General features: G+C 52.9%; 52 protein-coding genes and 1 other RNA gene (1 of these 53 running past the window's edge). 31 read left to right on the forward strand and 22 right to left on the reverse strand.

Annotated elements, in window-relative coordinates:
• Positions 1-214 precede the first annotated feature (214 nt).
• The 6 genes from VRZ32_RS05165 (at position 215) to VRZ32_RS05190 (ending at position 7,526) form a co-directional block, all read left to right on the forward strand.
• A complete protein-coding gene (locus VRZ32_RS05165) occupies positions 215-2,272 on the forward strand; it encodes a M23 family metallopeptidase (RefSeq protein WP_414524618.1) in 2,058 nt (685 codons plus the stop codon).
• 290 nt (positions 2,273-2,562) lie between these two features.
• Complete coding sequence (purE, locus tag VRZ32_RS05170; protein WP_414525047.1) at positions 2,563-3,027, forward strand: 5-(carboxyamino)imidazole ribonucleotide mutase; 465 nt, start codon at positions 2,563-2,565, stop codon at positions 3,025-3,027.
• 2 nt (positions 3,028-3,029) lie between these two features.
• On the forward strand, positions 3,030-4,124 hold the full coding sequence (locus VRZ32_RS05175) for a 5-(carboxyamino)imidazole ribonucleotide synthase (protein ID WP_414524619.1): 1,095 nt from the start codon (positions 3,030-3,032) through the stop codon (positions 4,122-4,124).
• Between the two features lie 171 nt (positions 4,125-4,295).
• Positions 4,296-4,532, forward strand: coding sequence for a 30S ribosomal protein S21 (gene rpsU / locus VRZ32_RS05180; protein WP_414524620.1), 237 nt, complete (start codon positions 4,296-4,298; stop codon positions 4,530-4,532).
• A 460-nt stretch (positions 4,533-4,992) separates the two neighbouring features.
• The gene (locus VRZ32_RS05185) at positions 4,993-5,787 is read left to right on the forward strand and encodes a tetratricopeptide repeat protein (RefSeq protein ID WP_414525048.1); all 795 of its coding nucleotides are present in this window, start codon (positions 4,993-4,995) and stop codon (positions 5,785-5,787) included.
• 407 nt (positions 5,788-6,194) lie between these two features.
• On the forward strand, positions 6,195-7,526 hold the full coding sequence (locus VRZ32_RS05190; protein WP_414524621.1) for a L,D-transpeptidase family protein: 1,332 nt from the start codon (positions 6,195-6,197) through the stop codon (positions 7,524-7,526).
• 110 nt (positions 7,527-7,636) lie between these two features.
• Here VRZ32_RS05190 and VRZ32_RS05195 read toward each other — a convergent pair whose 3' ends face one another.
• Positions 7,637-8,866 carry an adenylate/guanylate cyclase domain-containing protein gene (locus VRZ32_RS05195; RefSeq protein WP_414524622.1) on the reverse strand — a complete coding sequence of 410 codons (1,230 nt, stop codon included), beginning with the start codon at positions 8,864-8,866 and terminating at the stop codon, positions 7,637-7,639.
• Positions 8,867-8,984: 118 nt separating this feature from the next.
• Between VRZ32_RS05195 and ssrS the strand changes: the two genes are divergently transcribed.
• From ssrS to VRZ32_RS05215, 4 genes are all read left to right on the forward strand, one after another.
• Positions 8,985-9,139: non-coding RNA, 6S RNA (ssrS, locus tag VRZ32_RS05200), on the forward strand.
• A gap of 11 nt (positions 9,140-9,150) precedes the next feature.
• Positions 9,151-9,786, forward strand: a complete 636-nt coding sequence (locus VRZ32_RS05205) for a 5-formyltetrahydrofolate cyclo-ligase (RefSeq protein ID WP_414524623.1) — start codon at positions 9,151-9,153, stop codon at positions 9,784-9,786.
• Between the two features lie 90 nt (positions 9,787-9,876).
• Positions 9,877-10,698: a TIGR00282 family metallophosphoesterase gene (locus VRZ32_RS05210; protein WP_414524624.1), complete on the forward strand. Its 822-nt coding sequence runs from the start codon at positions 9,877-9,879 to the stop codon at positions 10,696-10,698.
• A 404-nt stretch (positions 10,699-11,102) separates the two neighbouring features.
• On the forward strand, positions 11,103-11,609 hold the full coding sequence (locus tag VRZ32_RS05215) for a MarR family winged helix-turn-helix transcriptional regulator (protein WP_414524625.1): 507 nt from the start codon (positions 11,103-11,105) through the stop codon (positions 11,607-11,609).
• A gap of 60 nt (positions 11,610-11,669) precedes the next feature.
• Here the strand turns inward: VRZ32_RS05215 and VRZ32_RS05220 are convergent, their stop codons facing one another.
• The 4 genes from VRZ32_RS05220 to VRZ32_RS05235 form a co-directional block, all read right to left on the reverse strand.
• The gene (locus VRZ32_RS05220; protein WP_414524626.1) at positions 11,670-12,035 is read right to left on the reverse strand and encodes a helix-turn-helix domain-containing protein; all 366 of its coding nucleotides are present in this window, start codon (positions 12,033-12,035) and stop codon (positions 11,670-11,672) included.
• A complete protein-coding gene (locus tag VRZ32_RS05225) occupies positions 12,032-12,601 on the reverse strand; it encodes a Smr/MutS family protein (RefSeq protein WP_414524627.1) in 570 nt (189 codons plus the stop codon). The genes VRZ32_RS05220 and VRZ32_RS05225 overlap by 4 nt, the downstream gene beginning before the upstream one ends.
• On the reverse strand, positions 12,601-13,749 hold the full coding sequence (locus VRZ32_RS05230; RefSeq protein ID WP_414524628.1) for a murein transglycosylase A: 1,149 nt from the start codon (positions 13,747-13,749) through the stop codon (positions 12,601-12,603). The genes VRZ32_RS05225 and VRZ32_RS05230 overlap by 1 nt, the downstream gene beginning before the upstream one ends.
• 137 nt (positions 13,750-13,886) lie before the next feature.
• Positions 13,887-14,627: a Tim44/TimA family putative adaptor protein gene (locus tag VRZ32_RS05235; protein ID WP_414524629.1), complete on the reverse strand. Its 741-nt coding sequence runs from the start codon at positions 14,625-14,627 to the stop codon at positions 13,887-13,889.
• 543 nt (positions 14,628-15,170) lie between these two features.
• On the opposite strand from VRZ32_RS05235, the gene secB reads away from it, so the two are divergent.
• Complete coding sequence (secB, locus tag VRZ32_RS05240) at positions 15,171-15,653, forward strand: protein-export chaperone SecB (protein WP_414524630.1); 483 nt, start codon at positions 15,171-15,173, stop codon at positions 15,651-15,653.
• A gap of 124 nt (positions 15,654-15,777) precedes the next feature.
• Here the strand turns inward: secB and dnaQ are convergent, their stop codons facing one another.
• The 5 genes from dnaQ to VRZ32_RS05265 form a co-directional block, all read right to left on the reverse strand.
• Complete coding sequence (gene dnaQ / locus VRZ32_RS05245; RefSeq protein WP_414524631.1) at positions 15,778-16,482, reverse strand: DNA polymerase III subunit epsilon; 705 nt, start codon at positions 16,480-16,482, stop codon at positions 15,778-15,780.
• Positions 16,483-16,532: 50 nt separating this feature from the next.
• Positions 16,533-17,138, reverse strand: coding sequence for a dephospho-CoA kinase (gene coaE, locus VRZ32_RS05250; RefSeq protein WP_414524632.1), 606 nt, complete (start codon positions 17,136-17,138; stop codon positions 16,533-16,535).
• Positions 17,135-18,016, reverse strand: a complete 882-nt coding sequence (locus VRZ32_RS05255; RefSeq protein WP_414524633.1) for a shikimate dehydrogenase — start codon at positions 18,014-18,016, stop codon at positions 17,135-17,137. The genes coaE and VRZ32_RS05255 overlap by 4 nt, the downstream gene beginning before the upstream one ends.
• Before the next feature lie 9 nt (positions 18,017-18,025).
• Positions 18,026-18,679, reverse strand: coding sequence for a Maf family protein (locus VRZ32_RS05260; RefSeq protein WP_414524634.1), 654 nt, complete (start codon positions 18,677-18,679; stop codon positions 18,026-18,028).
• Positions 18,680-18,763: 84 nt separating this feature from the next.
• Entirely contained in the window at positions 18,764-19,603 is an 840-nt protein-coding gene (locus VRZ32_RS05265; protein ID WP_414524635.1) for a pyruvate, water dikinase regulatory protein, read from the reverse strand.
• Positions 19,604-20,124: 521 nt separating this feature from the next.
• Here VRZ32_RS05265 and hemE point away from each other — a divergent pair.
• The 8 genes from hemE (at position 20,125) to VRZ32_RS05305 (ending at position 29,685) form a co-directional block, all read left to right on the forward strand.
• Complete coding sequence (gene hemE / locus VRZ32_RS05270) at positions 20,125-21,165, forward strand: uroporphyrinogen decarboxylase (protein WP_414525049.1); 1,041 nt, start codon at positions 20,125-20,127, stop codon at positions 21,163-21,165.
• A 145-nt stretch (positions 21,166-21,310) separates the two neighbouring features.
• Positions 21,311-21,736: a protoporphyrinogen oxidase HemJ gene (hemJ, locus tag VRZ32_RS05275; RefSeq protein WP_414524636.1), complete on the forward strand. Its 426-nt coding sequence runs from the start codon at positions 21,311-21,313 to the stop codon at positions 21,734-21,736.
• Between the two features lie 492 nt (positions 21,737-22,228).
• Positions 22,229-23,494: a transcription termination factor Rho gene (gene rho / locus VRZ32_RS05280; RefSeq protein WP_414524637.1), complete on the forward strand. Its 1,266-nt coding sequence runs from the start codon at positions 22,229-22,231 to the stop codon at positions 23,492-23,494.
• Between the two features lie 183 nt (positions 23,495-23,677).
• Positions 23,678-25,003, forward strand: a complete 1,326-nt coding sequence (mnmE, locus tag VRZ32_RS05285; RefSeq protein ID WP_414524638.1) for a tRNA uridine-5-carboxymethylaminomethyl(34) synthesis GTPase MnmE — start codon at positions 23,678-23,680, stop codon at positions 25,001-25,003.
• 225 nt (positions 25,004-25,228) lie between these two features.
• Positions 25,229-27,133 (forward strand): tRNA uridine-5-carboxymethylaminomethyl(34) synthesis enzyme MnmG, encoded by a 1,905-nt coding sequence (mnmG, locus tag VRZ32_RS05290; protein WP_414524639.1) that lies wholly within the window; start codon positions 25,229-25,231, stop codon positions 27,131-27,133.
• A gap of 2 nt (positions 27,134-27,135) precedes the next feature.
• Positions 27,136-27,804 (forward strand): 16S rRNA (guanine(527)-N(7))-methyltransferase RsmG, encoded by a 669-nt coding sequence (gene rsmG, locus VRZ32_RS05295; protein ID WP_414525050.1) that lies wholly within the window; start codon positions 27,136-27,138, stop codon positions 27,802-27,804.
• Positions 27,797-28,657, forward strand: a complete 861-nt coding sequence (locus VRZ32_RS05300; RefSeq protein ID WP_414524640.1) for a ParA family protein — start codon at positions 27,797-27,799, stop codon at positions 28,655-28,657. Before rsmG ends, VRZ32_RS05300 begins: the two co-directional genes overlap by 8 nt.
• Positions 28,658-28,797: 140 nt before the next feature.
• Positions 28,798-29,685: a ParB/RepB/Spo0J family partition protein gene (locus VRZ32_RS05305; RefSeq protein WP_414524641.1), complete on the forward strand. Its 888-nt coding sequence runs from the start codon at positions 28,798-28,800 to the stop codon at positions 29,683-29,685.
• 311 nt (positions 29,686-29,996) lie between these two features.
• On the opposite strand, the gene ppa is transcribed toward VRZ32_RS05305, so the two are convergent.
• Both ppa and VRZ32_RS05315 read right to left on the reverse strand, forming a co-directional pair.
• Positions 29,997-30,539, reverse strand: a complete 543-nt coding sequence (ppa, locus tag VRZ32_RS05310) for an inorganic diphosphatase (RefSeq protein WP_414524642.1) — start codon at positions 30,537-30,539, stop codon at positions 29,997-29,999.
• Between the two features lie 355 nt (positions 30,540-30,894).
• On the reverse strand, positions 30,895-31,401 hold the full coding sequence (locus VRZ32_RS05315; protein WP_414524643.1) for an N-acetyltransferase family protein: 507 nt from the start codon (positions 31,399-31,401) through the stop codon (positions 30,895-30,897).
• Positions 31,402-31,545: 144 nt separating this feature from the next.
• On the opposite strand from VRZ32_RS05315, the gene VRZ32_RS05320 reads away from it, so the two are divergent.
• The 6 genes from VRZ32_RS05320 (at position 31,546) to VRZ32_RS05345 (ending at position 38,070) form a co-directional block, all read left to right on the forward strand.
• A complete protein-coding gene (locus VRZ32_RS05320) occupies positions 31,546-32,268 on the forward strand; it encodes a fused DSP-PTPase phosphatase/NAD kinase-like protein (protein WP_414524644.1) in 723 nt (240 codons plus the stop codon).
• Positions 32,269-32,278: 10 nt separating this feature from the next.
• Positions 32,279-33,433 (forward strand): glycosyltransferase family 4 protein, encoded by a 1,155-nt coding sequence (locus tag VRZ32_RS05325; RefSeq protein WP_414524645.1) that lies wholly within the window; start codon positions 32,279-32,281, stop codon positions 33,431-33,433.
• Complete coding sequence (locus VRZ32_RS05330) at positions 33,430-34,113, forward strand: class I SAM-dependent methyltransferase (protein WP_414524646.1); 684 nt, start codon at positions 33,430-33,432, stop codon at positions 34,111-34,113. Before VRZ32_RS05325 ends, VRZ32_RS05330 begins: the two co-directional genes overlap by 4 nt.
• Positions 34,114-34,133: 20 nt before the next feature.
• Positions 34,134-35,939: an ABC transporter ATP-binding protein gene (locus VRZ32_RS05335; RefSeq protein ID WP_414525051.1), complete on the forward strand. Its 1,806-nt coding sequence runs from the start codon at positions 34,134-34,136 to the stop codon at positions 35,937-35,939.
• Between the two features lie 154 nt (positions 35,940-36,093).
• Positions 36,094-36,954 (forward strand): tellurite resistance TerB family protein, encoded by an 861-nt coding sequence (locus VRZ32_RS05340; RefSeq protein WP_414524647.1) that lies wholly within the window; start codon positions 36,094-36,096, stop codon positions 36,952-36,954.
• 255 nt (positions 36,955-37,209) lie between these two features.
• Positions 37,210-38,070, forward strand: coding sequence for an isocitrate lyase/PEP mutase family protein (locus VRZ32_RS05345; RefSeq protein ID WP_414524648.1), 861 nt, complete (start codon positions 37,210-37,212; stop codon positions 38,068-38,070).
• Between the two features lie 55 nt (positions 38,071-38,125).
• Here VRZ32_RS05345 and VRZ32_RS05350 read toward each other — a convergent pair whose 3' ends face one another.
• Positions 38,126-39,115: a KpsF/GutQ family sugar-phosphate isomerase gene (locus VRZ32_RS05350; RefSeq protein ID WP_414524649.1), complete on the reverse strand. Its 990-nt coding sequence runs from the start codon at positions 39,113-39,115 to the stop codon at positions 38,126-38,128.
• Between the two features lie 73 nt (positions 39,116-39,188).
• Positions 39,189-40,244, reverse strand: a complete 1,056-nt coding sequence (gene hemH, locus VRZ32_RS05355) for a ferrochelatase (RefSeq protein ID WP_414524650.1) — start codon at positions 40,242-40,244, stop codon at positions 39,189-39,191.
• A gap of 315 nt (positions 40,245-40,559) precedes the next feature.
• On the opposite strand from hemH, the gene VRZ32_RS05360 reads away from it, so the two are divergent.
• From VRZ32_RS05360 to VRZ32_RS05370, 3 genes are read left to right on the forward strand one after another with little or no spacing between them, the layout of a single operon-like run.
• Complete coding sequence (locus VRZ32_RS05360; protein ID WP_414524651.1) at positions 40,560-41,441, forward strand: TonB family protein; 882 nt, start codon at positions 40,560-40,562, stop codon at positions 41,439-41,441.
• Between the two features lie 12 nt (positions 41,442-41,453).
• Positions 41,454-42,536: a FecCD family ABC transporter permease gene (locus VRZ32_RS05365; RefSeq protein ID WP_414524652.1), complete on the forward strand. Its 1,083-nt coding sequence runs from the start codon at positions 41,454-41,456 to the stop codon at positions 42,534-42,536.
• Positions 42,533-43,327: an ABC transporter ATP-binding protein gene (locus VRZ32_RS05370; RefSeq protein WP_414524653.1), complete on the forward strand. Its 795-nt coding sequence runs from the start codon at positions 42,533-42,535 to the stop codon at positions 43,325-43,327. The genes VRZ32_RS05365 and VRZ32_RS05370 overlap by 4 nt, the downstream gene beginning before the upstream one ends.
• Here the strand turns inward: VRZ32_RS05370 and VRZ32_RS05375 are convergent.
• On the reverse strand, positions 43,321-43,680 hold the full coding sequence (locus VRZ32_RS05375; RefSeq protein ID WP_414524654.1) for a tRNA-binding protein: 360 nt from the start codon (positions 43,678-43,680) through the stop codon (positions 43,321-43,323). The two genes, VRZ32_RS05370 and VRZ32_RS05375, sit on opposite strands and share 7 nt — an antisense overlap.
• 528 nt (positions 43,681-44,208) lie before the next feature.
• Between VRZ32_RS05375 and VRZ32_RS05380 the strand changes: the two genes are divergently transcribed.
• The gene (locus VRZ32_RS05380; RefSeq protein ID WP_414524655.1) at positions 44,209-44,796 is read left to right on the forward strand and encodes a hypothetical protein; all 588 of its coding nucleotides are present in this window, start codon (positions 44,209-44,211) and stop codon (positions 44,794-44,796) included.
• 265 nt (positions 44,797-45,061) lie between these two features.
• On the opposite strand, the gene VRZ32_RS05385 is transcribed toward VRZ32_RS05380, so the two are convergent.
• The 6 genes from VRZ32_RS05385 to VRZ32_RS05410 form a co-directional block, all read right to left on the reverse strand.
• Entirely contained in the window at positions 45,062-48,208 is a 3,147-nt protein-coding gene (locus VRZ32_RS05385) for a multidrug efflux RND transporter permease subunit (protein WP_414524656.1), read from the reverse strand.
• A gap of 12 nt (positions 48,209-48,220) precedes the next feature.
• The gene (locus VRZ32_RS05390; protein WP_414524657.1) at positions 48,221-49,432 is read right to left on the reverse strand and encodes an efflux RND transporter periplasmic adaptor subunit; all 1,212 of its coding nucleotides are present in this window, start codon (positions 49,430-49,432) and stop codon (positions 48,221-48,223) included.
• Between the two features lie 55 nt (positions 49,433-49,487).
• Positions 49,488-50,120 (reverse strand): TetR/AcrR family transcriptional regulator, encoded by a 633-nt coding sequence (locus VRZ32_RS05395; protein ID WP_414524658.1) that lies wholly within the window; start codon positions 50,118-50,120, stop codon positions 49,488-49,490.
• 268 nt (positions 50,121-50,388) lie between these two features.
• Positions 50,389-51,405 carry a diguanylate cyclase domain-containing protein gene (locus VRZ32_RS05400; protein ID WP_414524659.1) on the reverse strand — a complete coding sequence of 339 codons (1,017 nt, stop codon included), beginning with the start codon at positions 51,403-51,405 and terminating at the stop codon, positions 50,389-50,391.
• Positions 51,406-51,772: 367 nt separating this feature from the next.
• Positions 51,773-52,174 (reverse strand): Cu(I)-responsive transcriptional regulator, encoded by a 402-nt coding sequence (gene cueR, locus VRZ32_RS05405; protein ID WP_414524660.1) that lies wholly within the window; start codon positions 52,172-52,174, stop codon positions 51,773-51,775.
• Positions 52,171-54,663, reverse strand: coding sequence for a heavy metal translocating P-type ATPase (locus tag VRZ32_RS05410; RefSeq protein ID WP_414524661.1), 2,493 nt, complete (start codon positions 54,661-54,663; stop codon positions 52,171-52,173). Before VRZ32_RS05410 ends, cueR begins: the two co-directional genes overlap by 4 nt.
• A 142-nt stretch (positions 54,664-54,805) precedes the next feature.
• On the opposite strand from VRZ32_RS05410, the gene VRZ32_RS05415 reads away from it, so the two are divergent.
• On the forward strand, positions 54,806-55,003 hold the full coding sequence (locus VRZ32_RS05415; protein ID WP_414524662.1) for a heavy-metal-associated domain-containing protein: 198 nt from the start codon (positions 54,806-54,808) through the stop codon (positions 55,001-55,003).
• A gap of 296 nt (positions 55,004-55,299) precedes the next feature.
• Complete coding sequence (locus VRZ32_RS05420) at positions 55,300-55,713, forward strand: hypothetical protein (protein ID WP_414524663.1); 414 nt, start codon at positions 55,300-55,302, stop codon at positions 55,711-55,713.
• A 153-nt stretch (positions 55,714-55,866) separates the two neighbouring features.
• Here VRZ32_RS05420 and VRZ32_RS05425 read toward each other — a convergent pair whose 3' ends face one another.
• Positions 55,867-57,671: the 3' portion of a M3 family oligoendopeptidase gene (locus VRZ32_RS05425; RefSeq protein ID WP_414524664.1), read on the reverse strand. It continues 25 nt past the right edge of the window; only the last 1,805 of its 1,830 coding nucleotides appear in the window; the start codon falls outside the window, past its right edge — the gene reads right to left on this strand; it ends in the stop codon at positions 55,867-55,869.

Genomic DNA, 57,671 nt, shown 5'->3' on the forward strand with positions numbered 1-57,671 from the left:
CTAATTAAATGGGCAGCCGACACCAAAAGTCTCATTATAAAGTACCGATTCAGTGCTCTGAATCAGAATCGCAGCGTTGATCTGGGCGACTCTTGAGGGCATGGTGCTTGCGACATACATATATGCGCGACATATGAGGGACGCGCAGCGACACATGCGCTTATATATAAGTGTGCGGATGGATGATTATGGCGGCAAGAGATAGGATAGCTTGATGCTTCAGCGGACACCGGTGGCCATTCGGGCCGATGTCGCGACGCGGCACCCTGCGATTCTTACTTATCGCCGCACCGGCGTAGAAGGATATGATGCGCCGCCACTTGATCCTAATGGAATCGCCATACTGAATCAGGATCGGCGACGGGTAAGCCTGCGATGGCTTATCGGTAGCGTATTAACCGCCCTTAGCGGAGCCGCTCTCATTGGTGGCGCCATTATTATATCGTTGCAGGGCGAAATAGTGCAGGTGCAACGGCCTCAGCGTGCCGTTACAGGTACGGATAGTGGTTCTCAGGCCAGTGTACGTAAAAGTGACCGTCTTGTTCGCCGCGAATTGGCGGGTAGTGCTGCGCGACAAACTTTCAAAGCACCTATGTCGTTGCGGGCCGGAAATCGTGAGGTCATCAAAACCCGGGACTTTGTCCGCGTCAGTGCGCCGCTCTCGCTCACAGCCGGCACCTACGCACGCGCTATCCCACCCTTTAATCCGCTGAACCTGTTTGCTGACAGTGATAATGCCGCTGCTAACGCGCGCGATTCCATACCTGATGTCACAGATGCTGACGTTTCGGTCGTTAAGCATGAACTGGCAGGAATGACCTTTTCTCCTGATGAAACTGCCCTCAATGATGAGGAAGCGCGTATGCAGGTCATCGCGGAAGAGCGCTCCACACGTGGGTTTGGTGGGCGCACGCCACTCCCCGATGCGGCACGCAATATGCTCTTCCAGTCGCTGCGTCAGAATCAGGCAATCTCTTCTTCCGTGCCAATGGCATATGCGAATCTCACCGAAATGCCATTCGGCGATATTGATGTGCGTGTCATTCCCGAAAACGTCACGCTGCTACCCAAGCAAACGCCCCAAACCACACAACAAGGTGAAGAGGGTGATCAGTTTGTAGCGCTTGAAGAGCATGTCGTGGGGCGCGCTGGCGATCTCGTGCTCAAACTGATTGTTGATGAGGGCACCTCACCCGGCGTTGCCCGCGCTATTCTCAATGCGCTGCAGCTTTATGATCATGACAAACTCAAAGACGGACAGAGCCTAGCGATTCTGCCAACAATTGTTTCTGCTGACACCGGCAATGCTGGCGCCAACCACCCAGAAAAGCAGGTGATAGGGCGCGTGATTTTGCGTGAGAACGAAACAATCCAGGCAATAGCAGCCATAACTGATGACGGACGCTATGTGCCCGTGTTTCTGCCACAAGAAGAGTTGATGAGCACAAGCGCTCATGATGATACCAACCAGCTGGAGCCAGAAAACGGACCCGGCACACAACTTTATGAAAGCCTTCACGAAACAGCTGCCCGCTATGAGGTGCCTATTGAAATCGTACGCGAACTCATTCCGTTGTTTGCGTCAGATGTTGATCTGCAGCGACGGGTTGCAAGCGGCGAATCGCTAGAGCTGCTTTATACTAACGTTGAAGATAATGGCACACCGGAACTGCTCTATGCTGCGCTCACGGTGGAAGGGGAAACCAAGCGCCTGTATCGATTCCAGGCACCAACAAATGGCGAAATCAGCTTCTATGATCCTGATGGGCGCTCATTGCAAAAATTCCTGATCCGCAAACCAATCACCGAAGGGCGACTCACGTCTAGCTTTGGCATGCGCTACCATCCGATTATGCGCTACGCCAAGATGCACACGGGTATCGACTGGGCAAACCGGGTTGGTACACCCATTCTTGCAGCTGGTGATGGCGTTCTCGCAAAAGCTGGATGGCATGCAGGTTATGGAAAGCGTGTCGAAATTCAGCATGCCAACGGTTATGTCAGTACATACTCGCATATGTCGAATTTCGCGCGCGGTATAAAGGCTGGTGATAGGGTAAAGCAGGGACAGGTCATTGGCTATTTGGGCTCAACCGGCCTGTCCACGGGGCCGCATCTTCATTACGAAGTGATGGTGAATGGGCGTTTCGTGGATCCCATGAAAATCAAGCTGCCCCGCAGTAACGAACTGGATGGAGCAGATCTGGCAGAATTCGGCCACCAGCGTGACCAGGTGAAAGATCTGCTGGTGAAGGCCCAGATGCCTGGATAATCAAAGAAAAGCCAACAGGGTGAAAGCGCCCTGCTGGCTCTGCATTCGAAAGCCTATTGTGCATACTTTCGAAGCGAATGTTTCCTGACGCTTCCCTTGCGTCGTGACTTCAATATGCTTATCTGAAACGACTTTGCGCCGGTAATGCGCCGGATTGTAATCAGCGTATCTCAAACTGAACGGCGGTCATCGGTATGAGCGACGGTAACAGCAACGATATTTCAGCGGTTCCGGCTGCTTCCGCAGCCCTGTCAGCGCAGGACGCAGTGAGGCCTCTGGTTGCAGTGATCATGGGTAGCCAGTCCGACTGGACGACCATGCACCACGCCACAGACACACTCGACGAGCTTGGTGTGCCTTACGAGGCACGCATTATTTCCGCCCATCGCACTCCCGAACGCCTTTATGAATTTGCACACGGGGCTCGAAACACGGGCTTTCAGGTGATTATTGCAGGTGCGGGCGGAGCTGCGCATCTACCTGGTATGACAGCAGCCATGACGAGCTTACCTGTCTTCGGTGTCCCCGTTGAAACCAAAGCGCTTGGCGGGCAAGATAGTCTGCTCTCAATTGTGCAAATGCCCGCTGGCATCCCTGTTGGCACCTTAGCGATCGGACGTGCGGGGGCGGTGAATGCTGCCCTGCTGGCTGCGGCGGTTTTGGGGCTGTCAGATTCCGAGCTGGCTGCGCGTCTTGAAGCGTGGCGGGCCGTACGTACAGCGGCTGTTGCTGATTTTCCCACGGATGAGGTTTGAGCATGCTTGCGCCCGGTTCCACCATTGGCATTCTGGGCGGCGGACAGCTTGGCCGCATGATAGCGCTCGCAGCTGCTGAAATCGGTATGAAGACGCATATATATGCGCCCGAAGCTGGGAGTCCCGCTTTTGAGGTTGCCCGCCATCACACCATCGCTGCCTATGATGATGAAGATGCATTGAAGCGCTTTGCGAGCGTGGTTGATGTGGTGACCTATGAATTTGAAAACATCCCGGCACAAACAGCGGCTCTCATAACGGGGCTTGTGCCCTTGCGGCCAGGTGAACGGGCGTTGGTAACATCGCAAGACCGACTCGCTGAGAAAAACTTTGTCGCTTCGCTCGGTATCCGCACAGCGCCATTCAGGGCCATTGACAATCTCGCGGATCTTGAAGCCGCTCTGGAAGCGCTTGGTCGCCCGGCTGTGCTCAAGACACGGCGATTCGGGTATGACGGCAAAGGCCAGATAATCATCGGCCCGCAAGATGATCCAGCGAGCGCTTTGGCGCAGCTCCAACATGCACCCGCGATTCTTGAGGGCTTTGTGCCATTCGTCCGAGAAGTGTCAGTGGTGGCTGCCCGCAGCGTCGATGGTGAGTTCCGCGCATATGATGTGTGTGAAAATAGCCATCGGAATCATATTCTTGATGTTACCCGCGTACCCGCAACCCTATCTTCGGGAGCTGCAGCACAAGCATTGAATGCGACACAAGCCATTGCAGAAGCACTCGATCATGTCGGAGTTCTGGCAGTAGAACTGTTTGTTATCCAGACTGATCCACATGCCGATAGCGACCAAGAATCAGTATTGGTCAATGAGATCGCCCCGCGTGTCCATAATTCCGGCCATTGGACAGCTGAAGGCGCGCAGACATCGCAATTTTCCCAGCATGTGCGGGCTATTTGCGGGTGGCCCCTGGGATCGACAGCGCTTATGGGATCGCAGGTAACAATGACAAATCTGATCGGCAACGACATCGATCAGTGGCCCCAAATCGCGGCAGAACCGGGTGCCCGTCTGCATCTCTATGGCAAAGACAAAGCGCGGCCCGGGCGCAAAATGGGCCATGTCACGCGTGTGACACCCTGCGTATGAATCGCAGGAAGTGCGGATTGAATCGCATACTGCTGTGGACAAGCGGCAAATGATCTGATATCCGCAGTGATCTTCTATTGGCGCATGCGTCAAAGATTTTGGTTATTGGCGCGCTCCTCGCGCCGGGGGTCTTGGCCCCTTTCATCTTTCAAGAATACGGGAAGACAAAGCGTGCAGGTTCTCGTTCGCGATAACAATGTCGATCAGGCACTCCGGGCCCTCAAGAAGAAGATGCAGCGTGAAGGCATCTTCCGTGAGATGAAGCTCCGTGGCCATTACGAAAAGCCATCAGAGAAGAAGGCTCGCGAAAAGGCGGAAGCCGTTCGTCGCGCACGCAAGCTGCAGCGTAAGCGCCTGCAGCGTGAAGGCCTGCTGCCTTCCAAGCCACGCCCTGTTTCGCCACGTTGATGCGGTAGGCCTGTCCTCAAGGACGGGCTCCGCTTCAGCTGCCGGACGCGTGCGTTTTGGTTGAAAATTTAAAAGTGCAACAGCATCTGGGGTATAAGTGAGCAGTTATAACTGTTTCATAAGAATCTTGGATTGTTGTTATCATGATAGGCACCGCGTGAATTCAGCCCTTTCCCATGGAAAGGCAGCTGATTGTGCGGTGTTTTGCTGGCAATGACAGGGTGTTTCATTTTTGAATGACGCACACCAGCATGAAAATGCGAGCAGCAACAACGTGAGCAGAATGGCGCAAGACGTAACTAACCGATTCGCCCCTCAGCGACAGGCTAACCAGTCGCAGACAGTTGCTATGTTGCAGGCATCACTTGCCTTGCCCGGCCGGCATGATTCTGTTTTGGCCAGACAAATTCCTTTTCCCAGACGTGGCATATCTTTAGCGTTGACCTGCCTTCTGGCAGGCATGCTGAGCGCTTGCGTGACATCTGGAAGCGGCCCCACGCAGAATGTGGCGGTGGTTGATAAAACCAATCCCGATTCGCGCGTTAACATCGCCTCCCTGTCCAACGTTATTAAACAAAATCCCCGCGATCCCGTCGCCTACAATACGCGTGGTGCGGCTCATGCACGCCAGGGACAATACGGGGAAGCTATCAGCGATTTTACCACCGCAATCACGCTGGATCCGCGCTATGCCGCAGCCTACACGAATCGCGCGCTGGCTTATCGCCAAACTGGCAAGAATGACGCTGCGTTAGGTGATTTCACCCAGGCTATTAATGCCGATAATACCTACGCTGCAGCTTATATTGGCCGGGCAAACGTTTTGCGGGCCAAGGGTGATTCGACTCAGGCGCTGGCTGATCTGTCCCGTGCAATAGAACTTGATCCCGAATCCGCAGAAGCTTTCCACGCCCGTGGCTTGGTATATCAACGCCTTAACCGGAATCCTGATGCCATCCGCGATTTCGATGCCGCTATCGACCGCAATCCCTTTGTCGCTGCACCCTACACCGCGCGTGGGCAAAGCCTGCTGGAAGTTGCGCGCTACGATAAGGCTATAGAGGATTTTAACGCCTCGCTGAATGTCGACAATCGCAATGCTGATGCATGGGCGGGCCGAGGACTGGCGATGGAACGCCAGGGTAAAACCCGCGACGCTCTCGAATCATATCAACGAGCACTGTCGATTGATGCCAATAACAAGATCGCCCGCGATGGCGTGTCCCGCCTGGGTGGCGGCGGACGACTGTTTTAAAATGCACTGAGGTCGCATCTGGCTGTATCGAAATCTATGATCGATGCAGCTGAGGGCGATGGATTTCTGGTCATGAAATTGCGGGCGCTTGCGCTATTTCTTGTCCGGCTGATGAAAACGTTGAGCGACCAGATTACGCTCAGATTTAATATCGGTACGATGCCGATCTCACCTACTTGTTGCGCAGAAGGGCAAAGCCCCGCCAGCAAGTGCGCAAATAGCGCTGGTTATTCCGTTTGAAAAAGCAAAAACTGGCTCTGGAAAAGTCTACCCGAGGGATTGTCACAGCATTGTGATTCGCCACAATCGCTTAAGTGACGTTGCAGGTAAGGTTTCGGTAAGGATAACCCGTTAAAATTCTCCGATCGGATGCTTCGTAAGCATCAGCGCAAAGGTCAGGTGTGTGAATGTTTAAGCGACTTGTCTTCTTCGTTGGCGTCGGCGTGGCGCTTGCGGGCTGTCAGGAAAGCGGCAAATATGCCAGCAACGCCAAAGCCCGTGCTCCTATACCGGCGCAAACGGTTGCGTTGATGCAAGAGAAGGGGATGAAGCAATCCTCTCCCATCCTGATCCGGTCCTATAAAAAAGAATCTGAGCTTGAGGTCTGGAAAATGGGGCCGAATGGCCGTTATGCCCTCCTCAAAACCTATGCAATCTGCCGTTGGTCTGGCCAACTCGGACCGAAAAAGAAAGAAGGCGATCGCCAGGCGCCGGAAGGTTTTTACACCATCACGCCTGCGCTGATGAACCCGAATTCGTCCTATTATCTTTCGTTCGACACGGGCTATCCTAACACCTATGACCGCGCCAACGGGCGCACCGGTAGCCATTTGATGGTGCACGGTGCGTGTTCGTCCGCCGGCTGCTACTCCATGACGGATGAGCAGATTGCAGAAATCTACTCCATCGGTCGCGAGGCCTTTAATGGTGGGCAGCGCAAATTCCAGTTTCAGGCCTATCCTTTCCGCATGACTGCAGAAAACATGGCCAAGCATCGGCTGGATCCAAACATCGATTTCTGGCGCAACCTGAAGGAAGGTTCGGACCATTTCGAAGCCACCGGCCAGGAGCCTGCTGTTGCGGTATGCGGTAAGCGATACGTGTTTAACGCCCGCAATAGCAATCGGTTCAATGCCTCCGGTGCCTGCCCTGCCCTCGATATAGATCCTGCGATCAGCCAGGTTGTCTCTGCCAAGAGCAAGGCTGATGAAGCCAAGATTGCTGATCTTCTATCCAAGGGTACGCCGGCCGTGCGGCTTGTGTACCAGGATGGTGGCCAGCATCCGGTGTTCACCGGTGGGCGTCAGCCTGGCAGCTCCAGTCTTCTGGCCTTTTCGCGTCGTGCGCCTAATTACGATGCGTCGCTCGTCAGCCGTCCCGATGCACTCGCCGCTGGCCCGCAGGAGATTGTAGTGCACGATGGCCGCGCGCCAGTAACGCAGAGCGCGGTGGCTACAGCCCCAGCTGCGCGTAACACGGCAGCATCTATCGCGGCTGGTCCAATATCGCGTCCTGCTGCAGCTGTCGCAGCAACGACTCAGCCAACCGTTGAAGGGCAATCGCTGCTGACACGCATGATGTCATTCACTGGTTTTGGTTCATCGGCGAAAACCTCTCCTGCCGCTGAAGCAATTGTTGCTGCATCAAATCCTGCGCCTACGGCTGCATCCGCTGCAACTCCTGTAACGGTAACACCACCTGCACGCCCGGCGACCCCAGGTCTGACAGGCATCTGGTAATCGATAGCGCGAGATAAGCAACTTCGGCTGTATTTTGCGCTTTCATTCTGCCTGAAAAGCTAATTTTAGCGATGCGCTCAATCTGGAGATCAGATTGGGCGTAAATCGTTTTATGGCCTGAAAACATCAATGGCATCTTCAAAACCATCCAGCCTGAACGCGCCCAGATGATGCGGGTTAGACCAGAGATGGTCACAAAATGCGCGTGACATCAGCAACGGCTCGCCCAACACCTTATTCAACTGCGCAAGCCGACTGGTGAGATTGACGTCACGTCCCACCACTGTGAAATCAAGCCGTGCGCCCGATCCCACATTGCCATAAGCCGCATCGCCATGATGCAGCGCGATGCCCGCCTGGATTTTTTCGCCAAAATCATTGGGATCAATCTGCTCGATGCAAGCCAACCCCACAGTTGCAGCAGAAAGCGCGGATTGTGCGGCTGCCCCCAGATCATCACCACGATCACGAAAAATCGCGAGCAGACCATCGCCCATATATTTAAGCACTTCACCACCTTCGGCCTCGATGGGAGGCACGAGGCAATCGAAGTAGCGATTCAGCAGCTCCACTGCCTGCTCTGGCTCAATGGCTGAAGTGATGCGGGTATAGCTACGCATATCGGCAAACAGAATCGCAGAACGGATGCGGCTGACCTGCCCACGCCCGATGCGTCCGGCGAGAATGGCACGGTGCGGCTCGTCGCCCACATAGATACGCAATACCTCATCAAGCGATTTATAGCCGCTCTGAATTTCCAGCACGGCCACAAGGGTTGGCATCAAACAAGCCAGCAAGGCAATGTCACGCTCGGAGAAACCCTGCTCGCTGCGTGTAGCAAGCGTGATGGCGTTGTTGTGACCATTGGCGAAGAACACAGGAAAACACAGATAGTGCAAGTATCCAGCCTGCTTGAGCTCGGCAACGATCGGGAAAAGATCATCCGATGTATCGCGCAAACGTAGGGCCAACATTTGGCGAGACTGGTGCACCGCATAAAGCGGGCTTGTAGGATAACCTTCAATTGCCTCCCATCCATGCGCTTGCAGGTTCTGTAATCCCGGCTGATCTTTCAGCCATGTGCTGGTGAAGGCTACGTGTTCAGCATGCAAAGCCTCAGCCGCAAAAGTCAGTCGATCAACTGGCACACCCACCGCATTAAGCCGATGAGCAAAACCTGCGATTGCACATCGGATATCGGCTTTAAGGCGTGCATCAGTCAGAAGCCAGTCCCGCAGGCTAGCCAGCGTGGCTTCAAAAGCTTCATCGTGCATGAATGCACCTGGGATGAGTTCAGCAGGCTGCGATACCACAATAATCTCCACACGCGGCGTATGCATTTCTGCCCAACGCCCCTCATTTGCGTATGTGGAATGTTATCACGCCAATGAAAAGACATTGCAGAAATCGCTCATATGGGACTGGATATTTAGCGCGCAAAGGCTTAGATTCTGGGTGCGGGCTCTGTGAGGTTCGTCAGGAGTAACATTCCCCGGGGCCTTATTGATCCCTAAGGGAGCTGTCCCTGCCTCGGTCCCTGGACCAGGGCACACGGCGCCCACCTACGTTGTAGGTTCCCGGGATCACTCTCCAACGGCCATTGTGGACCCGCACCCTCACATTCATGACAAATAAACCCGCTCACCAATCACTCATCGCACAGAAAGCTGACTTAAGGCGCATCGTGCTGGCGCGGCGCGATCAGTTTGCTGCAAACGTTGGTCATGCGGCCGCCGCAGCGCAAGCCGTTGCGGCAAGAATAATCAGCGAAAGCGCTAATCCCAATCTCCCGCTTCATAAGTTATCAAGCGCTGGCGTGGTGGCGGGTTATTGGCCTATCCGCAATGAACTTGATCCGCGCCCCTTGTTGAAACTGCTTGCTGCACGCGGCCTTGGGCTGGCTTTGCCAGTAATTACCCCCTCAGGCATGGTATTTCGCCGCTGGCGGCAAGAACAGAAGCTGGTATCCGCAGGGTTCGGCACATTTGGACCGGATGCAGACCAGCCAGTTGTAGACCCTGATGTTTTACTGGTGCCGTTGGCAGGTTTTGATCGACGCGGCAATCGCCTTGGATACGGGCAAGGCAATTATGATATCGCTATCGCACGTCTTACAGCAGCGCAAAAACGGCCCATGACCATCGGCCTTGCCTTCGATGTGCAAGAAATCGACTCTCTACCCACCGAACCCCATGACCAAGCGCTTGACGTGATCATCACACCGATGCAATCGATCTCTTATCATCAACCTGATGCGTGAATGAGAATCGTTTCGCGCTGCTCGAATTTATCGATTCGCGTTATCAAATAAGTTTTTTGAAACGCTATCAATCGACCCTTTGGAGGTTCTATGCGTCTGCTGTTTCTCGGTGATGTGGTTGGTCGTCCGGGCCGAGAGGCGATTGTTGATCAATTGCCAGCATTACGCACAAAATGGAAGTTGGACCTTGTCGTCATCAATGGCGAAAATGCAGCCGGCGGTTTTGGCATTACAGAGACAATCTGTGATGACCTATTAAATGCTGGTGCCGATGTCGTCACGCTGGGTAACCACTCATTCGATCAACGCGAAGCGCTGGTGTTTATTGATCGTCAACCCCGTTTGCTACGACCAATCAACTACCCGGCTAGAACGCCAGGGCGCGGTGCCACTGTCGTTGAGGCTGCAAATGGCGGGCGCGTGCTTGTGATCAACGCCATGGGCCGTCTTTTCATGGATGCACTTGATGATCCATTTGCTGCAGTCGATAAAGCGCTGCACGATTGCCCGCTGCGTGAAGTGGTCGATGCTACCATTATTGACATGCATGCTGAAGCAACCAGCGAAAAGCAGGGCATGGGCCGTTATCTTGATGGGCGTGTAAGTCTTGTTGTAGGCACGCACACCCATGTACCAACCGCCGATGAACAGATCCTGCCAGGTGGCACCGCTTATCAAAGTGATGCCGGGATGTGCGGTGATTATGATTCGATTCTCGGCATGCAGCCAGAAGAGCCAGTGCGTCGTTTCGTGCAAAAAACGCCAGGTTCGCGGCTTGAAGCTGCATCAGGCCCTGGCACGCTGGCGGGCATTGCGGTGGAGACCGATGATGCAACCGGCCTCGCGCTGCACGTAGCAGCTGTGCGAATCGGCCCGCATCTTAGCCAGTCGCGACCGCATTTCTGGGAATAGGTTTACGGCATATAGAGATAGGGGCATTCCAGTCCTGCCCAATATTTTGCCGCTTTGAAAACTTCCTTTCCCGTACGTGCCCAGATCATGGGCCCGCCCCACAGGGAAACCATGCACCCAGATGAGATCGATATCTGAAATATGTGCAGTGATAATTCGCGCACCTTCAATGACAAGCGGAAGCAGCGGATGCCCGCCACTTTATCGGCTTCGCATTCGGCAAGAAACACACTCGCAAATTCTAAAACAAAATACGCTCTAGCAACACGTCATTTAACGTAAGCGTTGCCCCAATATTAGCTTGCGATTGCGAACTAACAATATCTATCAATCATTTGATATAGCAATAGCATGCCTTATCTGATAACTTGGCAATGTCGCTTTAACCATATAGGGATCGTTCTATGACGGACAGTTTGCTTAAGGAAGCTCTGCCCCATCCTGCTGATAGCAGCCTGTCCAATCAAGCACGGTTTGACGTTGCCAATCGCGTTTTTTTCCGCCTCTATCAATGCACAAACCTGATGCATAAGGTTGGCGCGCGATTCATCGGTGATTTTAACAGCACAACACAACAATGGGCTGTCCTCGGCGCCCTAGCGCGTCCAAATCCCAAACAGCGTGGTATGACGGTGAAGGAGCTGATTGCGTTTCTGCTCGTCAGCCGACAAAATCTGACACCCGTTCTAGATCGCCTCGAAGCGCGCGGATGGGTTGAGCGTGTGAAGGATGCGGAAGACGGCCGCAGCCGTCGCATTGTGCTCACTCCAACAGGCAGCCAGACCTGGAGCGAGATGCAAATTGTCATCGCGAATTTTTATGGCGAAGCTCTCGACGAGTTGAGTATGGAAGAACAGGTCGTGCTTTATCGCCTCCTCGACCGTCTGACCTCGCGGCTTAATTCTCTCTAGGGCTACATATTGCAGTTTGCGACAGCGTGAACATGCAGCTCTTTAGAAGGTTCGATTAAATCATTTTAGTCTTTGCGATTGATCGAGAATCTTCAAAAGCGCGTCCATGTCCTCCTCTGCCAGACAATCAATACTGCCAGCCAAACGATTAGCCAGAAGCGTCGCTTTAGGCGAAAGGCCAGCGGTATCGATGATCATGCGGGGATCAGACATATCCGCAAGCTTGACCAGCGCATCGGCGTCATCCCAGATCAGATTGAAGTAATGCAGAATTGACTGAATCAGCGCCCATGTCGGCTTTCCCCGTTTGCCATGTTCCAATGCTGAAAGGTAAGCGCTGGAAACGTTCAGTGCCTGAGCCATTTCTTTTTGTGTAATACCGCGCTGCGCTCGCAATGTCCGCATATGCAAACCAAAGGGTGTCATCGTCTCCCTGCGCCCCGCCGCAAGCGCACATATAATGCCCCCTCACCGCCGTGTTCTCGACTGGCGCTGGAAAAGCCGAGCACGACCGAACGCATCTCCGCAAGCCCCAGCCATTCCGGCACAAGACGGCGCAACACACCGCGCTCATTAAAAGGATCGGCAAAAGCTACAGCAGTATTGCCCTTGCCAGTCACAACAAGCACCACGCGCGCACCATCAGCTTGCGCGCGCCGCAGAAATCCCAGCAATGCAAAGTGTGCTTCATTTTGGCGCATGCCATGGAGGTCTATGCGAGCATCAATAGAATCAATGCCCCGCCTTAGATCACGCATTTGCCGACGTTCCAGAGGCACCAACGGTGGCGGTGCAGGAGGGCGACGCTCAGTCTTGGGCGCAGGCACTGGTGGGGGCGATCTTTTCAACGCCGGCGAAATTAATTCCGTTTTAGGCGCAGGCTGTGGCTCGGGCGGACGAGCATGCCCTGGCAAAGGATTGATGCTCCGCGTGACAAAACGCCAAAGCGTTTCCTCTTCCTCAGATAAGAATCTGTTTCGACGCCACTTCATCAATCGCGCTCCCGCGAGATTGGTAACAACACAATAAAACGTTCAGGCACATGCCGGATAAGCCCAGCCTGAGCGCCCGCTGCCTCGCCAGAACCCATGAAAAGATCCGCGCGCGCAGGACCAATGATGGCGGATCCAGTGTCTTGCGCAATCATCAGCCGTTCCCAAGATACTTCACGTGATGGCATAGCAGAGTCCGGTAGATGCGCTTCAATCCAGATTGGCAATCCATAAGCCCAGATCCTGTGATCAATCGCGATAGACCGCACAGGTTCTAGCGGTACGGATGCCGCCCCCACCGGCCCCTGATGTGGAGATAGTTCATCTGCGTATCGAAAGAAAATATAGGAACGGTTTTCACGCATTAACCGCCGTGCATCTAAAGGGTTGGCGCGCAGCCATTTCACCAGCTTTGGCGCTGTCAGATCCTTTGGCGCAATGCCGGTTTCATCAACAATCCGCCGCGCTACCGATGTATAAGCATGGCCATTGCGGCCCGCATATGCGAAACGGCGCACATGGCCATCTCCCAAACGAACCCGCACCGAACCTTGAACATGCGCCATGAATGCATCAACCCGCTCAAGGTATACCAGCGGTTGTGCGCTATCCGCTAAAACACCGTCTTCAATAGCAGCACGATCCGGATAAGATTCGAAACGTTCGCCATTTTCAGTGATGATACGTCGTGCACCACGCAATGCAGGATCAAGGTTTGGCAGGGTTTCACCATCCACCACCGTCACCAGATCATCAGGGCGAGAGAGCAGAGGTGTATCATAGCCATCAGTAGGCTGTAAGCGGCCGTGAAATTCGGGCTCATAATAGCCGGTCAGAAAACCCTTACCCATATCGGGTTTGACACGGAAGGGCTGAAAATGCTGCTCGAAAAATTGCCGCGCTGTTGCTGTTTCAACTTTCACCGGCAATTTGAGTGCTGCGGTACAAGCCGTGCGTAAGACATCAATGCTCTGACGCAGAGAAGCTTGGCCTTCAATGATGGGAATGCATGTACGACGAAAGGCTACCAGTGCAGCAGCGTGATCATCTGATACCCAATTTGAAAGTGCAGAGAAGGCCAACGGTTCTAGTGAGGCGCCTTCTATTACTGGTTGCTCTGCCACGATATTAGCAGATGCTCGCACCATGAAGAGCTGAGGGCATGCAAACTGTATGACGAATAAAATTGGCAAAAAGCGTGCAGCATATCTGCGCGCTCCACCAAAACGTTTTCTGGGCAGCATCCGGGGATGATGCGCTGATCCATGGCCCCGGTGCATCATCGTCAGCTACCGGATTCGGTCGCAATCAGCAGCCAGTTCGGATCACGGCTGCGCAGAGTGCGGGAGAATGTCCAGGTATCGCTGACATCCGCCACAACATCGGCTGCACCATCGATAACCTTGCCATCGACATCATAAGTCGCGGTGATCAGCTTGGACACGAAACGCACAGTGATCTGCGCAACAAGCCCTTGTAGATCAACAACCATAATTTCGGCATTATCGACAGACACGAAAGTGGTATTGACCACCTCGCCACGGCTCTCACGCTCAGTAATAGCGCGCTCAAATCCTTCAAAAACTTCCTTAGACAGCAATGCTTTGAGCGTTTTGCGATCGCCCTGTGCAAAGGCTATCACGATCATCTCATAAGCAGCTTTCGCGCCTTCGCGAAATTCCTTGGCATCGAAAGCAGGCTCAGCACCTACTATGGCATCAAGGCCACGGGCAACAGGAGAGCCCGATTCTGCTATGCCCTTCCACCGATCAGGATCAGCCAAGCGATTGGGCGCAACATCATTGGCAGGCCCTGGCAGATGCACGACATTGCTATCACCCGATGCTTCACCACTAAAAGCGGGAGCAGAATCCGGCTTTGCATTGCCTGAATCCTGACGCGTAAAAGGATCATAGGGTGGGCGCTCATTGCCCGTGCGCTGGCCGAGAACCGAGCGCAAACGCCAGATCACGAACACTGCAAGGCAGAGAAACACGATAGTTACGATATCAAAACTGTCCTGCATGTCTCTGTCGTCTCACTTATCTCTCACGTCGCATTCGACAGGTTAACGAATTTTGTTCGCCAACATTCCAATCAAAACTATATGGGGCTTTATGCTGGTAACATCCACATTCCGCCCAAACAAGAATGTGTTATAGCATTTCCAAGCTCAAGTGGTTAATGCCTGCTTCCAGAATGAATTCAGGACTGAAATTCTAATCCGTCAAGAGCATGGTAACGGGCACCACCTTCCACGCAAGTATCTTTATGGTGCACGATGTTGTTCCGCACCTCCTGCATATTGATAAGGTGCCAAAAAGCAATAGCTCAAGAAATGCACACCATCACAACCATATGCGGCTTGCGTTTCATGATATTACAGGCCACACGTCTAACAGAACAGATTACGGTTCTGATGAACCGTGATTATGAGAGCGCTTGCGAACAGAGTTTATTTTCTGTCCAAAAGGGACACTCAAAAATCAATATGTGAGAGCAAATTCGAATATCGCATGATTTTTACATCGATCTTTCAATTGCTCTAATCGACCAGCGGAGAATTCTTATGACCGACTCAGCAACTCCAAACCAAGCCTCTGAAGGACCAATCCTGAACGCGCTTGCTCAGTACATCAAGGATTTCTCCTTCGAGAACCCAAATGCACCGCGCTCACTGACACCACAGGAAAAGTCGCCTGAGATTTCAATCCAGGTAAATGTTGGCGCTAACCAGATCGGTGAAGAGGATTACGTTGTCGAGCTGACGCTGGAAGGAAAAGCAGCGATTGGCGATGATGTTCTGTTTGCATTTGAGCTGGTTTATGGCGGCGTTTTCCGCCTGCGCAACATTCCTGCTGAGCATATCCATCCAACGGTGATGATTGAGTGCCCCCGTCTGATGTTCCCATTCGCACGCCAGATCATTGCTGATGCGGTGCGCGGCGGTGGCTTCCCGCCATTGTTCATCGACCCAATCGACTTCACCGCACTCTATCGCCAGAAGATCACAGAGCTGCAAGCTGAACAGGCAAACGCGACTGTTTCCTAAAATACCGCTCTCAATCTGATGCTTATGCCCAACACATCCTTGGGCTTTATCCGATCTGATTTCTGAGTAGTTTAATCAAAAAAAGAGCCGGGAGGGTTTAGCCTTCCCGGCTTTTTTATAAGCCTTACTGGGTTTTGGCTAAATAAGATTGCCAAATGCTGGCGCTGCCTAGGGTTTCAATAAAGATATCATGAGCTGCACGCTCTGCTTCTGTTACACGCGAAGGGAGTTTTTCCGGACGTTGTTGCGCTGGAGCACGTTTCCCATTGATGCGGCCATCCCCACCATTGACCAAGCTTAAGCCAAGATCGGCCTGTCTTCCACCACACAGCTCGATATACACTTCCGCCAGAATTTCCGCGTCGAGTAATGCGCCGTGCTTTGTACGTTTGGAATTATCGATATTATAACGGGCGCAAAGCGCATCAAGATTGTTGGCTGCACCCGGATGTTTGCGCCGCGCCAGTATGAGCGTATCAATCAGACGATTGGGCGATAGCGGCTCAATGTCCAAACGCTTGAACTCGGCATTGATGAACATCGCATCGAAGCTGATGTTGTGCGCTACCAGCGGTGAATCGCCAATAAAGTCGCAAAAACCCTCAACAACATCAGCAAATACAGGTTTATCAGACAAAAACGCATCCGAAAGACCATGCACCCGAAAAGCGCCTTCGCTCATAGGACGTTTTGGATTGATGTATGTATGAAAGAAACGCCCGGTCGGCACGGTATTGATCAGCTCAACACAGCCAATTTCCACCACACGATCACCAGTGGAGGGATCAACACCGGTTGTTTCCGTATCGAAGACGACTTCACGTGACATTTATTGAGTGACCTGAAAAATAAATTAGCGGGATAAGGGAATGATATCGATCACGATGGTGCGCGATCCATACCTTCCTTAATCGATGACAATATATCGCGTACCTGTGCTTCGGCTTCATCAAGGCCATACGAGGTATCCACGATAAAATCAGCGCGGCGACGTTTCTCGGCATCAGGCATTTGTTTCACGTGAATCCGCTCAAATTGCTCCTCGGTCATACCGGGACGGGCGAGAACGCGCTCACGTTGCACATCCGCAGGCGCAGTGACAACAACAATCGCATCGCAACGCTCATGCTGGCCTGTTTCCAGTAGCAAAGGTGCATCAATAACAACAAGCGGAACATTGTCCCGATTAGCCTGATCAAGAAATGCCTTTTCCTCTTCCCACACGAGCGGATGCACAATAGCCTCAAGACGCTTTAGCGCTTCATCATTCCCCAGCACGTGTGCACCAAGCTTTTTGCGATCAATAACGCCATCCACCGTCACACCCGGAAAGGCTGCCTCTACCAAGGACACCGCCTTGCCCTGATACAACGCATGCACGCTGGCATCAGAATCATGTACCGGAATACCCAATTTGCGGAAAATCGCTGCTGTAGTGGATTTTCCCATGCCAATAGAACCTGTCAGACCCAGAACGAATGTCACTTCGACCCCTCCTGACAAGCAGATAGGATATCAGCCTCAATGATAGCTTGCAGGGCTTCGTTCACCTGTGGCTTGCGGCCAAACCAATGCGCAAAACCTGGTACTGCCTGATGCAAAAGCATGCCAAGGCCACCAATTGTTTTTAATCCGCGCGCTTGTGCAGCCGCAAGGATTGGCGTCACCAAGGGCACATAAACAGCATCCGTCACTAAAGCTGCTGGAGGTAACGCGGCAAGGTTGATCGTGAGAGCGGGTTGCCCCTGCATGCCTAGCGAAGTTGTGTTGACCAGAAGATCACAGCTCGGCAAATACGCTGGCATATCGTCCCAACTAGCAGTTGTGATTGTTTGATCTGGAAATGAGCGCCCGAAATATTCCGCAAGATCCTGCGCCCGCGTCTGCGTGCGATTCACAATAAGGATGCTTTTGATATTACGGCTCAGCAAACCATAAATAATGGCACGCGCTGCACCACCAGCTCCGAGAACCATGGCTTTATCAGTGCGGTCATCCCATCCAGGCGCACCTGCATCAAGGTTGGAGAGAAAACCCTCGACATCGGTATTATCACCCCAAAGCTCGCCGTTTTCAAACCAAAGCGTGTTTACAGCTCCAAGTGCTTGAGCAGTGGCTGTCAGCTTATCGACAAGATGAAACGCTGCTTCCTTATGCGGCACAGTCACATTCGCGCCGACATAGCCATGGTTAGAAAGATTGCTGATGAAACGTGCGAGATCATTTGGCGCGACTTCGGCAATGTCATACTGCCCAGCAATGCCATATTCATTCAGCCAAAAACCATGAACCATAGGCGAGCGGCTATGCTTGGCTGGATAGCCGATGATGCAGGCTTTTGGTTCAGTCGACGGATTGGACATGATTTAACCTTAGCTGGCCAAAAGACTACGTTCACGCAAAAATGTAATGAGTGGTAGTAGCGGCAATCCGAGAATCGTAAAATGATCACCTATAATGCGCGAAAATAACTGCACACCAATTCCTTCGATCTGATAACCGCCAACACTGGAAAGTATTGCATCACCAGTAGCCGCGACATAGCGTGCAATAAACTCATCGCTGAGCACGCGCATGGTCAAACTGGCTGTGGTTACGGCTTTAAACACCACCTCACCATCACAAGCTACAGCGGCAGCTGAATGCAGATGATGCGTGCGACCGGAAAGTGCGGCAATATGTGCCTTCGCCGCATTGGTATCGGCAGGTTTATGAAACTGCACACCATCACATTCCAACGTCTGATCTGCTCCAAGCACATACCGACCCGGTTCCCGCTGGCTGACAGCAAGCGCCTTCTCACACGCCAGTAGCAAAGCAAGATCCTTAACGGACGCGCCCGATGCCATAAATGGCTCCTCAATCGCCCGTTCATCAACATCGGGACTGCGCGTTTGTGCAACAATTCCCGCTGCTTCAACAAGTGCATGACGTGTGCGGCTGGTAGAAGCCAGAATAATAGGCTGACTGGCGATCCAGAGAGAAACCGGCATTTTCTCAAACTTTTTATTTTCCTGATGAACCATATGCGTACTCATTACATGAACAACATGAGCATAAGGTTTATTCTGGGTATGCTTATTAACCAGATCGACCAATGCCTTATCAATTTAAGACAGCGCAATGAACTTCATTCTATGCGCCCGATAGAGTTCAATAATGGCAGCAGCTGTTTCCTCAATGGAACGACGCGTGACATCAATGACGGGCCAATCGTTTCGTGCGCATAATTTACGTGATTCAGCGATTTCTGCTGCTACCGCTTCCCGATCAACATAAGGGGAATCGTCGTCTGCATTCAGACTCAATAGCCGATTCTGGCGTATTTGTACGATCCGATCAGGGCTTGCAACAAGACCCACGACCAGCGGACGCTTGATTTGAGCATTAACAAGTGCTTCTGGCAGTGGCACTCCGGGCACCAGCGGTACATTGGCCGTTTTGATCCCCCGATTGGCCAGATAGATTGCAGTCGGTGTCTTGGATGTACGGCTGACACCAAGCAAGATAACATCCGCACCATCCAGATCACCACCAATGAGGCCATCATCGTGTGCCAAGGTGTAGTTCATCGCGTCGATGCGCTTGAAATAATCAGCATTGAGCGTGTGTTGCGCCCCTGGCCGTGCCATCGTTTCTGTTCCCAGATACGAGTGGAACAGATTAACCACAGGATCAAGCACCGATAAAACCGGGATGCTTTCAGCCCCGCACACACGGTTGAGCTCATTGGCCAACTCACCATTCACAAGCGTATACAGAACAATACCCGGCTCATCGACAATGGCTGCCAGCGCCCTTTCCAACTGCGCGGCTGAGCGAACCAACGGATAAACGTGTTCAATGGCAGAGATGCCTTCATACTGCGCCGCAACCGCACGGCTAACAGCCAGCAGCGTCTCACCTGTTGAATCTGATACCAGGTGCAAATGGAAATAACTGCGGTTCACGGTGTTCCCTCATCCTTGTAGCTGGTGCTCACTTAATGATGGCACTTTATACCATTACGCAACAAAGCGGATTCACGTGAAACATCGCCGCAAGAGGTAGCACATACCCACAGAATCACCGACCCCACGTTAACCAATGTGGATAACAGACCATTAACGCCTACTCTCAAAATCGGTCTGTGGACTACCTTCTAAACACTCAACAGCCCTCCAGCTGTGGTTAATTTGACCTTCATTGAATCGCCAACGGTGGACAATTTCCTGCTGCGTCACTTTGGCAATAGGGTTAACAAGCCTTAAAGGTTAATCAGACGTTAAGGATTTTCGCCCATTTGAACCCCTCCAAGGTAACTTTTGTTAACCACATTTTCCACGCTGATTCTGGGGACGGATTGTGGATGTCATTGGGGCGGCCTAATCCACGGTCTAACAAGAACAACAAGAATCTTTTAGATAGAATTTCTTTATTTAAGACAGGAGAGATGGACGTGAGCCTACACCCCTCGACCGGCAAGCCTGCCATCAACGATCCATCTGCCGGAAAGCCAGCATTTTTGCGGGTTCTAGCAGGCGAAACACTGACCACACCTCCACTCTGGATGATGCGTCAGGCTGGTCGCTATCTGCCAGAGTATCGTGCACTGCGTGAAAAGGCCGGTTCATTCCTCAACCTGTGTTACAACCCGGAAATGGCAACAGAGGTTACTCTCCAGCCAATCCGCCGGTTTGGCTTTGATGCAGCTATCCTGTTCAGCGATATTCTGGTGGTTCCGGATGCGCTCGGCCAAAAGGTTACCTTTGCGGAAGGTGAGGGTCCAAGGCTCGATCCGATCACAGTTGAAAAAGGGCTGTCCGCTCTTTCCAGCGAAATCGATTTAGATCGCCTTAGACCGGTCTATGAGACCGTTAACCATGTTCGTGCAGGATTACCACCAGAAACCGCTCTGATTGGCTTCTGTGGTGCTCCCTGGACTGTAGCGAGCTATATGATTGCAGGTAAGGGAACGCCTGATCAGGCGCCTGCTCGGCTATTCGCTTATCAGCATCCGGAATTGTTCGGCCAGCTTATCGATCTTCTGGTAAAATCCACCATCACCCACCTGATCCATCAGATTGATGCAGGTGCACAAGCCTTGCAGATTTTCGAGAGCTTTGCGGGCGCGCTTCCTCCTGCCCTTTTCCGTCGTTGGTCGATGGAGCCTATCGGACGCATCGTTGCGGCTATCCGCACGCAACGCCCTGGTGTGCCAGTGATCGTGTTTGCGCGCGGCGCCGGCGGTGGCGTTGAGGAAGTTGCGCAAGCGGGTATCGCGGATGCGGTGGGCCTTGATTGGACCATCGACCCATGGAAAGCCCGCGAAACGATTCAGAAGTTGCGTCCTGTGCAGGGTAATCTCGATCCGCTGGCGTTGATCGCGGGCGGCGATGTCCTGGCACGTGCGGTAGATGATATCCGCGAAGCGCTCGGCGATGGCCCACACGTGTTCAACCTCGGCCACGGTATCTTGCCACAAACTCCGATTGCGCATGTGGAGCAGCTGGTTGAGCGCGTTCGGAAATAATTAATCCCCGTTAATTTTTAGCGGAAGGTGCTTGGGGAAGGTGCCTGGGAAAGAATCGTTGCGCTTGAGAGCAGGTGGCTGAATAAGGGCCTCCTGCTTAAATTTTTACGAAATCGATTCTGATAACGTTTGGGGGGAGAGTTCAATGCTTTACGAATGGCTAAAAGCATTACACGTGATTGCGTTGATCGCCTGGATGGCGGCTCTTCTCTATCTGCCACGCCTGTTTGTCTACCACGCTGAAGCGCTACCGGGATCAGACCGGATTGCTGCTTTCAAGGTGATGGAGCGTCGACTTTACAAGGCAATCATGACGCCAGCGATGATTGCAACGTGGGTGTTGGGTTTATACCTGGCCTATGAAGGCGGCTGGTTTAAAGCTGGCTGGTTTCATGCCAAGCTGACGCTGGTGATTATCCTGTCGGGCTTTCACGGTTTTCTGGGCGGAGAACTGCGCCGTCTAAGCGCCGACAAAATCAACCACAGCCCACGCTTCTATCGCATCATCAACGAAGTACCCACTGTGCTGATGATCCTGATCGTGATTCTCGTGGTGCTCAAGCCTTTTTAGGACAGGCTAGTTTTCGGGTGGGTTGAATGGTGATTTAGGCTTCAGATTAGGTCACCATCTTCATTTTATAGCGATTTGATCCTACAATTTCTGATCTGAAAAATATGTGAAAATGTAAGCGAAAACCATCACACCTAAAATGATGGTAACTTGCACCGCTAATGGCCCTAGGAAATCTGCGAGGTCTATTAGCTCAATCCATATTGTGGCAAATCCATTTACAATCATGCACTCTTTCATAAAATTTCTCACGCCATTAAATAATGACACTCGTGGTGCTATCGGGCCTTTTAAAAAACCGAAAAACGTTCTTGAAACGTGGCTGAAAAGCCATTAAGCATATAAAACCCTCCTGAGAGCAGGCTGGTGGACGTGTTGTTATGTTTTCACGACTCCGCCACGTGTCGTTCCTTTATGACACTTCAATCCTGCATCCCATCATATCCATTGTGGCTGGCCTTCAGCCCTTATTAGATCGAGAGTTTTCCCCCGATGCGGGAGATCAAGCTTCAGGACCTCAAGTCCAAGACGCCGACTGAGCTTTTGGCTTTTGCCGAAGAATTGTCAGTTGAGAATGCCAGCATTATGCGCAAACAAGAGCTTATGTTTGCTATTCTTAAGCAGCTGGCTGCCGAAGAAACCGAGATTATCGGCCAAGGTGTGATGGAAGTTCTGCAAGATGGCTTCGGCTTCTTGCGTTCGCCCGATTCAAATTACCTGGCTGGTCCGGATGATATATATGTATCGCCCTCGCAGATCCGTCGTTTTGGTCTGCGCACCGGTGATACCGTTGAAGGTACTATCCGCGGCCCGAAAGATGGCGAGCGGTATTTCGCGCTTCTCAAAGTCAACACGATCAATTTTGAGGACCCCGAAAAGATCCGCCATAAGGTGCACTTCGATAACCTGACGCCGCTTTATCCCAATGAGCGTCTGCGTCTGGAAACTGAAGATCTGCCGAGAAAAGACTTTTCATCCCGTGTGATCGATATCGTGTCGCCCATCGGTAAGGGCCAACGAGCGCTGATCGTTGCGCCGCCACGTACGGGTAAAACCGTTCTGCTGCAAAATATTGCTCAGTCGATTACGACTAATCATCCTGAGTGCTACCTGATCGTTCTGCTGATCGATGAGCGTCCTGAAGAAGTGACGGACATGCAGCGTTCGGTGAATGGCGAAGTTGTTTCTTCAACGTTTGATGAGCCAGCAAGCCGTCACGTTCAGGTTGCCGAAATGGTGATCGAGAAGGCCAAGCGCCTTGTTGAGCACGGTCGCGATGTGGTCATTCTGCTTGATTCGATTACGCGTCTTGGCCGCGCTTACAACACGGTTGTTCCATCATCCGGTAAGGTGTTGACCGGTGGTGTGGATGCCAATGCGTTGCAACGTCCCAAGCGCTTCTTCGGTGCAGCACGTAATATCGAAGAGGGTGGTTCGCTTACAATTATCGCAACCGCGCTGATCGACACAGGCAGCCGTATGGACGAAGTGATCTTTGAAGAGTTCAAGGGCACGGGTAACTCGGAAATCATTCTCGACCGTAAGGTGTCGGACAAGCGCGTGTTTCCTGCGCTCGACATTACGCGCTCGGGCACGCGCAAAGAGGAGTTGCTGGTTCCGGCCGATATCCTCAAAAAGACCTACGTTCTTCGGCGTATTCTCAACCCGATGGGCACGGTCGATGCGATGGAGTTCCTGCTCGACAAGCTGCGTCAAACAAAGCGTAATGCCGATTTCTTCGATTCAATGAACACCTGATCCAGGGATCAACAATCGATGATATCCTGGGAAGGCCTTTCGCCAACGCGAGAGGCCTTCCTTGTATTTAGAGCGCCGGACGTTCTGATCTCTACATTTTACCCCAACTTGCGTTTAGTTCGATGAACCAAATTAAACGCAAGCTTTTCTAACCCTTGATGATTTCGATAATGGAGAGTTTTTGTGTACGGTCAGGACACCATCGTAGCAGTAGCCACAGGCGCGGGACGCTCGGCAATTGCCGTGCTGCGTCTTTCTGGCCCACAAACACGCGCCATTCTTGAAGCGGTGATGGGGTCAGTGCCCAAACCGCGCATGGCCTCTCTACGCGCTATTCGGGCGCTTGATGGCACGGTGCTTGATCGTGCACTGGTGCTTTATTTCGCTTCACCCGCGAGTTTTACGGGCGAAGAGGTGGCCGAGTTTCATCTGCATGGCGGGCAGGCGGTTGTTTCTGCGGTTATGCGCCGACTGGTGGAGACGGGTCTTTGCAGATTGGCAGAGCCGGGTGAGTTTTCACGTCGCGCCTTTTTGAATGGCAAGCTCGATCTGGCTGAAGCAGAAGGCATTGCCGATCTGATTGATGCTGAGACCGAAGCACAGCGTCGTCAAGCTATTCGCCAATTAGAGGGATCGCTCTCGCAGGCAGTCGAATCCTGGCGGGCACGTTTGATAGATGCGATGGCGCTGACAGAAGCGTCACTCGATTTTTCAGACGAAGGCGATGTGCCGGAAGGGTTGATTGAGGAGGCGGTTGAAATCGTTGCGGCTGTTCAGAACGAGCTTATCTCAGCCCTGGATGATAACCGTTCTGGTGAGCGTTTGCGTGAAGGGTTTACGGTGGTTATCGTTGGTGCGCCCAATGTGGGTAAATCGACATTGCTCAATCGCATTGCTGGCCGAGATGTCGCTATCGTGTCGCCAATTGCAGGCACCACACGAGACCTGATCGAGCTACGGTGCGATCTTAGCGGCACTCCTGTGGTGTTTGTCGATACGGCCGGCTTGCGTGAAACCAGTGATCCAATTGAACGAGAAGGCGTGGAGCGTGCCCGGAAACGTGCCGATGCTGCTGATCTTGTGCTCTATCTCACGGATAATGACAGCGCTTGCGCACCCATAATACCTCATACAGAGCTGGGCACGGGCAGTGTAGACACCTTGATCGTATGCACAAAAAGCGATCTCCAACCTACAGCAGAAGCGCAAATCGCGGTTTCAGCCAAGACAGGGGAGGGCATTGATCAGCTGCTGGCATTAATCGAGCAACGGATTGCATCCACCTATGGCGGCCAGACAGCGCTTGTTACCCGTGAACGCCATCGTATTGCTTTTCTGGATGCCAAGGCACATCTGTCGCGTGTTGTTGGAGCGCGCCCTAATATGCCACCGGAATTGCTCGCGGAAGACATCCGTTTAGGGACGCGGGCATTAGGGCGTATAACTGGACGTGTGGATGTTGAAGAAGTGCTCGATCGGTTATTTTCGGGCTTCTGCATCGGCAAATAGCCGCATTTATCATACATGGTGTTTCACGTGAAACATCGTCTGAATTTCTATGAAGACAGATAAGTTTGTACGGGCTATATACCCAAGCATCTTCACGCTCATATCAGGGCGATGATGTTATTTTTTTACTGAGTCGACGCATTTTTGGATAAGCACTACCGCTTTTCTGAAATGCTATTGCACTGGCTTTAATTCTGAATTCACAGCTATGAAATGACGGCCTGAATGATGTGCGCAGCAAATATGATTGGTGAAACCCGTTATGACGTTATTGTCGTTGGGGGAGGGCACGCTGGAACCGAGGCATCGGCAGCCGCTGCCCGTTATGGTGCGCGTGTTGCGTTAATTACGCATCAGTTTGCAACCATTGGCGCTATGTCGTGTAACCCGGCTATCGGTGGTTTGGGCAAGGGCCATTTGGTGCGTGAAGTTGATGCGCTGGATGGCATCATGGCCCGCGCAGCAGATCAGGGTGGCATCCAGTTTCGTGTTCTTAATCGCCGCAAAGGTCCCGCAGTACGTGGTCCGCGCGCGCAGGCAGACCGTAAATTATATGCTGCAGCCGTGCAAAATATGATCAGGGAAACCGAAAATCTATCGGTGATAGAAGGGGAAGCCTGCAACCTGATCATGGACAATGGCCACTGCAAAGGCGTCATCCTCAATGATGGGCGCATGCTGCAGGCTGGTGCAGTTGTGCTAACAACGGGCACATTCTTGCGTGGTTTGATTCATATTGGTGAAAAGAAAATCAAGGCGGGCCGTATTGGCGAGGCACCTGTTGAAGGGCTATCATCAACCCTGATCGCGCATGGTTTAACTCTCGGACGCCTCAAAACAGGCACGCCTGCAAGGCTTGATGGTCGCACAATCAATTGGGATGTGCTGGAAATGCAGGCCGGGGATGAAAATCCCGAACCATTTTCACTGCTGACCGAAACGCTGCCCAATCGGCAAATTGCGTGTGGTATTACCCGCACGACGGCTGAAACACATACTATTATCCGCAATAACATTCATCGCTCACCGCTTTATGCAGGTGTAATCGAGAGCCGTGGCCCGCGTTATTGTCCGTCGATTGAGGATAAAGTGGTGCGCTTCGCCGATCGCGAGAGTCATCAAATTTTCCTTGAACCTGAAGGTCTTGATGACCATACAGTTTATCCCAATGGCATTTCAAGCTCATTGCCCGAAGATGTGCAGGAAGCATTCATTCGCTCAATGCCGGGCCTGGAGCAGGTAGGGATTATTCAATCTGGCTATGCGATTGAGTATGACTATGTTGATCCACGTCATCTCGAAGTCACACTGGAAACCCGTAATATCCCTGGGCTGTTCCTTGCTGGACAGATTAACGGAACAACAGGCTATGAAGAAGCAGCCGCACAAGGACTGGTTGCTGGTTTAAATGCTGCTCGTAAGGCGGGCGGGCAGGATGGTGCCGTGTTTGACCGTGCAGAAGGCTACATCGGTGTGATGATCGATGATCTCACCACTCATGGTGTAAGCGAACCTTATCGCATGTTCACGTCGCGCTCAGAATATCGTTTAAGCCTGCGTGTCGACAATGCTGATGAGCGCTTGACCAAAAAAGGCGTTGCACTTGGTTGTGTAGGAGCGCAACGGGCAGCGTTTCACGTGAAACGTCAAAATACCCTGGCCGAATGGCGCGAGCGTCTCAATACCTGGAGCCTTACGCCTACTGAAGCTAAAAAGCATGGCTTGTCTCTAAATCGAGATGGTCAGCGCCGTTCTGCTTTCCAGCTATTATCCTACCCGGACTTTTCGATTGATCAGTTGGCGTCTATTTGGCCTGAGATGAATGAGATGCCAAATTGGCTGCGCGAGCGGTTAGAGACTGACGCTGTTTATGCCGTTTATCTCAACCGTCAAAATGATGATATTGAAGCCTATCGCCGTGACGAAGCGCTGATGCTGCCAAGCGATTTGCCTTTTGACACGCTGCAAGGGCTTTCGAGTGAACTGCGTCAAAAACTCACAAATGTGCGGCCAGCCACTTTGGGACAGGCTGCACGTATTGAAGGTATGACGCCAGCAGCTCTCACTATTCTTTCAGCACACGCTGGGAAAAATCGTCGACGCGCGCAAATAGAGACGGCCTCAGCATGACGATGAACTCACACCGCGATAATGTTGAGCAGCAAAAGCAAGACCTGCTTCGCCAATTCCCTGTTTCACGTGAAACAATGGAGCGATTGACGATCCTCGCGCATGAATTGCGTCGGTGGCAAGCGGTTAAGAATCTTGTTGGTCCAGCAACTCTTGATCAGGTTTGGACGCGGCACATCGCCGACTCGTTGCAGTTATTTAACTGCGCGCCAGACGCTCGGCGATGGGTAGATTTTGGTTCAGGTGCTGGTTTTCCAGGTATTGTGCTTGGCATTTTGTTGCGCGGATGTGACGGCGGTCAGATTGATCTGGTGGAGAGCAACGGCCGCAAATGTGCCTTTCTGCGTCATGCTATTCGCGCAACAGGGGCGCGTGCAGTTGTGCATGAAGGCCGCATAGCGGATGTGCTACCGAAGTTGGTTGTGCAGCCGATTGAGATTGTAACGGCGCGTGCTTTGGCATCTCTGACTGAGCTTTTGAGCATGTCAAATGAGCTGTTGAGAAACGGTGCAATTGGCGTGTTTCCTAAAGGGCAGGACTGGGAGAGCGAATTGACCGAGGCGCGCAAATCCTGGAAGATCAACGTGGATACACTGCCAAGCAAGATCGATTCACGTGGTCGTATCCTTATCATTCGCGAGCTTCAAGAAGGCGGTGTCGGTCATGAATGATGGAGACGTTTTGAGCGCGGCCGAAAACGGCATAGCCAAAGATCACGCCTCACTCAAAAGCATTCGTGTGCTTGCGCTGGCTAATCAAAAGGGTGGCGTCGGCAAAACCACCACTGCAATCAATCTTGGAACGGCATTGGCCGCTATTGGCGAGCGCGTGCTGATCATTGACCTTGATCCTCAGGGAAACGCATCAACCGGGTTAGGTGTTGATCGCAAAAGCCGGAAAATATCCACGTATGATGTGATGGTCGGTACGGCAACATTGCAGGATGCCTTGCTGGAAACCGCAGTTCCCGGCCTTGCTGTGGCACCATCGACGCTTGATCTGCTCGGCGTGGAGCTTGAGATCGCTACCAGCAAGGATCGCGTGCATAGACTGAGCAATGCAATTGATGTGCTGGGCAGAGAGGTGCAGCCTAAGGGCTTTACCTATGTGCTGATCGATTGCCCACCATCGCTGAATCTGCTCACTATTAACGCGCTGACGGCATCTAACGCCGTTCTGGTCCCACTACAATGCGAATTCTTTGCGTTGGAGGGGTTGAGCCAATTGTTGCGTACGGTGGAGCAAGTGCGTGTGTCGCTGAACCCCAATCTTGGTATCCATGGCATTGTGCTGACTATGTTTGATCCGCGCAATAACCTTTCAAACCAGGTTGTTGCGGATGTGCGTCAGTTCATGGGCGCCAAGGTGTATGATACGATCATTCCGCGTAACGTGCGGGTGTCTGAAGCGCCTTCGCATGGTAAGCCTGTGTTGCTATACGATTTGAAGTGTGCCGGATCGCAGGCCTATCTCAAGCTTGCATCCGAAATCATACAGCGTGAGCGCGCATTACGCGCAGCTTGATCGTGCGTTATTAATATGGGACAGCGCGTCGTTTCGCTGATGCAATACCCTCTGTTTTGTTTGAACATCGAATTGAAAAGTGGCCCCTCTTTCTGATCGATGTATTGTTTTAAAGTAGATCTGCGCTGATGGAGAGCGATATGGCTGATGATACAAACCGTTCCCGTCTTGGGCGTGGACTTGCTGCGCTCATTGGTGATGTCGGTGAGGAATTCGGCGGGCAGTCGCGCCAGCCAGCATCTGGCTTGCAGCGTGTGCCGATTGAGTTTCTACGCGCCAATCCGCGCAATCCTCGCAAGATGTTCGACCATGAAGCATTGGAAGACCTTGCGGCATCCATTCGTGAGCGTGGGCTAATCCAGCCTATCGTCGTGCGCTCAATGCCGAATATTGCTGATGTATATGAGATTATTGCCGGTGAACGGCGTTGGAGAGCAGCGCAGCGGGCTAATCTGCATCAGGTGCCAATTGTGGTGGTGGAGGCTGATGATCGTGTTGCGCTTGAAATCGCCATTATCGAAAACGTTCAGCGCGCGGATCTGAATCCCTTGGAAGAAGCTGCCGGCTATGAGCAGCTTATTGCTGAGTTTAATTATTCTCAGAACGATCTTGCGCAAGTCATCGGCAAGAGCCGGAGCCATGTGGCGAATACCTTGCGGCTCACCAAGTTGCCAGCGTCGATCAAGAAGCTCGTGAATGAGGGTATTCTGTCGGCAGGTCATGCGCGCGCGCTGCTTTCGGTTGCGGACCCGGAAGCTGTGGCACGGAAAATCATTGAAGAAGGGCTGACCGTTCGCGATGTCGAGCGTATTGCGCAGCTTGAAGCGCAAACGGACCCGAAAGCAAATGTGGCAGAGCCAACGGCAAAGCCGGAGAAAGACCCTGATACGCGTGCGCTTGAGCAAGCGCTTGAAGACGTTTTAGGGCTTTCGGTAGCAATCGCACACAAAGCCAACGGCGGTGAGATCAAGCTACGCTACAAAACCCTCGAACAACTGGATGCACTATGCCGCCGACTCCGTGGCTGAGGATGTATTGATCTTCGCGCCATGGTGGCCTGCAAATGGAGGCTTTCTGCGCTTCCGGTGCTCACGTACTTATGTACGCTGCGCGCCGGTTCTCGAAAACCACCATTTTCGGCTCACCCAGACACGAAGCTCAACACATCCTGCGGGTATTGGAGCGTGATTTATTATTCTGCTTGATTATGGAAGTTGTTGATTTTTATTAAAAAAGCCGGGAAGCGCTCTTATATGCGCTTCCCGGCTTTGTTTGTTTTAAGCGGTTTGCGTTTAATTTGATTATTCAAATGAACGCAAGTTCCTCTTCTGGCAGTAATTTACTTGCTGGCCTTTTGAGCAGCTTCGCGTTCGATGCCTTCGACGATCATCTTGCGCGCCTCTTCCGCATCGCCCCAGCGAACGATCTTGACCCATTTGCCCTTTTCAAGATCCTTATAGTGCTCGAAGAAGTGCTCAATCTGTTGCAGTGTGATTTCTGGCAGATCAGTGTGGTTGGTGACGCGGTCGTAGCGGCGCGTCAGCTTGGATGAAGGAACGGCGATGATTTTCTCATCCTGACCAGCTTCGTCTTCCATGATCAACACACCGATTACGCGCGCAGAAATCACTGAACCAGGGATAAGAGCGCGCGTGTTAACGACGAGAACATCGCATGGATCACCATCGCCCGATAGCGTGTGTGGAATGAAGCCGTAGTTTCCGGGGTAGCGCATCGGCGTGTACAAGAACCGGTCAACAAACAGCGTGCCTGATTCCTTGTCCAGCTCGTACTTGATTGGCTCGCCGCCGATCGGCACCTCAATGATTACGTTTACATCGTGAGGGGGATTTTTGCCGATGGCAATCGCGTCAAGACGCATGAGGAAACTCCTGAAAGGGCTGATATTGCATTATCCCGACAGGCAGAGAGCCAAGGATAATACACGTCTAAAAGAGGTGGTCATGCGCCGATCTACTAAAAATCGGGCGTGACCGTGATAAGTTCAACCATAAGGCAAGACACGAGGTTAGCATGAAATGCAGTCTAGGAAGATTGCTTAAATTTCTAACCATTTGATTGTAATAGTCAATTTTAAGAAAGTGTCGGCCTTTTGGGTGCTATGGTGAGTAAGCGAAAACAACGCGGGTTATCGCTACGCCATCAGCGGCGGCTCTTTCTACAGCATCGCGCGTAAAAGTGAAATCAGCTTTTAAGATTCGCAAAGTGCAAAGACATCAAGGGAAGACATATGCCACGCGCACAAGGGCAGCGCCCCCAACACGAATATTCTCGCTAGCCTCCAGCCGTCCGCCGAGGCGTTCATAAAACCGGCAGGCGCGATCGTTTTCCTGCAGCGCCCACACAGCCAGCCCCTTGCGGCGGTGCATGGCAAGCTCTCGCCGTGCGGTGGCGAAAAGCTGTGTGCCCAGACCAATGCCTTGAAAGACTGGATCCAGGTAGAGTTCGTCAATTTCCCCCTGCTGCGAAAGCGTCAAGCTGCGGCTGGCGCCAAAGGTAGCATAGCCCGCAATACGATCACCAAGATCGAGAACAATGACTGAGCGGGTGCGGTTGGCAGTCTTTTGCCACCATGCTGGGCCACGGTAAGCGATCATCCGTTCCAGCGCCACGCCGGGGATAACACCGCGATAGGCTTCCCGCCATGAAACATCATGGATTGCCGCCAGGGCTGAAGCGTCTGACGGGCGGGCCGCGCGTATGCTGACGACTACCTCATTCATAATTTAAAGTGTAAAACGGCAATTGCAGAACGACAAGCAGCAATCCGGCAAACGCTGCCTGCATGAAGAAAATTTCACATTGGTTGTCGGCGCGCGCTAGGCCTGCTATGGCGTTGAGATTGTATTCTCGATAGCCGGGGCAACGTGTTCAATCGTTTTTTAAAACCTGAAGTTCGCTACGCTCGCCGCATGGCGCGCATCAAGCGCTGGGATGCGCCAATCCAGGGGTGGTGGGCGTATACGAAAGCTTATACCAACATGCTGTTGGTCGATCATGGTGTATTCCGTGAGATCTACCTTAACCGGCATCGCGTCACCGATCAGTTCTGGCGTGCGGCGCAGCCGTCACCCGGACAGGTGGCGCAGATCGCTCAATCAGGCGTGCGCACAATCGTAAATCTGCGTGGCGGGCGCGAGCACGGCTCCTGGCCGCTGGAGCGGGATGCGTGTGCAGCTCATGGCATAACGCTGACTGAGTTCGTGGTGCGCTCACGCGAGGCGCCGAGCAAAGAAACTATTTTGTCGGCAAAAGATTTTTTTGATAAACTTGAGTATCCAGTGCTGGTTCACTGCAAATCCGGGGCTGATCGGGCTGGCTTTATGTCAGCGCTGTACCTGATTTTGCATGAGGGATTGACAGTTAGTGAGGCGGCAAACCAATTGGCATTTCGTTATGGCCATTTTCGCTTCGCCAAGACGGGTATTCTGGATGCATTTTTCGATCTTTATCAGCGCGATGGCGCATCCAAAGGCAAGGATTTCCTTGCCTGGGTGCGGGAAGATTATGATCCGGTGGCCTTAAAGGCGCAATTCCGTCCAAGCTTCTGGTCGACGCTACTCGTCGATGGCATCATGCATCGGGAATGACATAAGCGACATGGCAATTTCCGTTGTAGAGGCGCGGCCGCGTCATCTTGTTTTTCTGATCACGGAAGACTGGTTTTTCGTTTCGCACTTTCTCCCAATGGCGCGCGCTGCGCGGGAGATGGGGCTGGACGTTACCGTGATTGCCCGTGTGCGTGATCATCAGGCGGCTATCGAGGCAACTGGTGCGCGCGTTGTGGCATTGGAGGCTGAGCGGCGCAGCTTGAATCCACTTGCGATTTTGAAGACCTGGCTCGATCTTCGGCGGCTTCTGCGGGCTGAGCAGCCGGATATTCTGCATTGCATTGCACTACGGTCTATCATTCTGGGCGGGTTGGCCGCCCCTCGCTATGCTGCGACGGTACATGCGTTGACGGGACTAGGCTTTCTTGGCGCACGGACTGATCTGCCAGGTCGCGCGGCACGTGGTGTGGTCAAAGCGTTTTTGCGTGTTTTCCTTGATGGCAAGCGCACGCGCTATCTGTTTGAGAATGAGGATGACGCGCGCTCGCTTGGGCTTGATCCTAATGACCGCACCAAGGTGGCGTTGGCTGGTGGAGCTGGCGTTGATCTGAATGAATACCCTCTGACGCCCTTGCCCGCGCAGGAAACATTGAAGATTGCAGTTGTCGCCCGGATGCTGTGGTCGAAGGGCATCGATACCGCTGTTGAGGCGCTTGGTTTGGCGCGTGCCAAGGGTGCTTTGGTGACGTTATCGCTTTATGGTGCACCGGATCCGTCCAACCCCAAAGCGGTGCCGGAAATTACCTTGCAGCAATGGAATGAGTTGCCCGGCATCAGCTGGCATGGCGCAACGAGGGATGTTCCCGCCGTTTGGCGTGCGCATGATGTTGCATGCCTTCCTTCCCGCGGGGGTGAAGGCTTGCCGCGCACCCTGCTGGAGGCAGGCGCATGCGGGCGTGCCATCGTGACAACCAATGTGCCGGGCTGCCGGCGGTTGGTGCGCGATGGTGTTGAGGGTTTGATTGTGCCGCCAAATGATGCTCAAGCTTTAGCTGAAGCTTTTGTTTCTCTGGCAGAGAATCATGCGCGTGTTGCGCAAATGGGTGCAGCAGCACGCAAGCGGATTGAGAGCGAATTTACTGAGCGTCATGTCATGGATACGGTCAAGGGGTTATACGCTGACCTGATCAAGGAGCGCCCATGACAATCGAGGATCACGGCACTTTTATCCGCACGCACACACGCCTTTTACCTGTTCCGCATGCGCCGGAAATTGCGTTGTTTGTGGCCGATGAGGCCACCGCGCTTTGGCATAAGACTGAAGAGGAATTAGGCGAAATGGGATTACCCCCGCCATTCTGGGCTTTTGCCTGGGCAGGTGGGCAGGCGTTGGCGCGTTATATCCTCGATCATCCGGATTGTGTCGCTGGGCAGAAGGTGCTGGATTTTGCATCAGGCTCTGGCCTCGTTGCCATTGCAGCTGCTAAAGCCGGAGCGGATGTGGTAGAAGCTGTCGATATTGACCCGTTTTCTGTCAGTGCCATCCCAATTAATGCGTCGGCTAATAATATTGCTTTGACGGTGAGACAAGAGGATCTGATTGGGTCTGATGAAGGTTGGGACGTCGTATTGGCAGGTGACATCTGTTATGAAAGCGATCTTGCAAGCAAGGTCATTAGCTGGCTATCATATTTACAGGAGCGCGGCGCTATTGTGCTGATCGGCGATCCGGGGCGTAGCTATCTCCCCAAAGACCGACTGACGTGCCTGGCGACTTATAACGTGCCCGTGACGCGGGCGCTGGAAGATACCGAAATCAAGACAAGCCACGTGTGGGCCCTGCGCCGGGCACAAGATATGTTGGCAGAAGCAGGAAAATCGTGACCACACTGTCCAAACCACCAATGGAAAAGCACTCGTTTCTTTCGCAGCTGGTGCCGCCGGGGCTAAGGCGTGGCGATACGCTGCCGACCATTCGCCGATTGTGGCGCGATTGGGTGCGTCCACATCGCAGTGCGTTGGGCGTGGTGTTGGTGCTGATTGCCGTGATTGCGGGCGCGACGGCGTTTTATCCCATTCTGATCAAGGAAGCTTATGACGCTTTCACCGCCCGTAACGCTCACGCCATTATGCTCGCGCCTCTGTTTGTGATTGCCATCACCAGCATCAAGGGCTTCGCGCTTCTGGGCCAGACAGTGCTTACAAACCGGGTGATATCGCGCATTGAGGCAGATATGCAGACGGCGCTTTATGCGCATCTGATTGATGCTGATCTTGCACAGCTTGGCCGCGAAAGCCCAGCCACGCTAACTCAGCGCTTTACCACTGATTTTGCCTATATAAAGGAAGCGCTGACGCGTCTTTTCACTGTTTTGCTGCGCGATGGTGCAACGGTAATTGCGCTGGTTGGCGCGATGCTCTGGATCGATCCTACGCTCACGTTGGTGGCAGGATTGATTGCGCCGTTCGTGGCGTTGCCTGTCGCGCGTTTGGGCAAAAAACTGCGCCGTGTCGCTACCTCGACCCAAGAAGAAATCGGCGCAATGGCTAATCTGGTTTCAGAAAGCCTGGCTGGTGCAAAAGTCGCTAAAGTTTTTGCGATGGAGGGATATCTAAAAGGGCGCGCCGGGCAAGCATTCGAGACCGTTCGCGATTTGAAAATGAAAGCAGCGAACGCTCGCGGCAGGCTTGATCCATTGCTGGAAATTGGTGGCGGTGTGGCTGTGGCTGCTGTGCTGGTGCTGATTGGCTGGCGCATCGTTGAAGGCCAGAGCACTGTTGGTGAGTTCACCGGTTTCGTTACAGCGCTGTTGATGGCAGCGCAACCCGTGCGGTCGATCGGCAATCTCAATGCCATCGTGCAAGAGGCCATGGCGGCCCTGCGTCGATATTATGATATTCTGGATCTCAAGCCAACCATCGTTAATAATCGCAATGCACCGGCGCTTAACCTCACCAAGGGTGAACTGTCGTTTCAGCAGGTGAGCTTCCACTATCGTGACGATGTCATTGCGCTTGATGATATCAATATTACCCTGCCAGCCGGCAAGATGACCGCGCTTGTAGGGCGCTCTGGCTCGGGTAAATCGACCCTGATGGCGCTGGTGCCACGCCTTTATGATGTCACCGGCGGGGCCGTGAAGATTGATGATCAGGATCTGCGTGAAGTTTCATTAGCCAGCTTACGAGATCATGTAGCAGTTGTCAGTCAGGACGTCGTGCTGTTCGATGATACCATTCGTGCCAACATTGGCTTTGGTCGTCCAGATGCCTCGCAAGCTGATATTGAAGCGGCAGCGAAGGCAGCGGCAGCGCATGATTTTATTATCGCATTGCCAGAGGGCTATGAGACGCGCGTGGGTGATCGTGGCTCGCGCCTTTCGGGGGGCGAGCGTCAACGCGTTTCGTTGGCACGTGCGATCTTGAAGGATGCGCCTATTCTGCTGCTTGATGAAGCCACAAGCGCGCTGGATGTCGAGGCTGAGCGCATGGTGCAAGAGGCGCTGGACCGTTTAACGCAAGGTAGAACGACGCTCGTCATTGCCCATCGTCTCTCCACGGTGCGCCGCGCTGACCTCATTCTGGTTATGGATCAGGGCCGGATTGTGGAAAAAGGCAGCCATGATGATCTTGTCGCAGGCAACGGAATCTATGCGCGTCTGCAGCGCTTGCAGTTGACTGATGATATTGATCCAGTTGAAAAAATCTGAATGTGGCATTTCCACTCCGGCATTGGACAAACCATGTTTTGGTGGTATCTGATGCTGGTTTAAGGGGAAGCTTTTATCGTAAAAATAAATTTTATATCTGGTGCATCTTCCAATCAGCTCATACGTTAGTTCCTATAAACCGGAGGAGTTGTTCATGCTTGATGCAAAGAAGCTACTAGATGCACTGATCGGTTCGGCGGCTGTAAGCCCTGCATCCAAGAGGGCTTCAGATACAGACATCTCATCTCGTATGGCTGGGGGCAATGATGCCTTTGGCAGTGTGGGCGATATGTTAGGTAGTGTTATTGGCCAACTTACCGGCCAGCAAAGCGGCCAGCCCGGCTCTGTTACTGAAGCGGGTGGAGATCTGATAACCCAGGCACGCCAATATCTCGATACGCCACAAGGGCGGAATATTGCCAGTGCTGTTGCTGGCGGCTTGGCGGGATTATTGCTGGGCTCGCGCTCTTCCGGAAAATCGATTACGTCATCGGCTGCAAGCCTCGGTGGTATCGCGCTCATTGGTGGACTTGCCTACAAAGCCTATCAGAACTGGCAGCGCGGCGAACCCGCTTATGCGACAGATAAGGTCGTGTTGGCACCTCCGGCTGATTCAGTTTTTGGGGCGGAAAAAGCCTCACAGGATACCGCACTGGTATTGTTGCGCGCTACCATTGCAGCAGCTTCGTCTGATGGTCAGATCGATACTGAGGAACGCGGCCGGATCATTAGCGGCCTGTCTGAAGCAGGACTGCAGACAGAAGTTGCTACGTTTCTAGACCGCGAATTTGCTGATCCAGCCTCGATCACACAGCTTGCATCCGCCGCAACGAGTGAAGAGATTGCCGTGGAGATTTACACGGCTGCACGTCTGGCGATTGAGCCTGATACACCATCTGAACGTGCATTCCTGAAGGAGCTGGCGCAGGCGCTGTCTCTGCCGGCTGACCTTGTGGCGCATATTGATGCAACGGCTGGTGCAGCAAAGGAAAATCTCAACGGAGCAAGCGCCTGAACGCAGGTGTGAGTAGCGTTGTATGCATCGCTCAACCTGTTGATTTATGGCCACGATGCGCGAATATAGGCAATGAAAGTAATGTATGGCGCGCGCTAGCGTCCAGGTTTGCGCATCGTGATGCCATCCGGTCGAGTGAATTGCCTGCCCTTTTAGAGCTTGCTGTTTATGTCTATAAGCAGGTGATGATCGAGGCAGTGTGGAAAGACGATCGCAGCATCAACGCGCGCAGCCGTCATATCGAAGGAGGCTGCGATGAGCACTATCCATGAACGTCGACGTGCTTATCGTAAGCTGCATGAATCTTCAGGCACGCATGTGCTTCCCAATCCGTGGAATGTGGGTACTGCGCGCTATCTTGAGCATCTTGGGTTTAAGGCGCTTTCTACCACCAGCGCTGGTATCGCGTTTTCAGACGGTTTTCCCGATACTGATTGGGCTGTGCCACGCAATGTCATGTTGCAGCACATCCGTGAGATCGTTGAAGCTACTGATCTTCCTGTGGTTGCGGATTTTGAATCCGGCTATGCCAACGAACCTGAAGATGTGGCGCGCAATGTTCGGATGTGTATCGAGACGGGCATTGCCGGCATTTTGATTGAGGATTCAACGCCTGATCATCAACGCCCGTTCTATCCGCTGGAATTGGCAGTGGATCGCATCAAGGCTGCGCGACAGGCCATCGATGCCAGTGGCACGGGCGTGGTGCTGACAGCCGGGGTTGATCGGCTTTTGGATAATCATGAGGAGCCGCTACCGGGGATTATCAACCGTGTGACAGCGTATCTGGAAGCCGGTGCCGAAGCTGTGCATGTGCCAGGTGTGGTTGACCCTGCTGACATTACAACCCTGGTCAAGGCGGTAGCGCCGCATCCCGTTGGAATTGTTATAGATCCTGCCAGCGGTTTAACCGTGAAGAACTATTCAGAGTTGGGTGTACGCTGGCTCAGCAGTGGTTCTGGCATGTGTCGTGCCGCTTGGGGCGGATTTATTCGTGCGGCAGAAGAAGTTGCAACACGCGGCAGCTTCACCAGCCTTCAGGAAGCCGTGCCGTTCTCTCAAATAAACCAATTTTTCCGCGATGATCTGAAACACGGTAGAAAGCGCAAAGACTAGGATGCGCTGATCTTCGCGCCATTTGCAGGCCAGCATGGCGCGAAGATCTATACAATTATGCTGTGCCGGTGCGGAGCAGGTCCAGAATGTGGACGATGCCAACTGCGTGGCCAGCATCGTCGCCTACGATAAGTGCGCCAACCTTCGTGTGTTCGACAATTTGCACAGCTTCACCGGCAAGCGTATCTGGTGAGATCACCTTTGGTGCGCGTGTCATTACGTCTTCCACGCGTTGGGCGGGCAGATTGTTGGTCATATGACGGCGCAAGTCACCATCCGTGATGATGCCTGCAAGCGTGCCATCAGCATTTGCAACAAGCACGCAGCCAAAGCCCTTGGCGCTCATCTCGACGAGCGCTTCTGCCATATTCGTGCCCATTGTGACCTGCGGCAGGCGGTCGCCGGTGTGCATGACATCGCGCACGAAACGCAGCTGCGCACCCAGACGTCCACCAGGGTGGAACACCTTGAAATCCTGCGAGGAAAAGCCGCGCGATTCAATCAGCGCAATCGCCAATGCATCGCCCATTACCAGCTGCATGGTGGTAGAGGTAGTGGGAGCGAGGCCGTTGGGGCATGCTTCCTGTGCCTTTGGCAGGATAAGGCCAACATCAGCTGCGCGACCAAGCTCTGAATCAGCGTTCGACGTAATCGCAATTATCGGAATGCTGAACCGTTTGGCATAAGTGAGTATAGCGCCAAGCTCTGCCGTATCGCCAGACCAGGACAGTGCAAGCACCACGTCATCAGTCTGAATGGCGCCCAGATCGCCATGGCTGGCTTCCGACGGATGCACGAAATAGGCGGTGGTTCCCGTCGATGACAATGTAGCCGCAATTTTGCGCCCTACATGGCCGGATTTGCCCATGCCGGTAACAATCACACGGCCCGTCGCAGTGCGAATGCGCTCAATCGCGGCGCGGAATGGCCCTCCCAGGCCGTTCGAAAGCGCCTCGGAAAGCTGGTCAAGACCCCGACGTTCAACATCAATCGTATTGAGTGCTGCGGTAAGGGCATCAAAAGGCGCGGTGCGTGCTGCCGACATAATAAATAAAGTCTCCTGCTAAAGCAGCGTGTTTAAACACTGAACCGTAATACGGCAATGCTTTCATGCATTATCAAAACGTAACCCAGCCCTGCAACTCTCGCCGCACTACGCTGGTGATGACATCCATGCCTTCAGGGGAATCGTTGAGACATGGAATGGCTGCAAACTGCTCCCCGCCGTGCTCCATAAAGATGTCCCGATTTTCGACCGCAATTTCTTCAATCGTTTCAAGGCAATCTGCCGAAAAGCCGGGGGTGATGATGGCAAGACGCTTGATCCCGCTTTCGGCAAGCCCCTTCACGGTCATGTCTGTGTAGGGGGTGAGCCATTCTTCATTGCCAAAGCGCGACTGGAAGGTCAGCATCAGCTTGTCTTGCGGCATATTCATCGCTTCACACAGCAACGCATGCGTACGCTCGCACTGGCTTCTGTAGGGGTCGCCCTTCAGGATGTAGCTTTTGGGCACGCCGTGGAATGAGGCAAGGATTTTTTCGGGTTCGAAATCAAGCTTGGCCAGTGATTGGCGCAGACTGGTAGCGAGCGCGTCGATATAAACCGTGTCTTCATAATAGGGCGGGCTAACGCGAATGGTCGGTTGCCAGCGCATCTGCATCAACGCCTCAAACGCCTTGTCGCAGGCGGTGGCGGAGGTTGCAGCCGCATATTGCGGATAAAGCGGCACCAGCAAAATGCGATCACAGCCCTGATCCTGCAGTGCTTGCAGGCGATCCTTCACGCTGGGGAAGCCATAACGCATTGCCCAGTCCACGGTGATCAACTCGCCAGCTTCAGGCGATGCATCGCTGATGATCTGCGCGAGCTTTTCAGCCTGGCCACGGGTGGTGGTTTTCAGTGGCGATTCGTTGAGATCCGTATTCCAGATGCTGTCATAATCCTTGCCTTTAGCGGCAGGGCGCTTTGTCAGGATGATCAGGTTCAGTATCGGCCACCAGAGAAGGCGCGGTGTTTCGATCACACGCTTGTCGGATAGAAATTCCTTGAGATACCGGCGCATGGACCAATAGTCCGTGGCCTCCGGTGTGCCCAGATTAAGCAGCAGCACGCCAATACGCCCGCTCTTGAATACAGGAAAGGCATCGGTCGTGGTTGCGGCCGTTGAGGGCATCGTGATTCCTTAGGTTATGATTCCCCTGCAATGCGCAAGGGTCACGCACTTGTAATGCGATTTATACGCCGATCCAACTATCGCAATGGCGACAAAACGGCGCTTTGCAAAAATCCGCACAGCCTAAGCGGTTTGGAATAGAGCGTTTTTTCGCCTGTCTTATATGCTTCTAAAGTTGTAACATGCTGAAATCATTTATTAATTTTTCTTGATTTTTGTAATGATGCCGCTTAATTGTTACCGCAACCTTTCCAACAGTGAGAACTATTCGCAGGCTGGATAGCGCCTTGTGCATGATCAGAGAGTAATGGCGCGATGAGTGTTGCTACCTTTTATCACGATGATGGCCCGGAACCGCGCGCATTGTTGCGTTGGGTGTTTGCGGCTGTTGTTGTGCTGGGGGTACATGCTGGGCTAGCTGCGGCCGTCAATATCTGGGGGCGGGCTGAGCCTCCGCCGGGTGAACCAGCTGCAGCACTTATAATCGACCTGATGCCGATGGCAGCTGCTCCCGATGTTGCATCGGATGCGGCAGATCCCGGCCCCGTTGCAGAAGAAGCGCCGCCACCGCAAGAGGCACCTCCGGTCAAGGATTTACCACCGGTAAATGAGCTGGTGCCACCTGTTTTGGAGTCTGAGCCGCTACCACCAGAACCGGCGCCCGATCTTGTCGAAACACCGCCGATGCCGGAACCTGCAGTATCTCTGCCACCGCCGCCGCCAGAGCGCCCGGTGATTGAACAGAAGCCAGAGCCGGAAAAGCCAAAACCAGCAGCGAAAAAGGCAAGCGAACGTCCTCCATCGGCTCGTCCACCATCTGATCGTACAACCGCACCACCAAGTTCGCGTGGACAGCCGGGCACGCAATCGGCCGCGCCTTCAATTGGTGGGGCGGTTAATCCATCCGCTACACCGCCTTCATGGCGTAGTGCGATGCTGGCGCATCTTAACCGTCACAAGCGTTATCCGGTGGCGGCGCGTCAGCGTGGCGAAGTGGGGGTGGCGCGGCTGCAATTCACTATGGATCGTTCAGGCAAGGTGCTTTCCTATCAATTGCTTGGCAGTGCCGGATCGCCTTTGCTCGATCAGGAGGCTGTGGCGATGATCCAGCGCGCTTCGCCCTTACCGGCTATCCCGCCGGAGGTTTCAGGCGGCAAGCTCACCCTCACAGTGCCGGTGCGGTTTAACCTGCGATAACCGAAAGCATTCATGTCTCTCTTTCGCAATGAAATAGCGCAGGCCGCAGTTTCCTCTGAAGATGCGTTATCGCGCCAGTATGCGCGCTTCACCGTGGTGCGGGTGGCGATCCTTTTAGGATTGGCTGTCGCGCTGGTATTGTCGTTCCTTACCGATGTCGCGACTGGAACCTCCAGCCTTGCGGTGAGTGATATTTTGCGTGGACTTATCAATCCCGATGTTTTGGGCAAGGCGCAGGCTGTTATTCTGTGGGATGTGCGGCTGCCCTATGCCGTGATGGCGGTGCTGGTTGGTGCGGCACTCGGGCTTGCGGGTGCGGAAATGCAGACCGTGCTTAACAATGCGCTTGCGAGTCCATTCACGCTGGGTGTATCGGCAGCGGCGATGCTGGGCGCATCGGTTGTCATTGTGTTCAATGTCCTGCCGGCGTGGCTCAATCAAAATTATGGCGTGGCGCTGGGCGCATTTGTGTTTGCTGTTGGCAGCACCATGCTGATTCATGCGCTTTCACGGGTGTATGGCGCTACCGTGGATACGGTGGTGCTTTTCGGTATTGCGATGGTGTTTGTGCTGAATGCACTTGTGGCGCTGATCCAGTTCGTGGCCGATGCCGATGCGCTGCAACAAGTTGTGTTCTGGAACATGGGCAGCCTGACGCGCGCCACATGGGGCAAAATCGCTATCGTCGCGGGGGTGCTGGCGGTGTGCCTGCCGCTATCGATGATGCATGTATGGGCGATGACAGCATTGCGGGGTGGGGAGGATCACGCGCGCAGCTTCGGCATCCCGGTGGAGCGTTTGCGCTTGCTGGTGATGTTGCGCGTTAGCCTTCTGGCAGCAGTGGCGGTATGTTTTGTTGGCACGATTGGTTTTGTCGGCCTCGTCGGCCCGCATATTTCAAGATTGGCGTTGGGCGAGGATCACCGGTTTTACCTTCCCGGCAGTGCATTGGCGGGGGCGCTGGTGCTGTCACTGGCATCGATTGCAAGCAAGCTTCTGGTGCCGGGGCTGATATTGCCGGTTGGCATTGTCACTTCGCTTGTCGGCATTCCGTTGTTTATGGTGCTTATACTCACCCAGCGGAGGGGCGCATGAACGCGCTTCAGCTTACGGATGTCAGTGTCGGATATGGCCGCACGCCGGTGCTTAAAGGTATTGATATAGGTCCCATCGCGCCCGGATCACTCGTGGCTGTAATCGGCTCTAATGCAGTCGGTAAATCAACGCTGTTGAAGGCCATTGCTGGATTACGTCCATCTACAGGCCGTATTTTGCTGGGAGGTGCTGATCTTTCGCAGCTGCCACTAACACAGCGTGTGCGGCGGGTGGGGTATCTTTCGCAGGCATTGCCTCAGTCCACGTCTCTTGTTGCGTATGAGGCGGTGACAAGTGCATTTCGGGCAGTGCGGGGCGATCTCTCATCGGTGCAAGTTGCGCAGACGGTTGATGAGGTATTCACGGCGCTTGATCTACGCGCACTGGCATTATGCCGGTTATCGGAAATGTCGGGTGGTCAGCGGCAGATGGTAGGGTTAGCGCAAGTGTTGGTGCGCAAGCCACCACTGTTGCTGCTGGACGAACCAACCAGTGCGCTTGATCTGCGCTGGCAGCTAAACGTGTTGGAAACGGTTCGCGATATCACCCGCCGCGAGAATGCCATTTGCCTCATGGCAATTCACGATATCAATCTGGCACTCAGATTCTGCGATGGCCTGATCGTACTGGGCGGCGGTGGCGTGCTTGCCGCGGGCCCCCCCGATGACGTGATGAGCACGGATCTTCTGAACCGCGCCTATGGCATTGAGGGACGTGTTGAGCGCTGCTCACGCGGTTTTCCCATTGTATTGACGGATCGCTCCATTGTGCGGGCATCAGCGGGTCAATAAATGGCGTTGCCTTTGGGTACTTCGCTGCGTGGGCTGAGCAGGATGATATCCCCTTTCGCATTTTCAACGCCGAGAATAAGCACCTGCGACTGAAAACCCGCGATATTACGAGGTGGGAAATTAACGACGCATACTACCTGTATTCCAATGAGGTCTTCGATGGCGTAGCTCGTAATCTGCGCGCTTGACCATTTGATGCCCAGCTCTCCCAAATCTACTGCAATTTTGTAAGAAGGATTACGTGCCTTTGGGAATGGTTGCACCTCAACCACCCGTCCCACACGGATATCTAGCTTGGCGAAATCATCATAGACCACTTGGGATTTAAAGCTGCTGTCTTCGACATTCGACATTGTTGTCTCCGATAATGCACCGATGAGCGAAAATAGACGGCTTTAATTGCCAATGCCAACCTTTCGCCTTGTGTATGAATTGCCTGAAAAAGTAAGATTCATTACAAACAAACGAAATCGGACATTAATTTGTCGTATTTTGATTGCCCATTAACCATGTTGCAAAGCGCGTTAGCGCGTTACGTAAACTTATTGAGAAAATTTTTAATCGAAGTTTCTATGAGGGGCGATTGTTACCAGTTGCGCTGGGAAGCGGAGAGTTTTTCAGAATTTTTTTCAGCACCGAATTATTGCACTTTTCTCTTCGATCGTCGTTTTATGAGGTTGGTTCGCCATCTGACTAACAAGAGCTCAATAAGCTCTTGTTTAAGCTTACACTGCAGGTTAAGACAACCAGATGCCCTTTGGATGTTATCATTCGATTTTGGATAAATAAGCGCTTCCATTTATATTTTTTATTTATAAGATTGTTGTCCGAAAATTATAAGGGCAATTAATTAACATCTTAAAACGGGTGGATTATTTCATATGTCTAACTTTAATTCGTTTCCACAAAATGATGGTAACTTTCATTACTACAATTCTCAGGCAACTCAAAATCAAGCTCAGGGGTGGTCTGGGATAGAACAAAATCAACAGGGCCAATTTCATGGCATGCAGGTGGTATATTATCCTAATCAACCTACATCATATACTAATAACATGAATGAAATAACTGTATATCCACTTGTTTTTGGCGATAATATGCAGCAATCAAACCTGCAGGCAACGAACAATTTAAGTGACGGAGAAGATTGCGCTCCCCCCAATACTCCGGAGATGAATGCTATAAGCAATAAGCCGCAATACCAAGAAGAGGATCATTACTTTTTTGTGCCGCTATTGCCATTGCCAATGCCCGAGACAGCCAATATGCCTCAGTTCGTTCGTTCAACCAATGTTGAGCTGCCTCCAAGAAGCTCCTTGGCACCTAGAATTCCGAACAAAGATTTAGATATGTCGGATCTTGACCTAGGGCCTGTTCTTACTCAATCACCATTCTCTACCACAGATGCACAAGTCTATGAGATGGAACATCAATTCCAGATATTTGAAATAAATGGACAAGGTGAGTAAAAGAAGTGATAAATATTTTTTATATTTATCACATATAGAAAATCGTATTTATATTTGCATCCAACGGATGGCATTCTGTTTAGCTAAACTGCGGCATTGCACCAAAAATAGCTTGCGTTCCAGTTGAGTATCAAATTGAACCCAAGTTAGGGTCAACATAAAGGTGAGGGTGCAGTCCTGGCCTTATCAGAACATCTGGCGTGTTAAAGATTCAAAGAAATGCCCGGAAAGAACTCATCTTTCCGGGCATTTTTGCTCTTGTTGTTTACTCAGCAGGACCTGCGGACTGTTGTCCGCTTGTTTCTGTGGCCTTCTTGGCCTTACGTTCGTTAAACAGCAGCATAACCGAAACGAAAAACACGGGCACGAAGAATACGGCCAGGATTGTCGCGGAAATCATACCGCCCATCACACCCGTACCAATCGCCTGCTGGCTGCCTGCGCTTGCTCCCTGCGCGATCGCAAGAGGCAATACGCCAAGAGTGAAAGCGAACGACGTCATAATGATCGGCCGGAAACGCAAATGCGCCGCTTCAATCGTCGCATCCAGCAACGATTTGCCTTCAGCATAGAGATCCTTGGCGAACTCCACGATCAGGATCGCATTCTTCGCAGACAGACCGATAATCGCGATCAGTCCAACCTTGAAGTAAACGTCGTTGGGCATATCACGCAGCATGACAGCAGCCACAGCGCCGATGACGCCAAGTGGCACCACAAGCATCACTGCTGCCGGAATTGACCAGCTTTCATAAAGTGCTGCCAGGAACAGGAAGACGATCAGGCAGCTCAGCGCAATCAGATAAGGTGCCTGCGAGCCAGACTGGATTTCCTGCAACGACTGTCCCGTCCACTCATAACCAAAGCCAGCTGGCAAATCAGCTGCAAGCCGCTGCATCTCGGCAATGGCATCGCCCGATGAGTAGCCCGATGCCGCTTCGCCAGAAATGCGGATGGACGGAAAGCCATTATACCCCACCACCATTGCCGGACCTTTCTTCCACTCAATAGAAGCGAAGGCTGACAAAGGCACCATACCGCCGTTGGCATTACGGACGTTCAGACTAAGCAGATCATCAATCTTTGTACGGCGCTCCTGCTCCGCCTGCACTGTCACCCGCTGCATGCGGCCTGTGTTGGGGAAGTCGTTGACGTAGCTGGAACCCAGATTGGTCGAAATCGTGTGGTTGATGTCAGCAAAGGTCACGCCGAAGGTGTTGGCTTTTTCACGGTCGATCGTGATATTGACCTGCGCCGCATCTGGCAGACCTTCTACGCGCAAGCCTTGCAGAATCGGGCTTTTGCCTGCTGCAGCCAGCAGTTGATCACGTGCAGCCCCCAGCGCTTCCTGCCCAAGACCGGCCCGATCCTGAAGACGGAACGAGAATCCGCTTGTCGTACCAAGTCCCTGAATGGGTGGTGGAGACAAAGCGAAAGCGAAAGCATCACGCAGACCAAAAAGCTGCATATTTACACGGCCAGAGATCGCCGTTGCTGAATCCTCAGGTCCGCGTTCAGACCAGTCTTTGAGTGTGGCAAAGGCAAGCGCTGCGTTCTGGCCCGCTCCATCAAAGCTGAACCCGCTAATAACGATGAGGTTTTGAACGCCCTTTTCATTTTTGAAAACATCCTCAACCGACTGGATCACCTCCAGCATGCGATTGCCGCTTGCCTCTGGTGGGCCTTGCATGCTGACGATCAGATAGCCTTGATCTTCATTGGGAAGAAACGCTGATGGTAGCTGGATGAAGAGGTACCCCAACCCCACAAGCAACGCCGTGTAAATCAGCATGTACCGACCAACCCGGCGCACCAGATAGCTGACAATGGCCGTATACCCGCGAGTTGTGCGGTCAAAGTTACGGTTAAACCAGCCGAAGAAGCCGCGTTTGACCTCATGATGTCCTTTTGGCACCTGCTTCAGGAAGGTTGCGCACAATGCGGGTGTCAGCGACAACGCCAGCAGGGCTGAGAACAAGATGGATACCACCATCGTCAAACTGAACTGACGATAGATGACACCCACTGCGCCGGGGAAAAACGCCATTGGCACAAACACAGCCGTGAGCACAAGCGTTATGCCGATAAGCGCGCTTGTGATCTGCTTCATCGCCTTGCGCGTTGCCTCACGGGGAGGCAAACCTTCTTCCGACATGATGCGTTCGACGTTTTCAACCACCACAATGGCGTCATCGACCAAAATACCAATCGCCAACACCATGCCGAACATCGTCAGCACGTTGATTGAAAAGCCCATGGCCAGCATGATTGCGCAGGTGCCCATCAGCGCAATTGGCACCACGATGATCGGAATGATCGTGTAGCGGAAGTTTTGCAGGAAGATGAACATGACCACAAAAACAAGTGCCACTGCTTCAAGCAGCGTGTGGAACACCTTTTCAATGGAGACCGCTACGAATGGCGCTGTATCATAGGGGATATCCCACTTCAGATTAGCCGGAAAGAACTTGGACAGTTCGTTCATACGCGTGCGGATGGCTTCTGAGGTCGATAGTGCGTTGGCCGTTGGTGACAATTGCACACCAATGGCAGCGCTTGGGGTGCCATTAAGGCGGGAGGAGAAGTTGTAATCCTGTCCACCAACCTCGATGCGCGCCACATCGCGAAGGCGCACGGAGGAGCCATCAGGGTTTGCGCGTAGCACGATGGCGCCAAACTCTTCCGGCGATGTCAGCTGTCCGCGCACCAGCACCGTTGCGGCGATCTGTTGATTGATGGGATTGGGCTGCGCACCGATGCTGCCCGCCGCCACCTGTGCGTTCTGCGACTGAATTGCCGACGTGATATCCGATGTGGTGAGCTTGAGGCCGATCATCTTTTCAGGATCGATCCAGATGCGCATCGCACGCTCAGAGGCAAACAGCTGTGCCTTACCCACCCCCGGTACACGGCGGATTTCGCTCAACACGTTACGGGTAAGAAAGTCACCAAGACCGATAGCATCGGTGGCACCATCAGTTGAGTTGAGGGTAATCACGAGTAGGAAGCCCGCACCGGCCTGTTCAACTTCGATACCTTGTTGAGCAACAGCTTGCGGCAGGCGTGGTTCAACGCGCCGCACCCGGTTTTGCACCTCGGTTGCAGCAACGTTGACATCCGTGCCGGGTTGGAAGGTAGCGGTGATGCTGACGCTGCCTGTCGTATCCGAGGTTGATTCAAAATAAAGCAGGCCCTGAACGCCGTTCAGTTCCTCTTCAATCAGGCGGGTGACGCTCTGATAAATCTGCTCAGGTGAAGCGCCAGGGTAGACTGTTGATACCGTAATCTGTGGTGGGGCAACGCTAGGGTATTGCGCAATTGGCAGCATCGGTATGCAGATGACACCCGCGAGCACCATGAAGATCGCAACAACCCAGGCAAATACCGGGCGGTCAATAAAGAAACTGGGCATGCCGTGGGCTCCTTATTTGCCGCTATTCGCTGGGGTTGGAGGCTCGGTCGAGGCCGTCGCTTCCGTATTCGACTTCCAGTCTGTTGGTGCAACAGGTGCACCAGGACGGATTTTCTGGAAACCCTCAACAATGACCCGGTCACCTGCTTTCAAGCCATTATCGATAACCCAACGGTCACCGACAACGCGACCTGCTTTCACGGGACGCACGGCAGCGGTATTGTTTTCATCCACGACATACACGAGCGCCTGCCCACCAGTATCGCGCTGCAAGGCTTGTTGTGGCACGGCGATGGCATTCTGCTCAGTGCCCTGATCAATCTGAATGCGCACATACATGCCTGGCAATAGCTCCCCATCGGTATTGGGGAACTGCCCACGCATCGTTACCTGGCCTGTGGTGGCGTCGACGGTTGCTTCCGAAAATAGCAGGCGGCCGACATGGGGGTAGGGAGTGCCGTCATCGAATAATAAACGAACACTTGCCTCCCCTTCTTTTGCACCTGTCAGATGGCCTGCTTGTGCGGCACGGCGCAGATTGAGAAGATCATTCACGGATTGCGTAAAGTCAGCATAAACAGGGTCAAGTTGCTGGATAGTCGCCAGAACATCCATCGCACCTGTACCTACCAAGGCACCCTCGGTAATCAAGGCACGGCCTATGCGGCCGCTGATTGGGGCTTTTACATCCGCATATTGCAGATTGAGCTGTGCCGTGGAAAGTGCTGCCTTGGCTGAAGCCACGTCTGCATTGGCCTGCGCAAGAGCCGCAACACTGGTTTCAAGTGCCTGGGTGCTTGTCACATTACGTGCGCGCAATTCCTGGCTGCGATCTGCCTGTTGCTTGGCTTGCAATTGCGTTGCCTCTGCCCGTTGAAGTGTTGCTTGGGCACTTTCAACTTGCAGGCGGAAGGGTTCTGGATCGATACGATAAAGCACATCACCTTCATTGACATGTGTGCCCTGTGTGAACACGCGCTCCACCACAATGCCGGAAACGCGCGGGCGCACTTCAGCAATGCGGGTCGGGGTAATGCGCCCTGGCAGTTCATTCGTAATTGCAATGGCCTCAGGCTGCACCGTGACAATGCTGACCGCTGAAGGCGGCATCCCAGATTGACCACCCTGTTGTCCCTTGTCATCATCCGAACAAGCGGCAAGACCAAGGGGGACAAGGAGGGAGAGACTGAGAACAAGGGCCCGGAAGGGAGAAGGGACTTGCATGCGCTGATCCTGGAATGCGTTTATTCGAGAAAAGGGTTTGAATTAGTTGATTGGCCTAGTCAATCGGGAGCTTCTCAGGCACTTCTTTGGGCTTGTGGCTGATTGGTTCAGTCTTGTTTGTTTCAAGCAAGGTTGGTGCAGGCACTTGCGACGACAGCCAGCAGATATCGGCTAGTAATTGCTCGCGCTCATCCTCTTGCCACGCCTGAAAGCCGAACCATTCGAGCTGGGCCAAGCCTTCCGCTGCCAGAAACGCCAACAAGGCGCCACGCGGGCTTTCCGAGGTGGTTCGAAGATCTTCAATCGTCTTGGTAAAGAGTTCCTGCAAGGGTTTGCGCAACTGTGCATCACAGGTCATTGCTGCGCATAGGCTGGTTGTAACAGCGCGGTCGTCATCTGTCATACTGCGCACGGCTTCGATGCGCGCGAGGATGCCGGCATCGGGTGTCGAAGAACCAAGGGCTTCTGCCAGCTCATCAATCTTGCGTTGATGGTTGCAGATATCACGCTCAATCAGTGCACTAATCAGCTGCTGCTTGGTTTTGAAATCATAAAGAACACTGGCTTTGCTGATGCCAGCTTGCAGCGCAACAGCTTCAAGTGTCATCCGCCCGGCCCCATCACGCAGCACAACAGCTTGGGCTGCTTCGAGCACTTGCTCACGCGTAATTGTTCGATGACGGCCCATTCGACTCCACGCTTGATAAAAGAGGATTCAAATTAATAACCAACCGGTCGGTTATTAATTTGAACTCACTTGAGAGTCAAGAGATGAGAACGAATGAGAACGTCGCTTATGTGCGCTGTAGCACAAGCATAGTCATGCCTGGGAATAACCCCGCTCTTGGCGCATATCTTGTTCACTGCAATGCCTCTGCGAGGAAATTAACTGATCCTCAGTTTTATGCGTTGTGTAGTCATTATTGAAATCAGGGCAATTTTGTTCAATTTCGCCCTCACAGAACGTTTTCTTTGCGCGCTTTCTTATCTCTGTACATAGCGGTATCTGCAAGGTAGATCGCATTCTGCGGAGAGATTGTGGCTGGGTTGATGTTGATTGCCCCGCAGCTCGCGCCGGGATAATCAAAATGGTGTGCGCCGAAGTGGAATGTCCCCTGGATCAAAGGCATTAGCCTGTCTCGCAGCATCTTGACAGCGTGATCTGCATCTTCTTTCAGCGAGGGGCCCATTGCAACGACAACAAACTCATCGCCTCCCAGACGTCCCAGCATATCGCCCGCTCTTAATCCCATGCTAAGACGCTGGCTGATATCGATCAGAAATGCATCGCCAATATCGTGTCCGTAAGTGTCATTGATCTGCTTGAAATCATCAAGATCAATATAAGCCACTAATATGCTTTGTTCGTTGCGCTTGGCGAGTGCAAACAGGCGGTGCATTTCGCTGAAAATGCAGCGACGGTTGGGAAGGCCGGTGAGCATATCCGTATTGGAATACCCCTCCAATGCTGCATTCGCATGCTGCAGCTGGCTCATCAGCTGCTCACGCTGTATCTGTTGGGCAATCAGCGCTGCGAACAGCTTCAGCAATTGTTTACTGCGCGGGGTGATAGGCTTGCGCTCTGAGCTTGCAGCACACAGTGTGCCATAAACCGAGCCGTTATCTAGGCGTACCGGTGCGCTGGCATAGGTGACAATGCCCAATGCTTTTGCCGCTTCGGAATCTCCCCAGCAGCTGGTAACATCGTCGGTAAAAGCTTGGCCTTCATCGAGGGCGCGCTTACATAATGTATCATTCCACGGAACCGTCAGGCCCTCGGGAATACACATTGTCCGGATATTACGTGCGAACAGGATGTTCTGAACGCCGGCTTCTAGATCGATACGGGTGAGGTAAGTTGATTCCAGTCCTGTGACGAACTCTAAAAGCTCTAATAATGGCCGGGAATACTCCTCGGTTGTTCTTGCCGATGTAATTGTGTTCGAGAGGCGGGTCAGTAATTCATCAGTCATTGTCAATTCAACAACCCTTACTGTGGCTTTTGCTGGCGATTTTTTCTGTTACTAGCCTTTCAACCAATCTAGGCTCAGGACCTGTTAATTCTCCTGCAATGGTTTAGTCATCCATAGATAAATCTATGTAAGCAAGGAATATAGTGAAGTGGATGAGCCACATCCTTTGGACAATGCTTTGACCAGCGATTGGCTGCGTCAAGTCACTCAACCGGGGATATGCTCCGCTCTTCGTGATTTTTCTTGCGTATTTTGGTCATTGTGCTGCCATTCCTTGAAAATTAACAGATTCTGAACCTCGTTTATTCTGCAGCATTTTGGATGTTTATGATACCGATTGCACTAAAATTTGCTTGAAGGTTATCTTTCACCTGACATCTTCATCATCTGACAATTTTGCGATGATCGGACAATGCGGGCGGGCATCTCCTCCGCAGTTTTCCGCAAGATGGCGCAGGGTATCAGCCATTTGTTTGAGCTCATTCATCCGGGTTTCCAGCTCAGCAATATGCACCTGGGCAATGCGCTTGACGTCAGCGCTTGCTCTTGCACGATCCTGCCATAGGGCTAACAGGGTTTCGATCTGCGCCACTGAAAACCCCAGATCGCGCGATCGGCGGATGAAGCGTAACGTATGCACGTCCGCATTTGTATAGACCCGATATCCGGCCTCGGTACGGATTGCTTTATTGATGAGGCCAATGGATTCGTAATAGCGGATCATCTTGGCCGATACACCAGATGCCTTTGCTGCTTCACCAATGTTCATGTTGCCTCCAGTGGCCCCTTGAAGCGACGCAGCCGTAGCGCGTTGCTGAGCACGAATACACTGGAGAGCGCCATTGCGCCCGCTGCCAGCATTGGCGACAGCAACGTGCCATTGAGGGGATAAAGCACACCCGCCGCCACCGGAATCAGCGCGGCATTATAAGCGAAAGCCCAAAACAGATTTTGCCCGATATTGCGCATCGTGGCATGCGAGAGCGCAATTGCGTTGACCACACCACGCAAATCGCCTGACATCAATACGACATCTGCGCTTTCGATTGCGACATCGGTACCCGTACCAACCGCTATGCCGACATCGGCGCTTGCAAGTGCCGGTGCATCGTTGATGCCATCGCCCACAAATGCCAGTCGTGTATTGTTTGCAGAAAGACGCTTGACGACGCCAACTTTGCCCTCCGGCAAAACCTCAGCTTCAACGCTATCGATGCCAAGCTGGCGCGCAATGGCTTCTGCCGTGTGCCGATTATCGCCCGTCACCATCACGACCTTCAAACCCAGATCATGCAGCGCCTGAATTGCTGATTGAGTGGTGGGTTTGATCGGATCAGCTACAGCGATAATCGCCGCCAGATGCCCATTAATAGCGGCATAAAGCGGTGTTTTGCCATCCTCGCCAAGCCGTGCGGCTTCCTGCATGAAAGGCGAGGGGTCAATAGCGAGCTTATGCATGAAACGATCTGCACCAACATCCACGCGCTGGCTGTTGACTGTGCCTGTTACGCCGTATCCAGCTTCTGCCTCGAACGTATCGAGTGCAGGTATTGTCAGTCCGCGCTGATGTGCTGCGGCGACAATTGCCTGTGCAATTGGATGCTCGGATCGTGCCTCTACCGCCGCCACAAGTGCCAGCACATCGTCTTCCGAAAAGGCGCTGGTGACGGATAAGTCCGTGAGTTCGGGGGCGCCTGCGGTCAGGGTGCCGGTCTTATCGACCGCAATCACTGTCGCATCGCGCAGACTTTGTAGCGCTTCACCCTTACGAAACAATACGCCAAGCTCGGCAGCACGCCCCGTACCGACCATGATCGAGGTTGGCGTCGCAAGCCCCATCGCACATGGGCAGGCGATGATCAGCACGGCTACTGCATTGACCAACGCAAAGGTAAGTGCCGGATCAGGCCCCAGGAAAAACCAGGCAACAAAGGTAGCCGCTGCTGCGGCAAATACGGCAGGCACAAACCATGCGGTGATTTTATCGACCAATGCCTGAATAGGCAGCTTCGTGCCTTGTGCTGTCTCGACAAGACGGATGATCTGGGCCAACACCGTTTCCGACCCCACCCGCATGGCGCGAAACGAAAAGCTGCCCGTAGTATTCACTGTGCCGCCGACAACCGATGCACCAAGAGTCTTTTCGACAGGCACAGGCTCACCGGTAATCATGGATTCATCGACGAACGAACTGCCCTCCGTTACCTCACCATCAACGGCAATTTTTTCTCCTGGTCGCACGAGAATGGTATCGCCAACCATCACTTCGCTAATATCGATATCAGCAGTGGTGCCATCTCGCAGCACGCGAGCCGTCTTGGGTTGAAGCCCCACCAATTTGCGAATGGCCTCGCTGGTACGCCCCTTGGCGCGTGCTTCGAGATATCGTCCCAGCAATATCAGTGTCACGATGACAGCGGCGGCTTCATAGTAGACATGGATTGTGCCAGCCGGCAGCAGGTTTGACCAGAAAGTCGCGATAACTGAAAATGCCCACGCTGCACCCGATCCTACGGCCACGAGCGCATTCATATCTGGTGTACCGCGAAGCAGGGTGGGAATACCCTTCGCGAAAAAACGCTTTCCCGGCCCAAATAACACCAGTGTGGTGAGCGCAAATTGCCCATACCAGCTCCATGGGCCAAGTGTCTCGGCAATCCAATGATGAAAAGCCGGAACCAGATGTCCCCCCATCTCTATAATGAACACCGGAAGGGTAAGGGCGGCTGCGATAATCACATCGCGTCGTAGACTCTGGATTTCCGCTGTGCGGGCTGTGCGCTCGCGATCTTCGCCGGACGCATTTTTGTCCTGCCCTGTCGATAAACGATACGCTTCATAACCTGCTTGCTGGACTGCGCGCTCAATATTGCCAGCCCTTATCGTATCCAAAGCGGCAATAACATGGGCACGCTCGGTGGCAAGATTCACCGTGGCCTCAAGCACGCCGGGTACTTTCTTTATAGCGTTCTCGACCCGCTGCACACAGGAGGCGCAGCTCATGCCGGATAGCGAAAAATCAGCTGTTTCAGTTCCTACGTCATACCCGGTTGCCTTGATTGCGGCTATCACAGGTGGAAGTGTGGGGGCACCTGTAAAATCGATGCTTGCCCTTTCTGTCGCCAGATTAACGCTCGCAGACCTTACACCTGGTACGTTCCTGATGGCATTTTCCACCCGTGTGACACAGGAAGCGCAACTCATTCCCTTAATGGAGAGTTGAAGTGTATGCGTGGTAGCAGTTTCGGCCTCATTCATGGCTTTGGTATCCTGATTTGGCTCGTTTACGATACCAACGTTTATTGACCTTCCTATTATGGGAAGGTCAATAGCAAAAGTCGTTTGACTTTCCCATAATGGGAAAGAGTACTATCGCTTAAATAGAAAAGGAGACCTGATCATGATAACGCTTAAGGTGCCGAAGATGAGCTGTGAGGGCTGCGTGGCAACAATCGAGAAGGCCACCAAAAGTATAGATGCACAAGGGCAGGTAAAGGCTGATCTTGCGACAAAGACAATATCAGTGGAAACATCTGCAGATGCAGCCTCTATCTCGCAGGCTGTTCGTGCTGCCGGATATGAGAATACGTATGTATAAGCATGTAATATATGGAAAAACCATAAGCAATTATTATTTTTTCTTGATTTGCATTTAATAGTCAAGTAAATATTGCAATTATTTTAAATATATATTGTTTTTATTTTCATGAATATTTATATTATATTTCAATTCTCGGCCCAGCAGCATAAGTGTTAATTATAATGGCATTTAAGGGTTTATAAACCATGTTTTTTTCGGTATCTAGGTTGGTAGTTATTCATGAAAAGCCGAAGATGTTGTTCCTCGCTCTAAGCGGTGTTGAATAATAAGAAAAGAAAGATGATGGTGTTATCGTGTCAAATATCCTGAACGCAGCAAGGGGTCTTGTCTCTCATCTACCGTTTGCCAATTTGGCTCAACCAGTGGAGAATGAGACGCCTGAAGATGCTGCATGGCGTGGCGCACGTTTGGGAGCTGGCATTGCACTTTCGATAGGGGCGGTGCTTTTTGCGGCGCAGGTTGTTATTAGTGTGGTAACAGCTTTTGTGTCAGCTGTTGTTATAAAGGTGCTGGTTGGCGGTCTCATTGGTGGCGCTCTCGGTTATGCGCATCATATGTATACGCATCAGCGCGAAAGATTCGGTGAGCCTTTTGATGCCCTTTGGAGCGCTATTGCAGGCGAAGGCGCAGATTTGAGCACGCGGGATGTGCAGGTGGTGACTCAGCCGGCCCCGTCGATAGCACCCCAGCCGACCCCGGATCAATAATTTCCGATAACAGAGCAAAACACATTCAAATTGATTATCAGCGTGAACCAGGCTGCAGTAAAATATAAAGCTTGAAACGTTCAGCGCTTTTAAAAAACCCGGAGAGCTTTTCAGCTGCTCCGGGTTATTTTTAATAATAATGCCGTGAAGTGGTTAGGCATCCAGCGCTTCGAGTTCGGAAATGAAGCCATCGATAACGTTGAGGCCATATTGCCAGAATGCAGGATCACCTGCATCCAGACCAAATGGCTGCAGCAATTCACGATAGCCCTTCGATCCGCCTGCTGAAAGGAGTGCGAAGTACTTTTCGACAAAACCTTCTTCAGCATTCTGGTATACCCCATAAAGCGAGTTTACCAGGCAGTCACCAAAGGCATATGCGTAAACGTAAAACGGCGTATGGATGAAGTGCGGAATATACGTCCAGAACGTTTCATAGCCAGGATTCAGACGGATCGCCGGTCCGAGACTCTCACCCTGTACGGATAGCCACAGCTCGTTGATCTTGTCTGCTGTAAGCTCACCTTCGCGCCGCGCCGTGTGGACCTTGCGTTCAAACTGATAAAACGCGATCTGCCGTACAACAGTGTTGATCATATCCTCGACCTTGGTTGCGAGGAGCACCTTGCGCTGCACCGGATCCTGCGTTCCCGCGAGCAACTTGCGGAAAGTGAGCATTTCGCCGAAAACAGATGCGGTTTCAGCTAATGTCAACGGGGTTGGCGCCATGAGCGCGCCGTTTTGGGCTGCAAGCACCTGATGTACGCCATGACCAAGCTCATGCGCCAACGTCATGACATCACGCGGCTTGCCCAGATAGTTGAGCAGCACATAAGGATGTGCTGATGGCACCGTGGGATGTGCAAAAGCGCCGGGTGCCTTGCCGGGGCGGGTTGGGGCATCAATCCAGTTTTTATCGAAAAATTCGCGTGCAATATCCGCCATACGCGGTGAGAAATCGCCATAAGCTTCAAGTACTGTGCTGCGCGCTTCATCCCAGCCGATAATGCGGTTGTCTGTTTGGGGTAGGGGCGCGTTGCGATCCCAGTTTTCCAGTACATCCTTGCCGAGCCAACGGGCTTTCAGCTTGTAATAGCGATGCGAGAGACGTGGATATGCATCACGTACGGCGGTTGTGAGTGCATCCACAACTTCGCGTTCGACACGATTAGCGAGATGGCGTGAATCCGCGATATCGGCAAATCCGCGCCAACGATCAGATATCTCCTTATCCTTCGCCAGCGTGTTGGTGATGAGTGTAAATACGCGTGAATTCTCCGCAAAGACTTTAGCGAGGGCATCGCTAGCTTCCTTGCGCAATGCGCCATCGGGCTCTTGCAGCTTGTTGAGGGTTTCTTCCAGCGTGAGGGTTTCACCCCGCAACTCAAAGCGCAGAGAAGCAAGCGTTTCATCGTAAAGGCGGTTCCATGCGCCCCGTCCGGTAACGGACTTCTCATGGAATAGCTTTTCGATGGCGTCATCGAGTTGATAGGGTTTGTCCTTGGCAAGATCGCTAATCCACGGTTGCCAGTGGGCCAGGGGCGCGCGGGAGGTGGCATCTGCCAGTAGCGCATCATCGAGGCGATTCAGTTCCAACGCAAAGAACAGAAGATTTGTGCCCGCAGAAGTAAGCTTATCCTGTGTGTCACCATAAAACTTGGCACGCACGGGATCGGTGGTATCACCGGCGTAGACAAGGCTGGCGTAGGAAATAAGTCGTCCCAAAAGGTCTTCGATGGCCTCATACTGCCGTACAGCTTCGCCCAAGGCCTCGCTGGCATTCGGGCCACGCAGCAGTGCGTCAAGTTTTCCCGCATAGGCAGTCGAGAAAGCCAACGCATCAGCCTGTCCTTTGGCAAGGTCAGTAGCGAATTCCGGTGAATCGATCCCGGAGTAAAGATCCGCCAGATTCCATTCAGGCAGGTTGCTGATTTGGGTAGAGGAGCTTGAAGACGTAT

The sequence above is a fragment of the Pseudochelatococcus sp. G4_1912 genome (genome assembly GCF_047501465.1).
In the GTDB taxonomy this organism is placed as follows: domain Bacteria; phylum Pseudomonadota; class Alphaproteobacteria; order Rhizobiales; family Beijerinckiaceae; genus Pseudochelatococcus.

Coding starts and splice junctions, on each gene's coding strand:
- VRZ32_RS05340 (WP_414524647.1), top strand. CDS start 36,094: ATGCTTGATGCAAAGAAGCTACTAGATGCACTGATCGGTTCGGCGGCT.
- VRZ32_RS05175 (WP_414524619.1), top strand. CDS start 3,030: ATGCTTGCGCCCGGTTCCACCATTGGCATTCTGGGCGGCGGACAGCTT.
- VRZ32_RS05230 (WP_414524628.1), bottom strand. CDS start 13,749: ATGGTGCGAGCATCTGCTAATATCGTGGCAGAGCAACCAGTAATAGAA.
- VRZ32_RS05220 (WP_414524626.1), bottom strand. CDS start 12,035: ATGACACCCTTTGGTTTGCATATGCGGACATTGCGAGCGCAGCGCGGT.
- secB (WP_414524630.1), top strand. CDS start 15,171: ATGACCGACTCAGCAACTCCAAACCAAGCCTCTGAAGGACCAATCCTG.
- VRZ32_RS05360 (WP_414524651.1), top strand. CDS start 40,560: ATGAGTGTTGCTACCTTTTATCACGATGATGGCCCGGAACCGCGCGCA.
- VRZ32_RS05260 (WP_414524634.1), bottom strand. CDS start 18,679: ATGGTTCATCAGGAAAATAAAAAGTTTGAGAAAATGCCGGTTTCTCTC.
- hemJ (WP_414524636.1), top strand. CDS start 21,311: ATGCTTTACGAATGGCTAAAAGCATTACACGTGATTGCGTTGATCGCC.
- VRZ32_RS05305 (WP_414524641.1), top strand. CDS start 28,798: ATGGCTGATGATACAAACCGTTCCCGTCTTGGGCGTGGACTTGCTGCG.
- VRZ32_RS05400 (WP_414524659.1), bottom strand. CDS start 51,405: ATGACTGATGAATTACTGACCCGCCTCTCGAACACAATTACATCGGCA.
- cueR (WP_414524660.1), bottom strand. CDS start 52,174: ATGAACATTGGTGAAGCAGCAAAGGCATCTGGTGTATCGGCCAAGATG.
- VRZ32_RS05370 (WP_414524653.1), top strand. CDS start 42,533: ATGAACGCGCTTCAGCTTACGGATGTCAGTGTCGGATATGGCCGCACG.
- VRZ32_RS05350 (WP_414524649.1), bottom strand. CDS start 39,115: ATGTCGGCAGCACGCACCGCGCCTTTTGATGCCCTTACCGCAGCACTC.
- VRZ32_RS05385 (WP_414524656.1), bottom strand. CDS start 48,208: ATGCCCAGTTTCTTTATTGACCGCCCGGTATTTGCCTGGGTTGTTGCG.
- VRZ32_RS05325 (WP_414524645.1), top strand. CDS start 32,279: ATGGCAATTTCCGTTGTAGAGGCGCGGCCGCGTCATCTTGTTTTTCTG.
- VRZ32_RS05375 (WP_414524654.1), bottom strand. CDS start 43,680: ATGTCGAATGTCGAAGACAGCAGCTTTAAATCCCAAGTGGTCTATGAT.
- VRZ32_RS05390 (WP_414524657.1), bottom strand. CDS start 49,432: ATGCAAGTCCCTTCTCCCTTCCGGGCCCTTGTTCTCAGTCTCTCCCTC.
- VRZ32_RS05205 (WP_414524623.1), top strand. CDS start 9,151: ATGACAAATAAACCCGCTCACCAATCACTCATCGCACAGAAAGCTGAC.
- rho (WP_414524637.1), top strand. CDS start 22,229: ATGCGGGAGATCAAGCTTCAGGACCTCAAGTCCAAGACGCCGACTGAG.
- VRZ32_RS05315 (WP_414524643.1), bottom strand. CDS start 31,401: ATGAATGAGGTAGTCGTCAGCATACGCGCGGCCCGCCCGTCAGACGCT.
- VRZ32_RS05330 (WP_414524646.1), top strand. CDS start 33,430: ATGACAATCGAGGATCACGGCACTTTTATCCGCACGCACACACGCCTT.
- VRZ32_RS05395 (WP_414524658.1), bottom strand. CDS start 50,120: ATGGGCCGTCATCGAACAATTACGCGTGAGCAAGTGCTCGAAGCAGCC.
- ppa (WP_414524642.1), bottom strand. CDS start 30,539: ATGCGTCTTGACGCGATTGCCATCGGCAAAAATCCCCCTCACGATGTA.
- VRZ32_RS05335 (WP_414525051.1), top strand. CDS start 34,134: ATGGAAAAGCACTCGTTTCTTTCGCAGCTGGTGCCGCCGGGGCTAAGG.
- VRZ32_RS05190 (WP_414524621.1), top strand. CDS start 6,195: ATGTTTAAGCGACTTGTCTTCTTCGTTGGCGTCGGCGTGGCGCTTGCG.
- VRZ32_RS05195 (WP_414524622.1), bottom strand. CDS start 8,866: ATGCATACGCCGCGTGTGGAGATTATTGTGGTATCGCAGCCTGCTGAA.
- VRZ32_RS05165 (WP_414524618.1), top strand. CDS start 215: ATGCTTCAGCGGACACCGGTGGCCATTCGGGCCGATGTCGCGACGCGG.
- VRZ32_RS05255 (WP_414524633.1), bottom strand. CDS start 18,016: ATGTCCAATCCGTCGACTGAACCAAAAGCCTGCATCATCGGCTATCCA.
- hemH (WP_414524650.1), bottom strand. CDS start 40,244: ATGCCCTCAACGGCCGCAACCACGACCGATGCCTTTCCTGTATTCAAG.
- VRZ32_RS05185 (WP_414525048.1), top strand. CDS start 4,993: ATGCTGAGCGCTTGCGTGACATCTGGAAGCGGCCCCACGCAGAATGTG.
- VRZ32_RS05235 (WP_414524629.1), bottom strand. CDS start 14,627: ATGCAGGACAGTTTTGATATCGTAACTATCGTGTTTCTCTGCCTTGCA.
- dnaQ (WP_414524631.1), bottom strand. CDS start 16,482: ATGTCACGTGAAGTCGTCTTCGATACGGAAACAACCGGTGTTGATCCC.
- VRZ32_RS05300 (WP_414524640.1), top strand. CDS start 27,797: ATGAATGATGGAGACGTTTTGAGCGCGGCCGAAAACGGCATAGCCAAA.
- VRZ32_RS05380 (WP_414524655.1), top strand. CDS start 44,209: ATGTCTAACTTTAATTCGTTTCCACAAAATGATGGTAACTTTCATTAC.
- VRZ32_RS05225 (WP_414524627.1), bottom strand. CDS start 12,601: ATGAAGTGGCGTCGAAACAGATTCTTATCTGAGGAAGAGGAAACGCTT.
- VRZ32_RS05415 (WP_414524662.1), top strand. CDS start 54,806: ATGATAACGCTTAAGGTGCCGAAGATGAGCTGTGAGGGCTGCGTGGCA.
- mnmG (WP_414524639.1), top strand. CDS start 25,229: ATGATGTGCGCAGCAAATATGATTGGTGAAACCCGTTATGACGTTATT.
- VRZ32_RS05365 (WP_414524652.1), top strand. CDS start 41,454: ATGTCTCTCTTTCGCAATGAAATAGCGCAGGCCGCAGTTTCCTCTGAA.
- purE (WP_414525047.1), top strand. CDS start 2,563: ATGGGTAGCCAGTCCGACTGGACGACCATGCACCACGCCACAGACACA.
- VRZ32_RS05215 (WP_414524625.1), top strand. CDS start 11,103: ATGACGGACAGTTTGCTTAAGGAAGCTCTGCCCCATCCTGCTGATAGC.
- VRZ32_RS05345 (WP_414524648.1), top strand. CDS start 37,210: ATGAGCACTATCCATGAACGTCGACGTGCTTATCGTAAGCTGCATGAA.
- rsmG (WP_414525050.1), top strand. CDS start 27,136: ATGAACTCACACCGCGATAATGTTGAGCAGCAAAAGCAAGACCTGCTT.
- VRZ32_RS05410 (WP_414524661.1), bottom strand. CDS start 54,663: ATGAATGAGGCCGAAACTGCTACCACGCATACACTTCAACTCTCCATT.
- VRZ32_RS05210 (WP_414524624.1), top strand. CDS start 9,877: ATGCGTCTGCTGTTTCTCGGTGATGTGGTTGGTCGTCCGGGCCGAGAG.